The sequence below is a fragment of the Parapedobacter sp. genome (genome assembly GCF_035556095.1).
GTDB lineage: Bacteria > Bacteroidota > Bacteroidia > Sphingobacteriales > Sphingobacteriaceae > Parapedobacter.
Map to the genome: position 1 here is coordinate 1 of NZ_DATMFT010000024.1, position 57,671 is coordinate 57,671.

Genomic DNA, 57,671 nt, shown 5'->3' on the forward strand with positions numbered 1-57,671 from the left:
ATCGGCGCCGGAAAGCGAAACCGTGCCAGCCGCATCCGCCCAGTAGCTCAGCGATCCGCCGTGGAGCTCGGAACCCGAAGTGACAGCCGATGCCGTCAGATCGACAGAACCGGGCGCGCAGACAACAGTGGGATTCGTGATGGTAAGCACGGGCAGTGGATTGACCGTAACTTCAAAAACATCAGAAGCACCGGCTCCCGGACATCCATCTACACCACCAACATATGCAGTAACCCGATAGTATGTCGTCCGCGCCAACGCGCCGGAATTCAAGGTAGCGCCCGATGCTCCGGCAACTACCTCCCACGTCGTTTGGTCGATCGATTTTTCCCATACATAGGTATAGTTCGGATTATCACCGACACTTCCCGACACAGCCGTGGTCAATTCAACGACGTCATTCACACAAATCATTGAACTGCCGCCTTCTACCGATAGTTCGGGCAGATGATTGTCTAGCTGTAATAAAATCGGCTCCGAAACAGCACGGCATTTTTCCTCATTAAGCGTACCGAGGTCTCCAGCAACGACTACGCGATATTCGTAATTGTTGTAGGCAGCACCATCGTCCACGATAAAATGGACTTCACCAATTCCTGTACTCGTTTCATATTCATCCTCTTCACCTACTTTCTCCCATGCTCCGGTTGAACCTGCTGCACGACGTTGCAAGATGAAGTGATTCAAGGGATAAGCTTCGCTGGCTTGGGTCACTTTTGCGGTAAAAGTCACGTTGTCGTCCGAACATACTGGCATTTGGGGACTTACGACAAATTCCAAGCCCGGTCCCATCGGTCGGAAGCCGATATCGTCGATCGCGATGTCGTTGCCTTGTTGTTCATTTATTGCATTTGAAATACGAAGACGTATCTTATCTATCGAATGAGGCATCACAAACTCTGCCTTTTGTTCGCGCCATTCATTTACAGGATAGTTCGACTCACTGACATGGTCTAATAGACTAATGCCCAAAGATCCATTCGACTCTACACTGAACACCTCGAATCGTACACGAGGTTGGATACTCCCTTCAGTATTAACATCTTTAATCCAGGCCGAGAACTCGAACTTGGTACCTGCGCACAACCCCTCTATATCTCTTTCAAAATAAAGACCCGTCGTGGAGTAAGCGTCGACCAAAAGCATATACCCCAACTCACCATCATTCGGTGTGTGATCTAGTCCAACATGAAAATAGCTGTCTCGATATCCGCGCGAATTGGTCACAACGGAATAAGATCCAACTTGGCCGTTGTCCCTATATTGCGGTCCCCAATTGTTTTGATGCAGAAGTCTGTCATTAGGTGTCCCTCCTGGTACCTGATACTGATCAGGTGGGTTGGAAGGGATGTAAAAAAGCAAACTATTGATGTAAGGTAACGGCTGTGTCTTAAAATAAACATCAATCCCCGTATTTAAATCACTATTGATATAATTCCTACTCGCCGGATGGAATTCATGTAAACTCGGGTCGCTCGGATCGGCTTGGCCGAAAGTCTCCAAAAAAATGAAATCACCATAACCGGATGTTTGAGCGAAGCCATACATTCCGCCAAACAACGTTAGTAGTAAAACAAAAAGTGCTGTCTTCTTGAAAATGCCAAGTAAAAGTCTGCTATTCATAATAGTACATTGAAATCAAGCCAGAGAAAACTTCTGATAGGTAGTGAGCGTTCCGAATAACCCTTTCATTTTTTGGTGACCGATGATACATCGGACTTGCCGTTGCTTGGTTAAACCCCAAATTCATGTTCAAATTGTAAATTAATAGATGTAATTAACTTGCTTTTCCAAGGTCACCGACCTTGGTCTGGCATACAAAGAGAACGAATTGTTGCGCAGTCACCAATCCGGTGTACACAAACGACATGAAAATGTATGTGAACGGAGTTTTGTGTAGCAATTGTGCTACAAGAAGCTTGAAACGGGGAATAAGATGGAAAATGCTTAAAACGTTACTTATAGATTTCCCAAACCGCAATTAGGTCTGACAGGGTTTTTACACCGACCTTCTGAAATATCCGTTTTTTATAGGTACTAATGGTTGTTTCCTTTAGGTTCGTCAATTTGCCGATTTGCGACAACGACGTCCCTTTAACAAGCAAATCGGCAATTTGGCACTCCCGTGACGATAGGCGATGAGCCATCTCTGGCATGGTGGCTTGTTGTCGAGAGGCAGGTTCCCCCTTATCTCGCTCACCGTAGAAGACTCCCCCACTTAACGCAGTCTCAATAGCAAGCACGATGTCGTCTACATCAGCGTTCTTTGCTAAAAATCCATTGGTCCCGAAAGCCAGGTATTTTGGGCCATACACCGCTTCATCCAACTCCGAGAAAATCAATATCCGGGTCAATGGGCTAACCGATTTGATATGCTGCACCGCACCCAGCAGGTGGGTATTATCCGCAATCTCAGCGTCGAGTACCACTAAATCATAATTTTTCTTTGGCAAATCACTAAGTGTCTCCTGGAAATTCTGGGCTTCGCCAATAGCGGACATCGGAAAATGCTGTTTCACCAGCCATTTCATCGCAACGCCCACTACCTCGTGACAATAGGTCAAGAATATATTGTGCTTAACGTTTGCTAAGTTACTTCCCATGCTGCAAATAGTAGGTACGTTCCCTGTTTGTTTAATCCTTATGGGGATCAAAGGTAATTGGTCAAACAGGTAATCGAAAATCAATGCATGTAAACGGCAGAAAAATGTGTACGAACGACAACGTGCGCTGCGTCGTCACATAGCATTCAACACAGTGGAATGAATTGTGCTTTTTGGAAAACCGTAAAATCAATGGAAAAAATGGGCTAGCAGGCTGTCACACAATTGCCTGCTTTCAACTAGTGCCGCGTCATTTATCAGCGCGGTCTCCGGCTGTACGAAATTGCCCGGCACAATGTCGGCGCGCGCATTTTCTAACAATACTTGAATGTCATCATGTGTCATTTCGACATGGAATTGCAAAGCTAGCACTTGATCGCCGATAGCAAAAGCTTGGTTTTTGTTGGCTTCCGATGATGCCAAGTTGATGGCGCCGTAGGGTATCTCAAATTTGTCGGCATGCCAGTGGAATACCGTCGGATTCTCGGAAAAAAGTTCAAAAAACCAGGGTAGCACTTTTGATTCTTCGGTGGCGTTCACCGGAAACCACCCTATTTCTTTATTCGGCGCTGGCTTTACGGCCGCCCCGATCACATTAGCCAGCAACTGGGCTCCCAAGCAAATCCCGAGGAGTTTCTTCCCCGAATCGATTGCCGCTTTAATAAATTGCTTTTCTTCTTCCAACCAGCTGTATTTCGCCTCATCGAACACACTCATCGGACCGCCCAGAACAATCAAGGCATCAATTTCGTCCAAATTCGGTAACTGCCATGATTCATCGAAAAAGCGAGTGGGAGAAAGCTGATGGCGCTGTTCTTCTGCCCATACCTGAATATGGCCTAACCCCTCGTAAGGTACGTGTTGGAAATAATGTATGTTCATGTGTTCATGTCAACGCGACCGTCTCGCTCAGTAATCGATATCTAAGAGGCTACCCAAAGGCAACACGACACCGTTCTTAATCTGCAACGCGTCATCCGTGAGTGTCCACACGGTCGTTTCCACGCGCTTAGGACCGTCAACCGTTTGAAATGTAATCGTCGCCTTGGATTTAAACTCATTGCCTAAACGCAAAGCACCCCGCAATTTCTGGCGTAATTCCGATACATGATCCTCCGATGCACGCGCCAATGTATACTTCGGGATATCCTCTTTAGGTATTAACTCAACCGTTGCCATATTGTTCATTTGAATAGAACAATACTACGCAAATTCGCCCGAAATCACAATAATTCGATAAAAAAACACTATGTTGCCCACGCTTTATCGCCTTTTTTGTAGGGATAGTCTCCATCGTATCTACCAGGAACCTGGACATACCGCAGTGCCTTTGTGGCACCCAATTCGGAGGTAAAAAAGCCAAGTAACGTAAGTTGCTTGAACAGGTGGAAATAATGGTTGGGATCCTCTCCAGTTTTATTTCGCTGGTGATCTTTAGCTTGCTTATCGATTGCCGCCAACAACTCGGTACGTTCATTGGGATCAAGTTCCTGGAATTTACGCCCAAATTTTTCCTTGGCAGCATCTTCCAACTTTACAAGCCCATCTACAAACGTTTTTTGGTCATCCTGGGCATAACAATCTTTCACCATTACCGGGATAAATGCGCCCACACCGGCTTCTTTTGCACCGGGGCTGCTTGTGGGAGGTAAAATAGTATCTGCGATATCACCGAGGAGGTCAACTGTACCCGGTTCAAAAAGGCTCTCTACATTCTTGGCCGCCTCCCGGGTGCATCCTTCCAAAAATAGATTGGCACCCACAACCGCACCTCCCATTATCCAGGCAACCCGCGCCAATGCTTCTCTTCTATTCATTGCTATTTCTTTTAAGGTTAACATTTTGCAGTACCTGCGTGTTTCACAGGTTGCCCTTTTTCATTTCCGATGTGGCAAAATCAACCGCACGGGCGGTCAACGCCATGTAGGTAAGTGAAGGATTCACACACGCTCCAGAAGTCATGCACGCACCATCGGTAACAAATACATTCAGCGCATCCCAGACTTGGTTGTTTCCATTCAGCACCGACGTTTTCGGATCCCTTCCCATCCGTGCCGTACCCATTTCATGGATACCTTGACCGAAACCGTATCCGTTATCGTATGTATAGACATCTTTCACACCCGCCGCCTCAAGCATTTCCTGGCAATCTTCCATCATGTCCTTACGCATCTTCAGTTCGTTTTCTTTGATTTCCATATCCATGGCCAATACAGGTAGTCCCCACTTATCTTTCACGTCTTTGTCAAGGAATATCCTATTTTCATGGTACGGCAGTATTTCACCGAACGCGGTAAAACCTACGGACCACGATCCAGGCTCACACATGGCGTCCTTCCATTCCCCACCAATGCTCATCTCGGCTATTTCGCCGCTCCAGCGGCCCCGGCTCGCCGATCCTTGGTAGCCAAACCCGCGCACGTAATCCCGCTTGTCATTACCCACGTTCCGATAACGCGGGATATACAGTCCGTTAGCCCGGCGCCCGAAGTAGTATTTGTCCTCATACCCTTCAACCCTTCCGCCAGCACCGCAACGAAAATGATGGTCCATGGCGTTATGGCCAAGCTCACCGCTGCTGCTACCTAATCCACCTTCCCACACATCGGTTGCTGAGTTCATCAAAACCCACGTTGAATTAAAGGCTGAAGCGCATACGAACACAACTTTTGCAAAATACTCATAGGTCTGGTTCGTCTCTGCGTCCAATATCTCCACGCCTTTTGCCCGCTTGGTATCCTTATCATAGAGGATACGCGTCACGATGGAAAACGGGCGCAACGTAAGGTTGCCTGTGGCGACTGCCGGCGGCAAGGTAGATGACTGCGTGCTGAAGTATGCCCCGAAATTACAGCCTAGCCAGCACTGGTTCTGGTATTGGCAATTCATACGGCCTTCATGAGGTTTGGTCAGATTAGCTACCCGTCCCATGATGAAATGCCGTTTGCCGTTATAGTGCGACTTGATGCGGGCAGCCAGATCTTTTTCGACAACATTCATTTCCATGGGCGGAAGAAAATCACCGTCCGGCAATATATCCAGTCCATCCTTGTTGCCGCTGATGCCAGCCCATTTCTCAGCATAGCTGTACCAAGGCGCGATATCCTTATACCGGATTGGCCAATCCACCCCATGCCCGTCCGTCAGATTCGCCTCGAAATCGAGGTCGCTGTGCCGATAGCTTTGGCGCCCCCACATCAACGAGCGCCCCCCTACATGGTAACCGCGGTACCAATCGAAACGCTTTACTTCTACGTAAGGGCTCTCCTTTTCATCCACCCAAAAATCAAGATTTTTCTCGTTCAACGGATAATCCCTACTTAATACAGGGTAATCTTCGATCATCTGTTGCGTACGGCCGCCACGATGGGGGAATTCCCATGGGTGCTTGGTCGCTGCCGGGTAGTCCTTCACATGCTCCACATTGCGGCCACGCTCCAACATAATGGTCTTGAGGCCCTTTTGGGTTAGTTCTTTCGCAGCCCAGCCACCGCTGACCCCTGATCCGATCACGATCGCATCATATACATTATCTGCCATAGCTTGTTATCGTGTTGTTTAGTTATATTACTCTAGTTTGCTTAGTTATTTAAAGGTACTACTAATGACGGCATTTTTCGTCTTTTTGTTTCATTTTTTATCCGAATAAATTGTTTTTAAAGGACGATGAAGCTTGCATGAGCTATTTTATGCATATCCTTTTTTGAGCGGCAGCTCATGCAGGTTTCATTTGCTGATGAGCGCTCGATGTAAATAATTATTGCCCTGGGTGTCCATATCATTTATATCTCGGTTTCAAAATTTATGGCGTCACCACGGGCTGTTCAGCAACCGATGCTTTCTCATCCTTAAAAAAGACAGCAAATAAAAATAACACCACTGCGGCAATTCCCGCTGGTACGAGCCAAATATTTTGCCATAGCGGGTCGCCCGTTGGGTTTTCCTTGTAGTATTCACTGATAAATCCAGCTACCCAAAAGCCGATTAACTGCCCCACACCATATGTCGCCAACGTAATCAGTCCCTGGGCTGAGCTTTTATACTTATGTCCTGCTTTCGCATCGGTATAAATCTGACCGGAAACAAAGAAGAAATCATAGCATATACCATGCAACGCGATGCCAATAATCAGCATGTAGGCCAGCTCACCAGCGTTGCCATACGCAAATAGTAAGTAGCGAATCGCCCACGCCAGCATACCCAGCATGATGGTGTTCTTGAACCCGATGCGGACAAACAACACTGGCAACAACAACAGAAAAAATGCTTCCGACACCTGACCGATGGCCATTTTGCCCGTCGGGTTTGGTAAGCCAGTTTCCGATAAGAATAAATTCGCATTCTGGTAATAAAAGGCAAGGGGTATACAAATCAATACCGAAGCGATGAAGAATACGAGGTAATTACGATTACCCAATAGTTTGATCGCATCCAACCCCAATACTTCCGAAAGTGTACGCTGCTGTTCACCCGATCTTCCAACGGGGGGTGTCTTTGGCAACGTAAAGCTGAATACCCCCAGTACCAGTGAGGCAACACTGGCCATCAGGAACGTATTCCTTAGCAGCCCTTCCTGGATTCCGCCCTCGGAATCCCAACCAAGGAAGCTTATGGTGAGCCCCGCAACAATCCAGCCGATGGTACCCCAAACGCGAATGCCGGAAAATGATTTTTCGGGATTGGCCAATTGTCTGAATGAAACGGAATTGACAAGCGCCAGTGTAGGCATGTAGGCAATCATGTAGGCAAACACATACGGATAGAATTGACCAACACTCGCAGCGCTATACATTTGATACATCAATATCGCTCCCAGCAAATGCAGTACGCCAAGAATACGCTCGGCATTGAAATACCTATCCGCAATCAAACCGATGATAAAAGGTGCAATAATCGCTCCCCACGATTGGGTAGAAAACACATTGGCTATCTCATATCCCGATGCGTCCAAATTTTGCGGCAGGAAATTGCCCAACGTAACAAACCATGCTCCCCAGATGAAAAACTCGAGGAACATCATGAAAGAAAGCTTGATTCTTGTAACTAAAGCCATCTCATTGGCCGTTTACCTCTTAACTCAGAAAATTATCCACCTCGCGGTAGGCTGCCATCAATTTTACTTCACCTTCCTTGCCTCCTTCTGATTTGCCGTGTTCCATGCCCACGACGCCACGATATCCTTTATCATAAATGTATTTGAAAACATTTTTGTAGTTGATTTCGCCGGTGGTTGGCTCTCTTCTTCCGGGATTATCGCCCACTTGAATATAGGCAATTTCTTCCCAACAACGCTCCATGCTCGCTATCAGATCACCTTCGTTCCGCTGCATGTGGTAGATGTCGTAGAGTATTTTGCACGACGGGCTATTCACTCCTTTACAAATGAGATACGTCTGTGCCGAATTACGCAGAAAAAGATTCGGTGTATCGCTTAATGGCTCCAGTACCATCGTGATACCATGGGGTTCGAGTATTTCCGCACCCCGCCGCAACGCTTCGATAACGTTCGCCGTTTGGATGTCTAGAGGCAGATTTCGCGCAAAATCACCCGGCACTACCGTGGTAAACTTACCACCACATCGCTTTGCGAGTTCTACGGCCTGCCGGCAGCCTTTCAGAAAAACATCGACATATTCCTGGTTGCCCGCGGCTAATGTATTCGCCCCGTTCCCCCCTTTGTCCAGTACAAACACCCCCATGGTCATGCCTAGCTTGGCGAGGAGACTGCCTATACGTTCCTGCTCATCTACCGACCGGCCTGAGAAACCGTTATCTTCGATGCTACGGAACCCATGGTCGTAAGCAAACTGAATCTGATCGAGCATGTCTTTGCCCGCATGGTTCTCAAATTGACCTTGGTGGGGTCCGTAGTTGAGATTAAATGGCCCTGTCTGTTGAGGCTTGGTGTTTACGTTAGAAAAGGCTGGTGATAAGCCACCGCCGATTACAGCTCCCGTTGCCAGCAGCGAGTTCCTTACAAATTGACTTCTCTTCATGTTGTTAGTTATTGCTAATTATCTTTGGCTATTAATTGACTAAACCCAAAACTCATGGTATCCCGTACCGACCCATGCTCATTCTTATAGATAATAAATACCTCCATTCCCTTAAACCGGTTTACGAACGTTATGGCATCTGCTACAGACATTGCCATAATCACGTTATCATATCCATCTGCCGTCATCGCATCTTTACTATAAACCGTTGCGCTTATGATGCCAGTGGCAAATGGATACCCCGTTTTTGGGTTTATGTGATGGGATACACGTCTATCTCCATCCTGCAAGAATTTTCTATAACTGCCCGCCGTTGTTATTGCACCTTCTTGTATCTCCACCACATGGTCAATCACGGTGCCTTCTCCTTCCGGTTGTACGGGGCGTTCAATCCCTACACGGAAAGGCGTGCCGTCTGGTTTCGGTCCTCGCACACGCAGTTCCCCGCCCAACTCCACAAGGTAACACGTAATGCCGTGGGTTTCCAAATGATCGGCCAATACATCCACGCTATACCCCTGGGCAATTCCGTTCATGTCCAGTTTCACACATGGCTGTTTTTTTATCAATCGCCGCCCCCTGAGTTTGACCTTTTCCATACCTACACAATCCATCACTTCGTTTACGGCAGCGCTGTCGGGCAAATGATCCTGCGTTTCCACCCCGAATCCCCAAAGCTGCACCAGCGGTGCCACAGTTATATCGAACAGGCCATCGCTGTGTCGATATATTTCAAATGACCGCCGAAGCACCCGATAAAAATGCTCGTCTGTTATCGGTAATGTTCCCTCGGCATCATTTACTTTATTAATCAACGAGTAGGGTTTATACAGCGACATCGAGCTATCAATCACCGACAAAACGCTATCAATGGATGCCTTTGAAACCACCTGTTCGCTGGCGTAATAGGTAACCGCATACGTAGTACCCTGGGCATAGCCAGTCAATTGGTAACGCTTTAAAGCGGAATCACCAGCACCACCTGTTGATACAAACCAACAGGTGATGATAGCAGACAATACACCCCTACCTTTCAGACCCGACACTACAACACCGCGGTTTGCCCGGGTATTGCGTACGGATACAAGCCATTTTCATCGGGAAGTACTTTCGGCAATGCATCCCAAGCAAGCCGCTCAGGCATCAAACTAACGTTGGATTTCAACGCATCGTCCCATTTAATCACTTGGCCCGAGTAAGTGGCTAGCCTGCCGATAATACCGGTAAGCGTACTGTGCGCACCGTATTCGGCGTCTTCAAACTTGTACTCTCCCTTGGCAATTGCATCAAACAATTCCACATGTTCATGCTGATACGGATTTGCGTTACCTTGTTTGGGATGCGTGTACAACTTGTTACCTTTGTGGTCCCACAAAATGCCGTCATTTGATGCCGATAGGTATACCCTACCTTTGGTGCCCTGAAAGGTTTCATCCACGCGGTTAGATGTTCCTTCAAAATGCCGGCATTGGCTATAAATCACCGACCCGTCTGCATAGGTTAATTCCACTGCGTGGTTGTCATAAATCTCACCGTGTTCTTTGCCGGTACGCCAGGCGCGGCTACCGGTACCTTGAATCGACACCGGATGGCCTCCTTTCACCCAGTTGGCTACATCAATCTGATGAACATGTTGCTCTACAATGTGATCGCCACAAAGCCAGTTGAAATAGTACCAATTACGCATCTGGTATTCCATTTCCGTTTGCTCGGGCGTGCGTGCGCGCACCCATACACCGCCACTGTTCCAGTACACCTGTCCTGACACGATATCACCGATTGCTCCGTCCTGGATCCGTTTTATAGTTTCCCTGTAAACGGCTTGGTAACGCCGTTGAAGGCCTACGACCACATTCAGCTTCTTCTTTTTAGCCTCTTCGGCAGCAGCGAGCACTTTTCGGATACCGGGAACATCTACTGCAACCGGTTTTTCCATAAAGACGTGTTTTCCCTGGCGCACAGCTTCTTCGAAATGGATGGGCCTGAAACCAGGCGAAGTAGCCAATAGGACAACATCAGCCAGTGGAATGGCCTGCTTATAAGCATCAAATCCTACAAATTTACGGTCTTCTGGCACGTCGAGCTTATCCGAATGACGTGCCGATAATTTACCATATGCGTCATCCAACGGGTCGCGGAAAGCATCTGCCATCGCTACAATCTTGATATTCGCGCCAGACGCTATCGCATCAAACGCAGCGCCAGTGCCGCGCCCGCCACATCCTATTAGGGCCACCTTGATGGTGTCGTCTACACTTGCATGCACACCGGTAAATGGCGCGCCACTTAACATTGCTCCACCTGCCAACAGGGCTGATGTTTTCAAAAATTCCCGGCGTTGCCCGCCCAAACTTGTTTTATCCATCTGTTTTAGTTTATCTAAATGGTTAATAAAAAAATATGGTTACGTGAAAATCAATAATCTTCTATCGGCAGTCGATCGAAGTAGGCCATAATTTCCGCCTCAGAGGGTGGGTTCAAGGGCCTAACCAATCGCAAGCCGATAAAAGGAGCCTCGGGAAACCACCAGTTGCTTTTCGGAATCTGGGGATCAAGTTGTTTCCAGGAAGGATCTGAGGGTGTACGCGACGCGGAGCGCAAATGTTGCTCATCATCCATAAACGAGCCACCTCGGATGCTGTGTGGGTACAGTTTCTCCGGTATCGCCACAGGATTGTCGGCGGTGATGCCTTTAAACTGTTGATAGAAGTCAGCAATGTATTGGTCGTATGTCCACTCCGCTACATTTCCATGCATATCATAAAGCCCCCATGCATTGGGTTTTTTCTGGCCCACGGCGTGTGTTTTGCTTTCGCTATTAGCTGCGTACCATGCATAATCATCCAACTCGGACACTTTATCCCCGAAATGATAGGAAGTGGTACTTCCTGCACGGCAAGCGTATTCCCATTCAGCTTCCGTAGGCAACCGGTAAAAAACACCCGTATGTACATACAACCATTTACAAAACTGAATCGCGTTGTAATGGGTCATAGCCAAGGCGGGATGCCCATCCTTGCCCATACCAAAGGTCATATCCAAATAAGGTTTGGTCGGTCTGGTCACCGCATCCACTTCAGGTGCCACTTTCCCGCCACTACGTGTCATTTCGAGGTCTTTGTAAACAAATGGTTCGTATATATCCCAAGTTACCTCATACGTCCCCATCCAAAAGGGTGCTATCTTTACTTGATGTACAGGCTGCTCATCAGGGTTACCATCCGAGCTTCCCATCGCAAACTCCCCAGCCGGTATCGGCTGCATGGTGAAACTGAGTGTCGTACCCTCAATCTGCTGCGTATAGGGTTTGAAATCTTCTTGAGCTACGGCAAAATTGAGCAAAAATATGCTCGAAAAAAAAATTGGTTTAACAGTCATTTCAACTATAATCAAAAAAAATGGTGGCTGAATTTACTTCCTTTTTACGTAAATCCAAAAATTCGGTGATTAATTTCGTTCATCACCGCTGTCCCTTAGTCACTCGTTCTTGATGTCATAAGGCTAAAACCCACCGTTTTAGTGTATCATTTACACTACGGCAACGCTTTTGAACATGTGGAAAACTTTTTATTCAATCGTATTCGATGTCATATAATGGGCTCAAACCTAGCGGTAAAATGTCGGAGCATCGGCGGTTCATATGTGAGTCTGTACCCTCGGAACTTCCGTCTTTTTTTATAGACTTCGGCAATGACTTCAGCGACGTAATCGATGTGACTTTGGGTATACACCCTTCGGGGTATAGCTAGCCGTACAAGCTCCATGGGCGGCGACAGGAGGTTTCCATCCGCTGCATATTTGCCGAACATCACGGAGCCAATTTCTACACCTCGTATTCCTCCCTCTAAGTACAGCGAATTGCAGAGTGCCTGGCCAGGGTATTGATGCACGGGTATATGGTCCATGAAGCGACCGGCGTTCAGGTACAGGGCATGGCCTCCGGTTGGTTTTACATAGGGAATACCGAAGGTATCGAGCTTCTCACCGATATATTGGATGCTTCTTATCCGATACCTCAAATATTGTTCGTCCATCACCTCACGCAACCCGATGGCAATCGCCTCCAAGTCGCGACCGGCAAGCCCCCCATAAGTAGGGAAACCCTCAGTGATAATCAGTAGATTCCGGCACTTTTCGGCTAATTGCTCATCCCACACGGCCAGGAATCCACCAATATTGGCAAACGCATCTTTCTTTGCGCTCATCATACAGCCATCTGCATAGGAGAACATTTCTCGTGCTATTTGGAACACACTTTTCATTCCATACCCTCGTTCCCTCTGCTTAATGAAATAGGCATTTTCAGCGAATCGACAGGCATCGATAAATAGCGGTATCCGACAAGCCCTGCAAATCGACGATACCTCTTTTATATTGGCCATGCTCACTGGCTGACCTCCGCCCGAATTGTTGGTGACCGTTAATATGACCAGCGACACACGCGCGGCGCCGTGCTGCTCAACGAATGTTTGCAGTGCGGCGGCATCCATATTGCCCTTAAAGGGTGCCGGGGCGTCCGGGTCGTTACTTTCCGCACATCGAAGGTCTATACCCTCTGCTCCGGAAAATTCCACATTGGCGCGGGTCGTGTCAAACAGCGTATTACTTAATACATATTTGCCATCGCCCCCGGTTATGGAAAATAAGATTCGCTCAGACGCTCTTCCTTGGTGCGTGGGAATGATAAATGGCATGCCGGTAATTTCGTTAACGACCTTCTCGAAACGAAAAAAACTATCACTGCCAGCGTAGCTTTCGTCCCCGCGCATCACTCCTGCCCATTGCTCACCACTCATGGCACTCGTGCCGCTATCTGTCAGCAAGTCGATAATGACATCCCGGGCCTTGATTAAAAACGGATTATAATATGCGTGCTTTAAAATATCGGTACGTTCATTCCGAGAAGAAAAGTAAATCGGCTCAACCGATTTGATCCGAAAAGGTTCAATTATTGTGTTCATGGAACAAAATCATTAAATGTTTATATCCGTAGTTGATTAACAAAAGGCGCAGCCCGGTTAGGAAAAACCGGGCTGCAATCTTTAGTACCTCATTACGACGGCCATTTAATGATATTCGTCCACATGGGGAGATTGTTAAAGCTTGCGTTTCACTTCCACCTGTTCATAGGCCTCAATGATATCGCCCACTTTGATATCATTGAAATTCTGGATATTTAAACCACACTCATAACCTGCAGCTACCTCTTTGACATCATCTTTGAAGCGCTTGAGCGACGCAAGATGCCCTGAGTATACGACCACGCCGTCGCGGATAATCCGGATGCTGTGGTTTCGATTGATTTTGCCATCAAGCACCATACAGCCAGCAATTGTACCGACCTTACTGATTTTGAAGGTCTCACGGATTTCCACATTAGCAACGATCTTCTCTTCAAATTTCGGTTCCAACATGCCTTCCATTGCGGCCTTGACCTCTTCGATCGCATCGTATATAATCGAATACAAACGGATATCGATCTGCTCCTGTTCAGCGAGCTTACGCGCCCCTGTTGACGGCCTCACTTGGAAGCCGATGATAATCGCATCGGATGCTGACGCAAGCAGCACGTCCGACTCCGATATCTGGCCAACCGACTTATGGATAACGTTAACCTGTATTTCTTCTGTTGACAACTTCAGCAATGAGTCGGACAATGCTTCGATAGAACCGTCGACATCACCTTTGACAATGATATTCAGTTCTTTGAAATTCCCTATAGCCAGTCGCCTACCGATTTCGTCGAGCGTAATGTGCTTTTGCGTACGTAGTCCCTGTTCACGTTGCAACTGCAGTCGTTTGTTGGCTACTTGGCGAGCGTCGGACTCGCTTTCCATTTCATAAAATTTATCTCCCGCTGTAGGTGCGCCAGACATACCCAGCATCTGCACGGGCGTTGATGGCCCCGCTTCGGTTACGCGCTGCCCCCGCTCATTGTAAAGGGCTTTCACCTTACCGCTGTGGGAACCTGCCAATATCGGTGCACCTACGCGGAGTACACCCGCCTGTATGAGTACCGTTGTAACTATACCCCGGCCTTTATCAAGGCTCGCTTCGATTACGGAGCCCACTGCACGTTTCTTGGGATCGGCTTTCAGGTCTAGTAGCTCGGCTTCGAGCAATACCTTGTCAAGCAACAAATCCACGTTCTGCCCGGTCTTACCAGATATTTCTTGACATTGGTATTTACCCCCCCAGTCTTCGACTAAAATGTTCATCGTGGAGAGCTGTTCACGGATCCTATCGGTATTTGCACCGGGCTTGTCAATTTTCGTGAACGCAAATACGATTGGTACGCCTGCCGCTTGGGCGTGGTTAATGGCCTCCTTGGTCTGCGGCATCACACTGTCATCCGCTGCAATCACGATAATCGCAATATCGGTTACCTGTGCTCCCCGCGCACGCATGGCAGTAAATGCCTCGTGGCCCGGCGTATCTAGAAATGTCAATTTACGGCCGTCGTCAAGCGTCACCTCATAGGCGCCTATGTGTTGGGTTATTCCCCCTGCTTCGCCCCCTATTACGTTGGTTTTTCGCACATAGTCAAGCAGCGATGTCTTACCATGATCCACGTGGCCCATAACCGTAACAATCGGTGCTCGCGGCACCAAACTTTCCGGGTTGTCAGGTTCTTCAAGCTCCGTATTTTCTTCATCTTCTGGCTTCACGAACTCAATTTCGTAGCCGAACTCATCAGCTACGATGGCAATTGTTTCTGCGTCCAAGCGTTGGTTTATGGAAACAAATAGGCCCAAGCTCATGCATGTGGCAATAATCTGCGTCACTTGTACACCCATCATATTTGCCAGGTCGTTGGCTGTCACAAACTCGGTAACCTTCAACACCTTAGACATCATCTCCTGTTCCAGCGCGGCTTCTTCCGCCGAATGGGCGATGTCATCCCGTTTTTGGCGACGGAGTTTTGCACGCTGGGCAAACTTACTGGACTTGCCAGCACCACTCAGACGCGCTAGTGTGGCTTTAATTTGGTCTTGGATTTCCTTTTCTGACGGTTCCTCCCGGTTTTCAGCGCCCTGGCGAGGCTTACCTCTGAAATCTGGCCGTCCTTTCCCTCCACCTTGCTGACCCGCGCCCGCAGTATGTGTTCCCGGGCGTTGCGTCGGTTTATCTTTACGTTTACGTTTACGTTTCTGGTCGTGAGCTCCCGCTCCTGCCGCACTAGACGAGGCTACCGGCTTATCCTTCGGCTGGTGCTTAGGTAAATCAATGCGCCCAACAACGTTAGGTCCCGTTAGTCGCTGGGCGCGAGCCCGGATGACTTCACTTTGGGGTTGGGGTTTGGGAGCTTCTACTTTCGCAGCCTCGGGTTGCGCCGGTTGTTGCGGCACAGGAACTACAGGCGCTTCTTCAACGGGCTTCACTACCGGCTTATCCTCTTCCGGTTGTTCAACCGGTTTGTCGATAGCCACCGGTTCCACCACCGCTTCCTGAGGCACTGATTCATCAACGTCTTGTTTCGGTTCTTCTTCTTTGACAGTTTTCGGCTGGGCCTTGCCCCCTTTCCTCAGGTTCGACAAATCAATTTTGCCAACAATCTTCATTCCTGTGTGATGGGGTTCTTCATTGGCCACGGTCGGTTCAACAGGCTTTTCCTGTTCTTTATCCGGAGTGGGGGCTTCAACCTCCTGCCGCTCTTCCGGTATAAACGAACCTGTATTCTTAATCAAAATTTCCTCGGCTTCGCTTTCCCGTTTCGGTTTGGGCACAACCGTTTCAACGGGCGACTCTTCGCGGCGAATTTTGCCAATGATAATTTGGTTGGCCTCCTCCTTCACAATCTTGTCACCCTGAAACTCCCTTAACAGCACATCGTAGGTCTCGCTGTCCAGCTTGGTTGCTGGCTTGGGTTCGACTTCATAACCACTTTTGGCTAAAAAATCCACAGCGGTACCTATACCAATGTTCAGTTCTTTTGCTGCTTTCAGCAATGTTATGCGCTTACCTTCTGACATCTAATTTATTTACCTCTCGTTTTTGTGCTATACAAAAGTATACTTTTTTAAGCGTTTATTGGCAATGAATTAAAAAAGCGTGGCCCCCAATGCGGACGCTCTGCCCACGCTATTCAAACTCGGCTTCCAACACGTGTATGATTTCGTTGATGGTGTTTTCCTCCAAATCGGTACGCCTTACCAAGTCATCAACCGAAAGTGCCAGCACTGATTTCGCCGTATCCAGTCCCACGCGCTTCAGTTCGTCGATAATCCATCCGTCAATTTCATCAGCGAATTCTTCGATATCGACATCTTCTTCCACTTCCTCCGCCTCGCGATACACATCTATTTCATAGCCGGTAAGTTTGCCCGCAAGCTTGATGTTATGCCCACCACGCCCGATAGCCAAGGATACTTGGTCTGATTTGAGGTACACTGCCGCCGTCATGCGCTCATCATCCAGCTTAATCGATCCAATACGTGCCGGGCTCAATGCCCGCTGTATGTACAACTGCGTGTTGTTGGTATAATTGATTACGTCGATATTTTCATTTCTGAGTTCACGCACAATACCATGTATACGCGAGCCTTTCATCCCCACGCAGGCCCCTACTGGGTCAATCCGGTCATCGTAAGATTCCACAGCGACCTTCGCACGCTCACCTGGCTCACGCACAATTTTCTTAATGGTGATCAAACCGTCAAATATCTCCGGAACCTCCAATTCGAAAAGACGCTGCAAAAATGCGGGTGCGGTACGCGAAATGATGATACGGGGGTTGGCGTTGGCCATCTCTACCTTATCCACAACGGCCCGGATCGTATCACCTTTCTTAAAGTAGTCCGCCGGGATCTGCTCGGTTTTCGGCAAAATCAACTCGTTACCCTCGTCATCGAGCACCAATGTTTCCTTTTTCCATATTTGGTACACCTCGCCGGTAATTAGCTCCCCTTCCCTATCCTTGTACTTTTTAAATACTTCGTCTTTCTCCAGTTCCAATATTTTTGAAACCAATGTCTGCCGAGCAGCCAAAATAGCCCGACGGCCGAAACTTTCCAGCGTAATCTCCTCAATATAATCATCGCCTACCTCCAAATCCGGGTCATATTTCCTGGCCTCGGCAAGCTCGATTTCCAAGTCGTCGTCTTCGGAAAACTCATCTTCCACGACTACGCGGGTACGCCAAATCTCCAAGTCACCATTATCTGGGTTGACGATCACATCGCAGTTCTCGTCCGTACCGTATTTCCTGCGAATCATGCTACGAAAAACTTCCTCCAGCACACTGATGACCGTAGGCCGATCGATGTTTTTGAACTCTTTAAATTCCTGAAAAGAGTCAATGAGATTGATACTATTGCTCATTTTATTTAAATGAAATTAACACCTTTATTGTTGTGATGTTTTCGAGGGCTATGGTTTGCTGTTGCTCAACAGCTTTTCTTCCCTTCTCCTTTATTGTTTCAACGATGGTAATCGCGTTGTCTGCCACTTCCAGTAATTTGCCCGTTTTGGTTACACCATCCTGCAGCGATACCTGTATCTTTCGGCCAATGTTTTTGCGATATTGCCTCACCATACTCAACGGCCGCTCGATGCCTGGTGACGACACCTCCAATCGGTAGGCATGGGAAATTGCATCGTTTTCTTCCAACTGAAACCCCACGTATCGGCTTATTGCCGCACAATCTTGGATACTGATGCCCTGATCGCCATCAACGAGCACTTCCAATGTGCCGTTTGAATGCATTTTCACGCCTACTAGAAAGAGGTCGCCCCTGTCGGCAATCTTCTCCTCAACCAACGCACTAACTTTGTCTTCTATTGAATGTGCCACGCGCTTACAAACTACTAACCATGAAAAAAGGGGACTACAGCTGTCCCCTCTTTCTCAAGATGATGCAAAGATAAATAAAATCTTTAAAATTCAAAAATCCCGCACCATTCGTTTTTCACCTTTTTTCCACTACCGTGCTGATGGTTTTTTGCATCTGGGTCATCATCGCTGTCAATGTTTCCATGGTGGGTTCGGGGGCAGGCTCAGGCAACTGCGTACTGATATACGCTTTTGCCTTCCATATCTCCAAAATATCATCGGCGGCAACCCAATACGGCTCATAGCTCTTGTTGTCCGACACCAGCTTCAGTCCTTTCTCTTCCTTGTACTTAAAAGCAATCCGCTTGTAAACCACCCCCTCATCTCTCGAGATAACCACATACGTTTGGCCGGGTTTAATTTCGCTCCAATTTTCCACATACTCGGCAATAACCACACTACCCGGTTGCAACGGCAGCATCGAGTCACCCTTGATCTCGAAAGCCCTATAAGTGCCCTGCCTGAACATCGGCAAGCTGAATTTCGGCAATTCTGCAATGTACTCCGGATCTGCATAACCATTCAGATACCCTGCACTGGCCTTTACTGGGACCAGTTCAATATTTTCCTTGTCGTCGCCATCCACGGTTATACTGAGCACGCGCACACTGGCGGCGTTGCCCCGCGCCGTGGGTTTCCACTTGTCGTTGATTTCGTCATTGGCCAACTCATCCATTGTCAAATTGTAAAAGTCAGCAATTTTCTTTAGCAACTCATACTTAGGTTCGGCGCGCTTCTCTTCGTAAGCACCCACGGATGCCCGTTTTATACCCATCTCATCTGCAAATTGCTGCTGGGTAAGCCGCTTTTTCTTACGGAGATATTTAAGATTGTTAGCAATGTTAGCCATAAAAGTAAAAATAAATTTGCATTCACTAAATTAATTAGTATTATTGTGCCAATAAAGTTAGTAACTTTTCGCGAAACGCAGAAATTAAAGTACGAATAATTTTTCCACAGTATGAATAACTACATCTATATCCTGACCGATAGCAACCGCAACTGCCTTCATGTGGGGATGACGGACGACCTCCAAAAGGCAGCGAACACGTACCGCGAGCTTACCTCACTTTTCTTCGACTCCTATTCTAACGTATCCCGGTTGGTCTATCATGAAAGCTTTACCGACAATGCAGATGCGTTGCGCAGATTCACGGAGTTGAGCCATTATACACGCATGCAGAAAGAGCGTTTAATACGGAGGTATAATCCAAATTGGCTGGATTTGGGCGTTCCACACGCGAAAACGAGCCTAACGCCCCCCAATTGGTCAGATCGGAGGGAATTATCGGCTTTTACCAGCCGGGCGCGAAGTTGAGGCCAAACGTGCCGAATTGCACATCGGACCGTTGGAACGGAAATGCATAATAAGGCTCCAGAATCATCGCGCCGAAAAGATTTACCCGCAACGAAACGCCTGCGCTCAGCGCGGGGATTCGTTCGTAAGTTTCGATAGCCGGCAAACTGGGGTCATTCGGATTCGGTTGAGAATCAATGAGCCGAGGGGTACTCCGGAACGCGACCTTCGAATCACTATCCCAGGCCAAACCGGCATCGAAAAACAGGTTCAAATCGGAGAACAACATACCGGAACGGATAACCGCCAGCTTTTCGGGTCCCGTAAACGGTAGCCGTAATTCGAGGTTTACCACTGCGATCCGCGTACCCATTAGGCTATTGAAATTGAAGCTTCCGGTACTGTTTCGGAACGAGGAGCTCTCATATCCCCGTATCAAATGCGGGTAACCCAAAAACAGTGGATACAATGCATTTTCATGTTGGCCCGCACGCATATAAGTATATGCCCTAGCCGCTACAGTTACTGGTTTATACCGATTATACTTACGCAAATCAAAGGTATAAGCGGTGAAGTTGTAATCACCGAAATACTGTTCTGCACCTACGCGGTAGCGGTAGCCCTGCAACGGCGCCGCAATACCGAAAACCGCATTATCACCAACAAAGGATGTGTTTACCTGTTGAATGGTGAATGCATTAAAACTCCCTCCAAACACTTGGCTTGCCTCTTCAGTCGATATCTTATCACGGCCTCCATAACCGTAATAATAACTCTGCCACCACCTGTCCACACGATAGCTATAGCGGGCAATCGCCCCGCCTACCTCAAAACGGTGATTCCGTGAAAAGGGATAGGCCCCGAACGCTTCAGCCTGCTGTTGGAATGTGCGGATGATATAGGTGTCCAGAATCGGCTCATCGCCGCTGCCCACATCCCTGACATCATACATCGAAAAGCCCGACATATACGGAATATGCGATATGGCGCCCCCCCAGTTAATCCGGCTTTTCTGATTAATATAGGCTACTTGCCCTCCAAAATCATAGATTTCACCGTTTATGGATAATGCAGCAAAAATTTGATTATGGCCTAGGATATCAGAAAACATCCCCTGAATACCACTAGCTATACCCGCTCCATAGCGGCTACCTACGGCCAATCCCATCCCACTGTTTGCCAAATAATCCAACTTAAAGTTGGGTTTATAAGACACCGATGCAATCTGGTTGCTATCGATGCGCTGGAACAAATTAAAGTTATTCAGGTTCGCATTTACCACGTCCACACCCAAGTTTTCCGGCGGCGGTAACATCGCTGCATCAAAATTAACCACATAGGGGTCTACCTCCACCGGCTCGAAATCACTTATTTTGGCGTTATATACGCTATACTCATTGCGCCGGTAGTAAGAATACACCACGTCATCGTTCGCCGAAAGACTCAATGCAGGTGAATATTCCGTAATCCCGCTGATTCCGGTGAAATATTGCGTCATCCGCTCAACTTTACCCCCTGCCATCGCATAACGATACATGTTCCGGAACCCATCACCATTAGAGAGAAAGTATATATGGCTATCGTCCGTCGAAAACTGCGGATTAAGATTGTTCGCACCCTGGAATACGTTCAGATTGGTAATTTCTCCCGTAGAAATGTCCAATACCGCTATATTCATGGGAATATCCACACTACGGGAATCCGATTGAAGTGACACACGGTCTGTGCTGAATACCACCAAACGCCCATCGTGCGAAAAGCTGGGCTGAAAATCGGAATACCAATCGTCGGTAAGTTGTGTCAGCGCTTTCGTCTTGAGGTTATATAGGTATATATCGCTATAGCCATTCTTCAGGCCCGAAAATGCCACGGTTTCTCCATCTGGTGCCCACGTGATGTTAGCAAACTCCGAGATGTCGCCCATAGCCTCCACCAAAAGTGTTTTTCCATTGGAAACATCAACGACCATCAGTTTACTCTTCCCCTTGCTGAAAATGCTGAATGCGAACTTCCGGCTATCCGGTGAGAATGCACCAGCCGACTCAAGGAAGCTGAATTCATCAATATCTGAATTGGTTAGCTTACTGGAAAGCTTCCGGATCACCTCGCCGGTTTGTGCATCGGCCAGAAACAAATCGATGCTAAACAGGTCTCTTTCCGAAAGGAAAGCCACGTATTTACCATCCGGCGAAATCGCCGGCGACACATTCATCCGACCGGAATTCGTACTATTAATAATAGAACGACCCACTGGTGCGTTTGCGGTGTCTACCGGTAGGTTGCGGTAGGCATTGATCATGCTATTCTTCCATAGATTGGAAAGCGTCTGCGAATCATAGCCGAATACGCGCCTAATACCCATTTCATAGCCATACATTGCCGTCGCCTTGAATAATGGCATAATTACCGTATCGCCGTACGTGGATCCGATGTACGACCAGAACGCTTGTCCGAAACGGTAAGGGAAATACCTGTTCATGTTTTCGGTCATGGCCCGCAACGACGGGATATCATTATTAAGGTAGGCATCACGCATCCACATGGCCGTAAACGCATCTTTCTTGCCAATAGAAAAATATTCAGCCATCCCCTCTACCATCCACAATGGAATATTACCGATGTTTTCCAGCCGAGTAGAGTCGCCACCTTCCATCAGCACCCGGTACTGGAAAGCGTGAACCAATTCGTGACCGAGCACGTGCCTCGTTTGATGGTTGATCTGCATCACCGGCATTACCACGCGGGTTTTGAACGCTTCCGTAACACCTCCGGTTCCCACACCTATTTCTCCCTGCACCGTGGTAGTTTGCTGAAATTCGGGATGGTTAGCGTATAAAATTATCGGGTTCTTACGCAGAAATGTATCGCGGAAGACCTGTTGATGCAATTCGTACCATACTTCACTTTCCTTGGCCAGCCATCTAACCAACGTATCGTTTTCCAAGTAGTAGTGCAGGTTAAAGTGCGGGGTCTCATATACACTGAAATTAAGCGATTTATACCGCATCTTATTCTGCCCGAAATACTGCCCCTGCACATCTATGGCAATCGTGAGAAACAGCAATATAGGAAGCGTATTTAACAACGCGTGCCTGAAAAATCGATTAAGGTACGTCATGGAAAAACGGGTGTTTGAATATAATGTCAAATTAGAACGAATATCGGTGAAAAAGTTTAATTATCTGCAACATATTATTTTTTTGAAGGATATCGTATACGGATCCTATTATGCGATTGTTGCTCATCCAAAAGTGCCTGCCGATCGACATCTTCCTGCTCTTCAACTCCAGGGTTTTCGATGTCAATTTTCTGCTCTAGTTCTTCCAAATCTATCGGAATTTCCGGAAAGGTATCCGGCAGTTCGAGCGGCGCAATGCTATCGATCCGTGTGCTATCGGGCCGGGTAATCCGCGGGCTCGGACAATTGTATTTTCGGTTGATTGCCACACCGGGCTCTGGGAACGGGCCGTAACTGTACGGGAGTGAATCGTCGAGGTAGAGCCGTTCCATAAACTTACCGAATACAGGCAATGCGGTCCGCGATCCCTCGCCCGTTTGCGAATTCCTGAAATGGATGCTACGCTCGTCGCATCCTATCCACACGCCCGTAACGAGATCTTTTGTAACGCCCATATACCAGCCATCCACATAGTCTGACGACGTACCGGTCTTTCCGCCAATCTGGTTGTTGTTTCGCCACAAGTCCCATTCCCACAACGCTTGCGAGGTCCCTTCGGGTTCTTCCATCGTGCCCCGTAGCATGTACCCCATCAGCCAAGCCACCTCTTCACTGATTACCCGGGTGGCCGTGGTTTTGAATGTGGCTATCGTATTGCCGTGGAAATCCACAATTTCAGCCACCAAAATCGGCTCCACCTTCTCCCCTTTATTTATAAAGGTTGCATAGGCATTGACCATCTCAAACACGCTCACGTCGTTCGAACCAAGGCTCACTGACGGCACAGAGGCGAGCGGACTGGTAATACCACAACGATGGGCAGCATCCACTACCTTATCCCACCCTATTTCCTCCGTAATCTGGGCGGTGATTGAGTTGACCGACCGTCCCATCGCCCAACGCAACGACATCTCGCGGCCACTGAAAACCCAGTCGGCATTCTTCGGCTCCCATACCTTGTCTTCGCCGTTTTCGACGTAGTTAATGCGAACGAATTTGTCGGTGTATTTGTCGCAGGGCGACATACCTGCTTCCAACGCCGCCAGGTAGGCAAATGGTTTGAACGTAGAACCCGCCTGTCGCTTCGACTGGAACACGTGGTCGTACTTATAATACTGATGGTTAATACCGCCTACCCACGCCTTGATTTCGCCGTTATAGGGATCCATGGTCATCAATCCGGCATTAAGCATCATGGCATAATGTGCCAATGAATCCATACTGGAATATTGCACTTCTTTGGGTCCATCCCATGTAAACACCTCCATCGTTTTGGGCAAATTGAGGTAGTGGAATATGCTGTCTTTATTGCCAGCGTATTTTTCGTCCAATTGTGCATAATAGGTAGTTCCCTTGGCCAGTCCTTCCAAAAACTCATCAATGACCTCTCCGTCTGCGTCGCGCCAAGGAATTTCACCACGCCAAGCATTTTCAAGGCGCTGTTGCAGTATACCCATCTGGTTGGCCACCGCTTCCTCCGCGTGGCGCTGCACGCGCGAGTTGATAGTAGTATAGATTTTTAATCCATCCACGTAGATATCGTAACCCTTTTCTGCGCACCAATCCTCCAGCCATCGTTCCACTGCCGTACGGAGGTACGAATCGCCGCTTCCCAGTTCTTCTGTTTCACCCAAGCGCAAGTCTAGCGGCTCCGCTTTTGCCGCCTCATAAGCCACTTCAGTCAGCATTCCGGCTTTATACATCTGCCCCAATACCACATTTCTCCGTTCCAAGGAGCGTTCTGGGTTACGTACTGGATTATAACGTGTTGTTCCCTTCAACATCCCTATGAGCACCGCGGCTTCCGTGGCGGTCAATTCAGACGCTTCCTTATTGAAGTAACGCCTTGCCACCGTCTTAATGCCATAAGCATTGTTACTGAATGACACGGTATTGAGGTACAGTGCAAGAATTTCTTTCTTATCATAATTGTTTTCGAGCTTATAGGCAGTAAGCCATTCCCTGAGCTTGAACACCAGCACGCCCACACCCGGCACATTGCCCAGCAGCCCGGTTGATTGGCTGTAACGGGTGCGGTACATGTTTTTGGCCAGCTGCTGTGTGATGGTACTGCCACCTCGCGGATCGCCCTGTATGGCCGACGCGATACTCGATAAAATAGCCAGGTAGTCGACACCGTTGTGCTTGAAAAAACGGATGTCTTCCGTTGCCACCAACGCGTTCACCACGTCGACAGAAATACGATCGTAAGGCACTGGCGAGCGGTCCTCTTTAAAATACCGGCCAATAAGCACACTGTCGGCGGTGTACACCTCAGAGGCTATGTTTTGAATGGGCTTGCGGATATCTTTTGCTGTTGGCGAATAACCAAACAGCCACAGGAAATTCACTTCCACCATACACACCAGCAAAATAATCATGTAGATGCCGATGACGATATAACGTATGTAGCGGTTCCGTATCTCCTTAAACATTGGGTAAAGATGACGATTTGTTTTCATAATGCATACGGTAATATCTGGTTTTCCGCTACATTTGCCCTTGCACCTTATTGATAAAACACTATCTTGCAAGCACTTTAATTCTCACCATCATGTCTAAAATCAGTGATAACTTCGGGGTTACATCTGGCAAGTCATTCAAGCTGGCAAATTTCCGGACCGTTAATACCGGTACCCTCAAGAAGAAAGAAGCGAAGGCCGACCTGGCCGATTTCCGAGATGAATTGAAGGAATACCAGGAAAGGCTGTACGCCGAAGACTCCCAAAGCCTGCTTATCATCTTCCAGGCCATGGACGCCGCCGGCAAAGATGGCGCTATCGAACATGTGATGAGCGGCGTGAATCCCCAAGGCTGCCAAGTATTCAGTTTCAAGCAACCCACCAGTAACGACTACGAACACGATTTCCTTTGGCGGCATTACAAGGCACTACCCGAGCGTGGACGTATAGGCATCCACAACCGGTCGCACTACGAATACGTGCTCATCTGCAAAGTGCACCCAGCATTCAATCTATCAGAACGTATTCCAGGCTACCGTAGCGAAGCCGATTTTGATGTTAACTTCTGGGAAGACCGATATGAAAGCATCCGGCAGTTCGAAGCCCATCTGCACCGAAACGGCACTAAGATCATCAAGTTCTTCCTGCATGTTTCGAAAGACGAGCAGAAAGAGCGTTTTCTCGACCGTATGGAAGATAAGTACAAAAACTGGAAATTTTCGGCGGCGGACATCGAGGAGCGCGGCTATTGGGATGATTATATGCGTGCCTACGAAGAAGCCATTGCCGCCACGGCCACAGACGAGTCACCCTGGTACGTTATCCCGGCCGACAAGAAATGGTTCGCCCGGTATGCCGTTGGCAAGATCATCATGGAAACCCTGGCCGATATGGAGCCCGAGTTCCCCAAACTACCCGATAAGCAACGCACCAAACTGGAAGCCTATCGGAAGCTATTGGAAGATGAATAGTCAACGTGCTTCTCATTCTTACTGATGACATTTTCATCCCATCGGACCTCTTTTTGTTGGGGTTCGCTCCGGATCGGGCAGTTTTCCACACGACAATAGTGGCAACACGCGGGAATGCACGGATCAGCGTGAATAAACAGCTCGGTGTCGGCATGCAAGTGGGTATTCATCAAATCGTCGATTGCAGATACCTCATCGTGTACCCGGTTTAAGTCGTAGTAATTGGGCAGGGTTACATGGCAGTCGATATGCAACTCATGCCCGTACCGCTGCACACGGAGGTTATGCACATCTATCCAGTCGTCCTTGCGGTAACGTTGCAGGATTTCCGCGATTTCACTCACCAATTTAGTATCCGATTCGTCCATCAACCCGCCAATCGATTTGCGGAGCAGCTTATACCCACTCCAGAGGATGTATAAGCCCAAGCCCAACGAAAGGGCAATATCGATCCATGCCAACCCAGTGAAGTACATCACCAGCAGCCCCACTAGCAAACCCACGGTGCTGTAAGCATCGGTTTGTAAGTGCTTGCCATCAGCTTGCAATGTCAGGGAGTTAAGTATGCGGCTTTGCCGCACCATGTACGTACCCAGAACAAAATTGACCACACCGGTGAAGGCGATCAACCCGATACCGCTCATCAGGTTACCTACGGTTTCGGGGAAGAAGATATTGTACCCAGCCTTGCCCACGATAAGCACCCCTGCGATGAAGATAAGTCCTCCTTCCAGGAAAACGGAAAAAAACTCCACCTTACCATGGCCGTAAGGATGGTTGCTGTCTTTCGGCCGCGCGGCCAAGTGGATGCTATAGAACGCAAAGCCCGATGCCACTACATTGACGATACTTTCTATCGCATCGGTCAATATCGCATTGGAGTTCGTGAGCAGGTAAGCTGCAAACTTCACCAGCATTAGCCCAATACCGGTGGCCAGCGCAACGCGAATGATGTTCTTCTGTTTGTTCAAAACCCGTGTTGTTTATACAAAGGTAGTTAAATTGGCACGGGCGTACCGCATATCGATGTAAAATCAGTAAATGTAAAATTTAATGCGGGTTTGGGCGATCATACCAACGGTGCCGAGTGAGCAATCGGTGTACCGGGTGGAGCAGGATAAGGAAGAGCAACGATGTGAACGCACTGAAAAGCGTGGTGGCTGCTGCGATCTGGATGGGCGGTTCCGCCGAAAGGCGTGTCAATAGACCGATGAACCATCCAATGAGCGGGAACACCAACAACATGGCGGTGAAGTTGAAACCGAAATTAGCCATCGCCGACAAGCGCGAATTGTTCGACATCTTCAAGCTGACAAGCATCGCCGTAGATGTGGTGCCCACATTGGCACCAATCACAATGGGCACGGCGGCGTCGATGGTCATGATTCCCTGCGATACCAGCACGATGCATAGGCCGATCACCACCGAGCTGGATTGTACCACCACCGTGACGATGATACCATACAGTATGCCCAGCAAGGGCACGGTGGCCTGCATAAGCAGTGCTTGCACCGTTGGGTCGGTCTTCAACGGTTCTACTGCGTGACCGATGAGATCGAGTGAAAAAAAGATGAAGCCAAAATAAAATATTGCCCGGCCCAATGTGGCGATCCTAGCGGGAATCATGCTGACCAAAGTGCCCAACACGATGAACACTGGGCCGAACAACGCCGATTGGAAGGTGACAATCCACGCCGTGGATGTAGTACCGATATTGGCGCCTAGCAGGATCTGCAAACTGCTACGGAAACTGATGATAGCCGCATCGACAAAGGTTACCGTAAGAGACGACACCAAGGTGCTCGACTGGATAATTGCCGTAACAAACGCCCCGAGAAAAAAACCGCCCAGCGGCTTTTCAGTTACACCGGTTATCCACCGCCGCAACCGATCGGCACCAATCCCCTGGATTTCGCGACTGAAGCTTTGCAACCCGTAGATAAACAGCGCAATCGCCGATATGATGAGGATAAAAGTTTGAAACTGTTCCATGATGTTCCCGATTTGGGTGCTAAAGATAGGAAACTTGGCGTTACCGATGGCGTAGTGGGCAATTTGACTTTGGCTCAAGCAGTACGCAACCTACGGTGAAAAGTGAAATTTCATCGAGGATTTTTTGACAATTAATGCCTAACTTTTCCTAAGTTTGCCCCCCATGAGTACACCATCTATTCTCTCCGACAGGATCAACAACCTGTCCGAATCGGCCACCTTGAAAATGACGAAGTTAGGCCGCGAACTGGCAGCTAAGGGCATCAACGTAATCAGCCTCAGTGTGGGTGAACCGGATTTCAACACACCGGACCACGTGAAGCAGGCTGCAAAGCAGGGGCTGGACGAAAACTACACCCGTTACTCACCGGTCCCGGGCTATCCCGATCTGCGGAAAGCAATCGTTAATAAACTGAAAACGGAGAATAACCTAGACTACGATGTGTCCCAGATTGTGGTTTCTACGGGTGCAAAACAGTCGCTTTCTAATGCAATCCTGACCTTAATCAACCCCGGTGATGAAGTGATCATCCCGACCCCTTATTGGGTATCGTACTCCGAAATGGTTACATTGGCCGAAGGCAAATCGGTCTTCATCAACACTACGATAGAAAGTGACTTTAAAATCACTCCAGCAGAGTTGGAAGCTGCTATTACGCCCAAAACAAAATTGTTCATGTTTTCTTCGCCCTGTAACCCCACGGGCAGCGTGTACAGCAGGACAGAGCTTGAGGGGCTGGCCCGTGTATTTGAAAAGTATCCCAACATTTACATCATTTCCGACGAAATCTACGAACATATCAACTTCATTGGCAAGCACGAATCCATTGCACAGTTCGATAGCATCAAGGAGCGCGTGATTCTAATCAACGGTTTTTCCAAAGCCTTTGCAATGACGGGTTGGCGGCTTGGCTACCTCGCCGCAAGTAAAGAAATTGCAGCTGCCAACGATAAGCTTCAAGGCCAAACCACGTCTGGCACTTGCTCTATCGCACAACGTGCGGGAATCGCCGCTTATGAGCAAGGATTAGAAACGGTATTGGAAATGAAGAATGCGTTTGAACGGAGGCGCGAACTGGTGTATAATCTCCTGAAAGATATCCCCGGTGTGAAAACGAACCTACCACAAGGTGCCTTTTATTTTTTCCCAGACATCAGTGCGTTCTTCGGCAAAAAAGATCCACAAGGAAATACGATCAAAGATTCAGCTGATCTGGCGCTTTACCTGCTCAATGAAGGACATGTCGCAACTGTGGGTGGCGATTCGTTCGGCAACGATAATTACATCCGGATTTCATATGCCGCGTCTGATGACGCACTCGGGGAAGCCCTCCGGCGGATTAAAGAAGCCTTGGCGAAATTGAGTTGATTATTTACTCCTAATCGCCTCTACCGGATCTAACCTCGCGGCCATGGCGGCAGGTATGATGCCTGCAATGAGTCCAATCAGCGTGGAGAGCACGATGGTAAGGATCACCATACCGACATTGACCACGATGGCCAAATCGAAAGCGAGCTTAACCAAAAATGCGAGCAAATAAACAATCGACAAGCCGGCCAACCCACCGATAATACACAGTGCAATCGCTTCGATAAGAAATTGAGATAGGATGAAATAATTCTTGGCACCCAGCGACTTTTGAATACCAATGATGTGCGTACGCTCCTTAACCGAAACAAACATGATGTTAGCAATGCCGAAACCACCTACCAAAATGGAAAATATACCAATGAAACCACCCGCCATATTGATAACGCTGAACATTGCATCCAATTGAGCGGTGATGATAGTGGTTTTATTAAGCGAGAAATCGTCTTCTTCCTGGGGGCTCAACCGATGGATAGACCGCATTGTACCACGTAATTCACTTTCAGTTTCATCCAGCGAAATATGGGGAAGCGCGCTCACCATGATATAGGAATCTGCCCGCCTGATGTTGATGACATTACGACCAAAATTGAGTGGAATCAGCACGATGTTATCCATCGAAACATCGAATATCATACCTTCTCCTTCTTTTTTGAAAACACCGATAACGGTGACTTTCCTTCCCAACACCTTGATTGACTTGCCTACGGGACTGGCTCCGCCGGGGAACAACCCTTCGGCAATGGTTGCTCCGATAACTGCCACGTTACTACCCCTATTCGACTCGGACTCCGTAAAATAGCGCCCATCAACAATCTCCAGTTTCCGGATATCGTACAAATCGTGGGAAGCGGCTGAGACGGTAATTCCCGAAACGTTGTTATTACCGTATTGAGCCATCCTGTTGCCTACATCGATATTGAAGGTAATGGCTTCGGCCGTGGTCATCCGGTTGCGCAGCGCGGTAAAGTCGCGTATGTCGGGGTCCGGGCGATTGACGTATTTCCACCAAGGGTACTCCTCGCCCCCGCCCCACGGCCACTTCTGTACATAAAGGGTCTTACTACCCAGTTTCTCCACACTATTCTCCAAGTTGGCCCGCAAAGTATCTACGGCCGAAAATACACCGATGATAATAAGGATACCAATCGTTACTCCCAGCAACGACAAAAATGTACGAGTGCGATTTTCGCGCAAAGCCGCAAACGCAAATCCAAAACTCTCGCCGATTAATCTCAGGAATAACATCATATGTAATTAAGACGACTAAAACCGCATTAAGTTACAGGCAAAAATACACATTATATTATTAAATAATTTCGTAACTTTGCACGCTAATTTACACGTCGGCATAGCGGTATGCCACCATCTAAAATTTCACATCAACAATGAAGCTATCACAGTTTAAGTTCAATTTACCTGAATCATTAATTGCCTACGAACCGGCCGACCATCGCGACGAATCGCGGTTGATGGTACTCGACCGCAAAACAGGGAAAATAGAGCATAGGATTTTTCGGGATGTGCTGGATTATTTCGATGACAAGGATGTGATGATCCTTAACAATACCAAGGTATTCCCTGCCCGGATGTATGGCAATAAGGAAAAAACCGGCGCGACCATCGAGGTATTCCTCTTGCGCGAACTGAATAAGGAGCTCCGTTTATGGGACGTTTTGGTGGATCCCGCCCGCAAAATCCGTGTAGGAAATAAACTGTACTTCGGTGAGGACGACCTATTGGTAGCTGAAGTGGTAGACAATACCACCTCCCGTGGCCGCACCATCCGCTTCTTATTTGATGGCACGGACGAAGAATTCCGCCGTAATATCGAAGTGCTCGGCGAGACCCCCCTACCCAAATACATCAAGCGTAAAGCGACGCCGGAAGACAAATTCCGCTACCAAACCATATTTGCCAAGCATGAAGGGGCTGTGGCTGCACCTACGGCCGGACTTCATTTCAGCCGCGAGCTGATGAAGCGTCTGGAGCTGAAAGGGATTGAGTTCGCGGAGGTTACGCTACATGTCGGACTGGGAACATTCCGCCAGGTAGAGGTGGAGGACCTTACCAAGCATAAAATGGATTCGGAGCAGTTCTTCATTCCCGAAGAAGCTGCCAAAACCGTAAATAAAGCGATCGACGAAAAACGACGGGTATGCGCAGTGGGAACAACTTCCATGCGGGCTATCGAATCGGCGGTATCGGCCGACAAGCACTTGAAACCGGCTAGTGAATGGACGAGTAAATTCATTTACCCGCCTTACGATTTCAGTATTGCCAATAGCATGATCACCAATTTCCATACACCCGAATCTACACTGCTGGTGATGATTGCGGCCTTCGGTGGCTATGAAAATGTGATGAACGCGTATGAAATCGCCGTAAAAGAAAAGTATCGCTTCTACAGCTACGGCGACGCGATGTTGATTATTTAGTCGTTAGTCAATGGCTGTTAGTCGTGTATAGAAACTATGTGATCATCGTAGCTGGAGGCACGGGCAGCCGTATGGGCTCCGATATACCGAAGCAGTTCCTGCTGCTGAAAGGCCTTCCGGTAATGATGCATGCCATCTATGCGTTCCATCAAAGTACCAGTTCACCGGAAATCGTCGTGGTCATCCATCCATCGCTCTGCGATGACTGGTCGGAATTATGCAAAATGCACGCTTTTTCCGTGCCACACACCGTGATAAACGGCGGAAGCAGCCGCTTTGAAAGTGTAAAGAAGGGTTTAGCAGCTATAAAATCATTGGAAGCTGAAATGAGGCACAGTTTAATTGCCGTACACGACGCTGCTCGTCCGTTGGTCTCGCCGACGCTCATCGATGAAACATACAAACAAGCTGCACGAACTAACGCGGCCGCGCTTGCCAAACCAAGTACAGACTCCGTACGGATTGTAATTGGCAACAGGCTAAAAAACAATGCTTTCCCACGGTCTAACGTGTATTTAATGCAGACACCCCAAACGTTCAATGGCGCTATCCTCTACGAAGCATATACCGGGGTAGACGGCAGTTCGTTCACTGACGATGCCGCGGCAGTGGAAAAAAAAGGGTATCCCATCACACTGGTGGATGGAGATACCCGTAATATCAAAATCACCTTTCCCGAAGATCTTCGCATTGCGGAAATCCTGCTGGAGCAAGGCGTTTTAAGCCGCGCTTCGGATGACGCGCAATAAAATCGCAATGATGGCAATCACCAACAAAATGTGAATAATTCCGCCTGTGACATAGCCACCAAAGTAACTTATTGCCCAGACGATCACTAGGATTACCGCGATGATATAAAGCAAATTTCCCATAATTAATTGAGGTTATATGAAACAATTTACCTACAATAACACCAGCGGTGACAAAAAGTTTGAGCGCGAGGCGAGGGAATGTTTAAGAAATGGTTAGATCCAAGCCGTCATACGCCAGGTAAATACCACGAGGTAGTTCAGCCTCGACCTCGCAATGTAAGCCCAGCCGGTGGCTAATGTGCGTAAAATAGGTTTGTTCAGCGCCGATTCGTTCTGCAAATGCCACAGCCTCATCCAGGGTAAAATGTGAAATGTGGGCCTCACGCTGCAATGCATTAACGACCAAAATTTTGCTGCCATTAATTTTTTCCACCTGGCTGTCATCGACTGTCTTCGCATCGGTAATGTAGGTGAAATCGCCTATACGGAATCCCAACACCGGCATCATATAGTGCATCACTTCGATGGGAATCACCTCATGGTCGAACAACTCGAACGGTGCCGACGTAATCTCATGCAGGTTAAGCATGGGCACGCCGGGATATTTCTTTGCCGAAAAAGCATAATAGAACTCACGTTGCAAAGCTTCATGTACATCCCTCATGCCATAAATATCTATGGCTCCGCCCTGTTGCCGATTGAACGCCCGTACGTCGTCCAACCCAGCCACGTGGTCTTTATGCGAATGGGTAAATAATACGGCATCCAAATGGGTAACGTGCTCGCGCAGCATTTGGTAACGAAAATCCGGACCGGTATCGATAACAATGTTCTTGCTTCCCAGCCCCACCAATACGGATGACCGCAAGCGGTTATCTTTAACATTTTGGGAGGAGCATACCTGACAATCGCATGCAATGACCGGAACCCCTTGGGATGTGCCTGTACCTAAAAATTTAACCGTCAAATCGTGAGTCGAGTTTGTTTGATACTTCGTAAAAACTGCCGCTGCTTTTCATCGAGCTCCACGCCGGCCGTGGGTACATCCCTTAGGATGCCCATAAGGGAACCGATTTTTGTTTCGATGTTTGAAAACCGATTGATCACCACTATCTTGCTGTGCTCAAGGAGACAAGCGGCGGTCTTGAAATTACCCTTTTCATACCGCACCTTATAACCCAGGCTTTTCAACAAGGTTTCCAATTTGTCAAGGCTATGTTGTGTATTAGATAACAAATGCAATCAGATTTCGATGTGCCAAAATACAATTCATCCCACGAAATAACAAAGGCGATTTATCAACACACCTTCCCTTTCAACCGTGCTTCAATACGACCCGCTTAAAAAAGTCTTGCATAAATCCTAACCCATAAGCACAAAGTTGGATGACGGAAGCGATCACGCCCAATAACGCCACCTTTATATGCTTAGTCCGGGCCCATGCATGGATAAAAAGCAATACGAGGTATCCGCAAAGCAGCCCGTTACCCACCCAAGCCAATTGCCCCACGGCCGCCACATCGACCATCGTTTTCCATAAATTGACGAGTGCAAGTGCAATCAAAAAGAGCACGAATGCAGCAGGAAAGAAATGGACCAGCTTAAGCTCACCCCGAAAATGTTTGTAAATATTGATTCGGGCCCTCCCGAAAAAATGCAGTTGCTTATAGAATTGCCTGAAGTCCGTTCGCCGTTTATGGTATACTACCGCATCCGGAATAAGCCCGATACGGAACCCCGAAAGCTGTATACGGATACTGTACTCGATATCTTCGCCAAGGCGGGTCAGTTTAAACCCGCCGACCTGCTCCCATGCCTTTCGTGAGACGCCCATGTTAAAACTTCGCGGATGGAACTGCCCAACGTGCCTCCGGTTTCCGCGGATTCCGCCCGTGGTAAATGGGGAGGTCATTGCATAACTGATGGCTTGTTGTATATCAGTAAACGTCTCATGGGCCGCGTCTGGGCCACCATAGGCATCGAGCCATGTGGTTTTGAGAAAAGCGGCAACCTTTGTTAGGTAATCCGCGGGAACGAGGCAGTCTGAATCAAAGATTATGAAATAATCACCGCTAGCCCGCTCGAAACCGAAATTGCGCGCAAATCCCTGCCCTGCATTCGGCTTAACGTAATAATGCACATTTAGCCGATCTTTATATCCTTCCACAATTTGCCGTGCATCAAGCGTAGAACCATCTTCAATGACCAGCACCTCAAACGGCGAGTAGGTTTGCCGGGTAAGACTACCAAGTAATTCGGCTATCTCCTGCGGCCTGTTATAAAGCGGGATGATTATCGAGAAAAACATGAATAATTCTGCGAATTCGACATGATTATACCAAAATCGTCAATCCATCCTCCCCATCAAATGACCTTTTCAATCTGATAGTTGTTGCGGTCGACACCATTTCTTGAAACCAGCTCTGCAATGAACCCCGTTAGGAACAATTGTGTGCCGATGACGATGGCAATCAACGCAAAGAAAAATAAAGGTTGTTCGGTTACGTTCCGATAAGGACTTTGGTTGGCGATACTAACCAATTTTTCAACAACGAGCCAAATAGCAATAATAAAGCCGGCTACAAAACTCAGTACGCCCATCGTACCAAAGAAATGCATGGGGCGCTTCCCAAATTTCCCAACGAAAAAGATAGAAAGCAAATCCAAAAACCCTTTAATAAATCGGCCGGGGCCAAATTTGGTTGTACCGTATTTACGGGGGAAATGCTGGACGACCTGTTCATCGATGCGTTTGAAGCCCGCCCATTTGGCAATCACGGGAATGTACCGATGCATTTCTCCATAAACTTCGATATTTTTTACCACTTCTTTTCGATAGGCCTTCAACCCGCAATTGAAATCGTGGAGGTTATGGATACCTGACATGCTACGCGTTACGGAGTTGAATAGCTTGGTGGGGATTGTTTTACTGGGCGGATCATGGCGCTTCTGCTTCCACCCGGATACCAAGTCAAACCCACCTTGTGTGATTCGTCCGTATAATTCAGGAATTTCGTCTGGGCTATCCTGCAAATCAGCGTCCATGGTGATGACCACATTGCCCTGCGCAGCGGCAAATCCCACATTGAGGGCCGCCGACTTGCCGTAGTTGCGCCGGAATTTGACAGCTGAAATCTTAGGGTTGATGGTTTTGAGCCCTTCAATGATCATCCACGAGTCGTCCGTACTCCCATCGTCAACCAAGATTATCTCGTAGCTAAACCGATGGTCGTCCATCACACGCCGTATCCACGCAACGAGCTCCGGCAGTGATTCCGCCTCATTATACAAGGGAATAACAACAGAAATATCCATCAGGGACTACTCCTCCTCCACGGGTGCGAATACGGGGGGATTCCGTTTGAAAATAGCAGCAAAAATTAATGCCCCTATGAAATAAAAAATAGCAAAGATGCCCAACAACACCGTAAATGATTTCAAATCCGGATCGATAAACATCTTGGCCCATTTTTCCGATTGGGCAATCATTTCATCGACCTTATCCTGGTCGCTAGACATTTGTTCTGCCTGCTCAACCGCTTGGTTGCGGGCTTGTTCTAACCGCGTGTCGTTATAAGACGGTTCAATCCATTTACCAAACACCGTGGAAAAACCTATTGTGAGCACCATCTGAACGAAAAATAATAGGAATATGTATTTCAACGCAGTCCTAAAAGACCAATATCCGCCGATTTTTGTCCGGATATCCCTAATAAAATAAATGGCCAATGCAATCGAAATGGCAAACGACACGATTCCGTATGCCGCGTTCGATAATAGGCTTGGCGCAGCATAATATACAACAAGAAAGATAACGATATTAATGAACGTCCAAATCAGGGCGTTGGTAATCGTAGCTTTTCTGGCATTTGCCTTTTCCTCGGTGTTTAGATTTGTTGTCGTCATGGCTATGTCTGTTTTAAATTAATGATTATAGGCTACCAACAATCCGTAGATAGCGGAATCGAAAGCGGGATTTGTGCTTTCCGCCATATAGGCTTCCCGTTCCACATCCGATGGGTGTTGCTCATAAAAGAAACTCATTATCGGATAAAACAAGTCGACGAGCTCTTGGTTTTCGGGAATTTTAGATGCTACCTTCGCTATTTCACCATAGGAGCTATCGATCAGCAGCTGGTTGGCAATAACGGGTTCATAAATACGGTACTCGTCCTGAAACTCGTCTTCATCTACGAGCAAAAATTCCTTGAGGTAATCGTCTAACTGCGGTTCAATCTGTTCATCAGCGCACTCGCGGAAATAGAGCAATAGGTTCAACAACTCCGTGCCTCGATCGATTGTCTCCTCTTCAATCGCATCCCACGCTTCCGATTCGAGGTAATCGTTTTCCAGTTTTGCGACATCGGCTGCGAAGAAGTTCATCAACAAAAGATCGAAAACAACTTCCCGTAGCTCTTCAAAACGGGGCTGGTTATCAAAAACGGTATCCAAATGCCCCACTTTGTCTAAAAAGGCCTTATCACTACCGAACACATCGGCCAATGGCTCCAGTACACCCGCCACTTCCAGTTGCGCCTCATCAGCATAATTCCGCAGGCATTTCTCAAGTGCTTTGTAAATATATTGGTCCATTACAGTTGTGTGTTTGCTGTTTGACGTTTATTGATTACCATTGTTACGGCACCTTTCAGTGTATGCCCAAACAGTGGGCTATTGCTAGATTTGGAGCGGTTTGTTTGTTGGTCGAAACGCCAGCTTTTATTCACATCAAACAAAACGAGGTTAGCGGCAATACCCGCTCTAAACTCCGGGATGGGCAGCCCCAAAACACGCCGCGGACCGATGGCCAACTTATCCACTATTTGGTCAACGGTGAGCCCAGCTTGGATTACCAACGGTAATACGGTTTGCAAGCCAATGATACCTTCTGCGGCTATCTGGTATTCAACTTCTTTGTATTCCACTTCGTGCGGAGTGTGTTGGGATACGATGGCATCGATTGTACCGTCCTTTACGCCGTTGAGGAGTGCTTCCCGGTCTTCGGCTGTCCGCAAGGGCGGGCTTACTTTATAGTAACTATCAAAGCTGATTACCAGTTCATCCGTCATCACCAGGTGGTGGGCTGCCACCTCACAAGTAACCTGTATGCCCTTGGCCTTCGCTCGGCGGATCAGGTCTACGCTTTCCGCCGTACTGATGGTAGAAAAATGGATTGGTGCATTATTGTATTCTGCGAGGTATAAATCGCGGGTTACCATGAGTGTCTCCGCCAGATTCGGGTTGCCGCGCATGCCGAGGTAAGTACTCATTTCCCCTTCATTCATCTTCGCCCCCGCAGCTACAGACACGTCTTCGGCATAGGATATGATGCGGCCGTCGAATCCTTTGGTGTACAACAGCGCTCTACTCATTAACCCAGCTTGTTGCACAGGTTTGTCGCCGTCGCCAAATGCTACGGCTCCTGCCAATTTCATATCATACAATTCAGCCAGTTCCTCGCCCTGACGCTTTTTACTCAGCGTACCAATTGGATACACATCGACAAGTAGCGACTTCGCACGATTTACAATAAGGGCAATCTCCGAGCGGCTATGCAGCGGCGGGTGTGTGTTCGGTCGGACAGCTACCGCTGTAAACCCACCGGCGGCAGCAGCATCACACCCCGACACGATGTCTTCTTTCGTTTCTAACCCCGGCTCACCGAGATTTACGTTCATGTCGAAAAAGCCGGGCGCCAAGTATTGGCCCTTCCCATCTACAACGGTGTATCGATTGCCATCAGCCTTGATACGCGCTGCAATTTTGGTAATCATCCCGTCTTCGATCAACACGTCCATTTCACGGTTATAAAATGGCGTGCCGGGAAAAACTATATTGGCAGACTTGATGAGTAGGTTATCCATGGATATCGTAAAAAGCCAAAAAGGGTGTTGAGTAGACTGAAAAGTTGATTTTTAATGGACTTATGGCGGCGTGCACATTCATTAACCAACAAAAGTACAAATTCCACCGTAATGGAAACTATTTATTTTCAGAATTTATTATTGCCCCCACTCATAGCCACCCAATTCAAAACCTACCAAGCCCAGTACCCGGTCAACTACGGTGGCAGCGATGTCTTCGGTATTCTTTGGCAGGCTGTAAAACGAGGGACTTGCTGGGCATAGGATACCCCCCGCTTCGGTAACGGTGAGCATATTGCGGAGATGGATAGCGCTCAATGGTGTTTCCCGTGGCACCAAAATAAGTTTACGCCGCTCTTTCAATATCACGTCTGCAGCACGTGTGGTTAAATCGGAGGATGTTCCATTTGCTATACGTGCCAACGTACCCATGGAGCATGGGCACACTATCATCGTGTCAAACCTGGCGGATCCCGACGCAAACGGCGCATAGAAGTCGTTTTTCTCATATAGCTTAAAGGGGTATCCCGTATAATTATCAGTGCCTAACTCAAATTGCCATACATCTCGAGCATTATCAGACATCACTAACGCCACCGTGTCCAATTGGCTATCAAGTGCCACCAATTTATCTAGCAATACCTTGGCGTAAATGGAACCACTAGCCCCCGTAACGGCAACAACAATCTTCCGCTTCATCATTATGAAAGTTTGCCAAACATACTTAAATCAGGGGGTAATTGCAACTCGTGCACGCCGAGCTACCGTGAGCGAATTTCCTTTCGCATGAACGAAATATATGATAATGCGAAACATACGACTGTCGCTGCGATAAGCCCGGTAAGCTGCGGCCACACAATCAGCAGGCTTTGGCCTAACGGCAATGGGCTCGGGATAGCCCCATAGGCTTGCTGCATGGTAAGCGGGCCCAAGCTTCTTACAGATGGCACCAATAAGGTAGTGGTGGCGTCTGTATACAACTGGCTTGGTACCACACGCATCAGATTAACAATAAATTGCTGATACCCCAACAGTTGTTGTTGCGATGCCATCTCGGGAGGCGCCATTGCCCTAGCGACTAGATTGACTATTAACTGGTAGAAAACGGTAAAAAACAGCCAAATTGCTATTGCCGTAAGTGCCGAAGTTGCGGCCTGTCGAAACCGAATGGATAGAAATACGGCCAAATTGAGCCAAAACGCGACATACAACACACTCAGTAACAGAAAAAAAACAATCCGCAAAAACTCTTCTGCTGTTGGCGGGATGCCGATTATAAACATCCCAAAACCTATGACCAAGAAACCCAGCGCAAAAAACATGACGCTGATTACTGTTAACGCAGCGACAAACTTGGCATTGATCAAATAATCACGGTGGATAGGCTGCGATATGATACGGCTCAACGTACCCGAATTGTGCTCGGAATTAATGGCATCGAAACCTAAGCCGATACCCAATAGCGGTCCAAGAAAGCCAACGAACACGTGGAAGGGTGGCAAGGAACCATCGGATAGCGTAAACAGTTTCAAAAAAAAGAACCGATCTTCCGTGTTGGGCTTCGAAAGCTCGCCTACCAAATTGGTAATAGATGTATAAAGCGAGCCGAAACAGGTCAACAGGATAAGGAACAACAGTACATTGAAACGCCAGCTACGTACATGATCGGATATTTCCTTTTGAACAATTATCCAAAAAGGATGAATAGCCCGTTGCGCATTCCGGTCGTTCGCCTTCGTGAAAAGTCGGTCTGCGAGATCGCTCATTTTAGTTAATAACACGTTGTTTTTTAACCCGTTGACCACATCATGCAATTTTCCCATACACTTCGCCTCCTTCGAAATATTTCGTATAAATATCGTCCAAACCATATTCCTTCATCGTCAGTGAAGTGAGACCTAACCCAGCATTGACGACCATCCTTGCTATATCTGCACTGATATCTTCCACACTGCCAACACGCAATTTATCTTCTTCAAATGTTACAGATACCACGTGGCTTAATTTGCGTAAGATCGATTTAAGCGTTTCAATCTGTACACGGTCGTCATCCAAATCGGCCACGTGGATACCGACCTCTATGATATACGGTTCTTTATCCGAAAACAACGTCCGTGATAAGTCAGCAACATTCCCTTCTGCCAAGAGCTTACCAGCTACAAATATGCCCACCCGATTACACACCTGTTGTACTTGATGCAGGTGATGGGAAGACAGCAAAACGGTTATCTGCTCTTCGCGGCTTAGCACCACAATAAGCTCCAGAAACTCGCGTACACCGATGGGATCTATTCCCAAGGTAGGTTCGTCAAGGACAATGACTTCTGGGTTCTTCACCAGTACATCGGCCAAACCAAGCCGCTGCCGCATTCCTCTTGAGTATTTGCCTACTTTTTTCCCTGCAGCTTGCCGCAGCCCCACACGTTCCAAAAGATGGTCTACACGCGAAGCCGCGTCACGCAACGAAAGGCGATTGAGCTGTGCCGTATACAACAGGTTTTCGCGACCGCTTAAATGCTCATAAAAACCCACGTCATCCGGTAAATATCCCACCCTACGTTTCACTTCGATGGGATTTGTCGTTGCATCTATTCCACAAACATGCACGGCACCCGATGTCGGCTCGGTAAGTCCCAGCATCATCAGAATGGTTGTTGACTTGCCGGCACCATTCGGGCCAAGCAGCCCAAAAATCTCCCCCTTGTATATCGAGAGATCGAGGTTATCTACAGCAGTGAAATCGCCGTACTGTTTGGTAAGCCCTTTAAGTTCAATAATCGATTGCCCCACGGTTACCTCCTTCCATACTTGTGGAACAAATAATAAATACCGCCGAGAGCGCCAAGAATGATCAGGATACCCAACCATCCCCAGAGCATCGGCGTACGTACGGATACGCGCAATGAGGCCGTAGCCGTCTTCTCTGCAGTCTTAGCTTCGAGATCGGTCACATAGTCGCCGGCTATGGCCTTTCTACTCGCTTTGATGGTCGCAACTACTTGCGCATGCTGGCCGGGTGCGATCACATCGATTTTGGCAGGTTGGAATTCAACGGTCCAGTCTACGGGTGCCGATGATTTCATTTCTACATTTTTCAGCGGCGCCGACCCGGTGTTTTTCACAAGAAGCTCCAGTTTTTCATCACCACCAGCGGTAATTGAGGTACTTAGCCTGCCCGTTGGCGTGGAGAGCTCCAAGCTGTATGAACCCGTTATGGCGACTTCAAGTTCAAGGTTGGAAGTCATACCGCTTGCGGAAGCTACCACCGGAATTTTATACTTACCGATACCGAGTTGATCGGGCGGATCGAGCTCGATGGTCACATTCAGGGTTTGGTTGGGTTCCACCTTTACAGACGATACCTGCTTGCCGTTCGCCCGAAACAGTGCATTCCATCCTTGCGGCACCTGGGCCCGCAACCCATAGACCTGCTCTTCACTGGAGGGATTACGTAGCGTGGCATTAAACGTAAATGTTGAATTGGCCGCTCCTTCCATATTGGCCTGATCGGTATTGAACTCGGATTTAAAGGTACCCTGTTCAGACACCACGACCGTAAGCGGCAGACTGCCAGCACCGCTAGCTGCGAGGCGGAACTGATAAGTACCCTTTTCAACTTTGTAAGGCACTTGTACCTTAAAGGAAACATTTTTCTTCTCCCGCGGCAGTACGGAAAGTTGCTCTATTGCCCATCCGCCCGACTTGAGTTCAAAAGCCCATCCTTCGGGCAACCCCGAAACGGCGAGCTCGGCATTCTTGATACTCCCGCTATTATTGATTACATCGACCGAATAGTCAATGGATTCACCCGGCGGCACCGAAATTTTAGTGTAGGGTGTGTAAAGCGACAATGATTGTGCAACGGTAACGCGTTGCACACACGGAATGGGAACCACCCCGCACAACACCAATAGCAAAACGATAACTTTTGGTAAAGTAATGGCACGTGTTAACATAAGAAAATTGACTTATTTAGAAATGATAAATAGTACAGGCAAATGTATAAAATCACTATTTTCTCAAAAATAATTTCACATTTTTTAACATTTTTTGGCTTAGGGGAATTGCAATAAAAAAGGGCCGAATAACTGAATATTCGACCCTACATCTACCTATGAAAAACATGCCCTTTGGGAGGGCATTACAAAAGTACATCAAAGATTGAGTATACCAAACAAATAAACACGTAAAAAGCGTTTTTGTAGACGTAATACTACAACGATATGTCGGCACTATGTTTTATTCATATTCTTTTAAGTGACAGCTCATGCAGGTTTGATAAATTTTTAGTTAATTCGTCCTTGTAATTTAGTTGTTGACCATCCAAAATAAAAAAATGAGTCTTAGTTTACTGGAAGAATATATTGAGACCGGCGACAGTATTGCCATTGACGATTTGCTGAACGGGAATCCCGCACTTTGCAACCAAAGAACGAGTCACGAAATCTCTCCACTTCTGTTAGCCTGCTATTACAACAAACCTCAAATTGTCAAAGTGCTGCTCAAGCATATCAACGAGGTGAGCATCCACGAAGCAGCAGCAGCTAACCTGCTTGAGCAAGTACAAGCAATGGTAGAAGATAGCCCTCAAACGCTGGAGCTGATTTCGGCCCATGGATTTACCCCTCTGGGTATGGCAACACATTTCGGAAATGAAGATATTGTGCGCTTTTTACTGGAAAAGGGTGCCGATCCCAATGCCCACTCCAAAAATGGCTACAACGTGTATCCACTACACGCTGCCGTCGGTTCTGGCTTTGATGGTATTGCTAAAATGCTCATCGAGGCCGGCGGGGAAGTAAACGTATTACAAACTTCGCGGATGAGTCCATTACACCTTGCGGCGCAAACCGGCAATATCGACCTCATCATCCTTTTGCTGGAAAACGGCGCACTGGTGGAAGTCAAAAACGAAATGGGCAAAACCGCATCAGACCTAGCAGGTGAAAAAGGACATATAGAAATTGCCAGTATACTAAAAGTCTAACTAACCCGCTGGCTACCTCACCACACCCTTAAACATCCCAAAGCCGGTGGCGCATGCGTTTGATGTAATTGCGGAAATCCAATACAATTCCGGCTAAAAAATAAAAGATGATCGGAAAGCCTACGGCAAGAAAAGATGTATAGATAAAGAATAACCGCAGTTTGGAAATAGAGATACCCAGACGTTCGCCAATATAGGTACATACCCCAAAGGATCGTTGTTCGAAAAACAAGAGAATTCGCTTTACCATCATTCATCGTGTTTGATCAACTGCAACCCAACCCCACAATCCAAACATTTCTTCTTGTCGCAGTAAAACGCTTTCATTTGTAACAAAGCTTGTGATTCGGCAGCCTGTGCCGCCTTAACCCCCAATGCGGAAAAACGAGTCAAAACCGCGTTATCTTCCGCTTTTAGTTCCTCAAGCAAGGCAATAGCCCGGTAAATATACGTTTCTTTACCAATATATTTACCATAGGCAAATATTATGCCCGCAACGGCATTGATAAGCAACGTGTCTACCGACCGTTCTCCGAGTTGATTCCCGGACGGTGAGGATGGCTCATCAAAACGATAATGTTTCAGCCAATAAGGGTTTATCGGCAGCTCATCAAAAAACGCTTTTAGCGGACGGATTTCTTTAGTGCCGGTAATGGCGGCAAACAACTGCGTGGAACGTAAACATAGGGCCGCAAACTGGGCGATGCGGACTGTCGGGAAATTACCCGGGCGTGTACGCATAAAACGCCATGTTGCGGCATCCATCGGCCGTAATGAATGTAATCGCCGTAGATGGGCATATTCTCCTTGCAGCGCCTGCGGGTAGGTATCTTCGAACGCCAAACCTTCTAGCATCCCCGCTTGCCCGAAAAACAAGGCTTCTACCGCCAACGGACTATGTTTATGTTTGGCAATTACCGACTGGGGTAGGCTGCGCGCCAACTGTTCGAAGGCTTGGGAATTTACTTTGAACCCAAAACTCCGTGCCATCCAGATATAACATGCATCCTCCCAACTACCGCGCTGCTGGCCCAGTATTTCGTAGATGACTGAAATTTTGTTTTCAAAACGCTCTATCAATAAGCGGGATAGCCATTGTGATAAGTGAAACGACGGCACTTGATGTATTCGTTTTTCACAGGGGATCCACCACATTCCACTCATAAGTTCCCGGTATCTCGGCAAAATCGTGGCAGATATTCGAGGTTTTAATTCCAATGTTTCGATTAATGTACCATCTGCCCGGTGGACGGGTTTATCGTATTCGTAAACCACATGCAGAATAACGTTGTTATAGGCTTTATCTTGATGGTGCCTATGCCGATCCCAATCAGAGGCCCGAATGTGGATCTCAACATTGCCACCCCACTCGACACCTCCGATAACCAAACGTGCGGCCATAAAATCCGGACCCGCATCGTGGTTGTGGGTGCCCGCCTGAATGACCCGGATCGGCTTACTCGACCGTGTGCACAGGTCTTGCGCGGTAAACAACTGGTATTTCCATACAAAATGCAATATATCTTCAGATAAGGTCATATAGCATGGTTATAGGTAATGCTGACCAAAGGTAGGAATTTGATTAGAAATAATCAAACCACGATATCACAGCACCATGGTCAAGCACGCGTTTAGCTGAAGCATCGTAATCCCTAACAATTTTTCCGTTTTCCATCTGTATGAGCCGGTTTCCGTAGCGGAGGGCCTCGTTGATGTTGTGGGTAACAAGCAGCGCTGTAAGGTGATCTTCGGCTATCAGTCGGTTGGCAATTTCCATCACTTCCCGTGCAGAACGAGGGTCGAGTGCTGCCGATGGCTCGTCAAGCAGTAACACGTCAACATCGGTCATTACGGTCATCAACAATGTGAGGGCCTGCCGTTGCCCACCACTTAATGTTCCCATGGGTTGCGCGAGCTTATCTTCCAAGCCCATACCCAATCGGGCCACTTTTTCTGCCACGTGCTTTCGAAATACAACGCCTGTACCCAATTTCAACCATTTTGTCGATCTACGCAGGGCGGCCATCCGGAAGTTATCTAAAACACTCAACGACGCCGCGGTGCCCAACAACGGATTTTGGAACACGCGGCCTATCCACCTGCTACGTCGGTAATCGGGCAATCGTTGGATTTGGTCGCCATGCAATAATATATGGCCCTTATCGGCATAAACGCTGCCCGCAATCAGGTTTAGCAGCGTACTCTTTCCCGAGCCGTTGGCGCCCACAAGCACGGTAAAACTCTGTGGCTCCAGCCGGAGCGTAAGGTCCTGTACAGCAATAACCTCAGTGGCTTTGTTGGCGTTGAATGTTTTGGTAATATGTTGAAGCTGAAGCATTCCTGTTTTTATATCTAACGCTTGGCTAATTGTAATACGCCCCCCACGCGGGGTAAGGCCACGATAGCGAGTACTAACAATGCGGTGGCGAGTTTCAACAGGCTGGGATTGATACCTGCGCTGAGCGCCAATGCCAGCATCAATTGGAAGAGGATTACTCCTACCACGATGCACAGCAGCATAGGTAACATGGCACGTAGTTTCATAAAGTTGATTAGCGTATCGCCAATAATCACGGCCCCCAGTCCACTAATTACAATACCGATACCCATGTTGATATCCGCAAAACCCTGAAATTGCGCCATCAGTCCGCCACTCCAGGCCACAAGCGCATTGGAAAGGGCTAAACCGTACACCTTCATCCGGGTGGTGTTTACCCCTTGTGCCCGAATCATGGGCTCACTATCGCCCGTGGCACGCAGTGCAATACCAAAATCGCTACGCAGCAAATAACTCATGGCAAATAGCAAGGCAATCACAAACACCATTAATACGGACAATGTATTGTGATCCGTGCTGCTAAACACGCTTAGCTGGCTGAATACATCAGGATAATCCAATAGCGGCATATTGGATCGTCCTAAGAGCACTAAATTGATAGAATAAAGCGCGGTCATCACCAAGATGCCGGCCAACAGCGCATGTATACGTAGCCAGGTGTGGACCAACGCCGTACAGCAACCCGCTAATGCGCCACCGCCCATAGCAAAAAGGAGCGTAACCAGCGGTGGATATCCGTTAGACAGCCCAACTGCCGAAATGACAGCGCCCAATGTGTAGCTTCCATCTGTGGTAATATCCGGGATGTTAAAAATCTTCATCGATAGGAAGAGCCCTACAACCAGTGGACCAAAACACATGGCTTGAATAATGGCGGCGATGTAAAAATCCACTAGCTTAACTGTTCTAATCGTTATGGTAATAAATATGCAGCCGGTCGGCGTTGACTTGCTGACTGGATACTTTCGCAGCATGCAATATCGGTGCTGTTATGCCAGCGCCCCATACCTGGGGCGCCGTAAATACGCGGGCCTCATCCCATAGCCCTGCATCGATAAAGCAGTCAAGCGTTTTGCGCCCCCCTTCTATGATGACCGATTGAACGTCCATCAGATAAAGCTGAAATAAGATATTCTGAGGCAGGTACCAATCAAAATTCTCTAGGGCGATGTACTTGGTATTTCCTACCCAATCAGCCCGCGAGGCATTGAACACAATCGTTTCTACACTACCATCGAGTAAGTGAGCGGTCGGCCCAACGGCAAGGTCTTTATCAATGAGCACCCGTTTAGGGTTCCTCCCCTGCCATTCCCTCACACTGAGTTGCGGATTATCCGCAAGCGCGGTCCGTGTACCCACCAATACCGCATCCTCTTCACTCCGCCAGCGGTGTACTAATTGTCGGGCTTCAACACCAGAGATCCATTGTTGAGTGCCGTCTACCGGTGCCATGTATCCGTCCTCCGTTTGGGCCCATTTCAGGATCACGTAGGGCCGTTGCTTAGCCACACGTGTATTGAACCGACGGTTTAACCAACGTGAGTTTTCCGCCAATACCCCTTCGACAACATGGATTCCCGCCTCTTCCATCAAGCTTATGCCCCGTCCATTCACCTGGTCGAATGAATCGCGGCAGGCCACGACCACTTCTCTGATCTGATGTTCCGCCAACAGCCTTGCACAAGGAGGCGTTTTTCCGTAGTGGGCACAAGGTTCCAGACTCACGTACATGGTTGAGTTACGGAAAATCGCTTCGGCGCCTTCGCCGTACCTGCTGAGTACCTTTTCGATTACAAGTACTTCAGCATGCGGGCCACCGAATCGCCGGTGGTAATTTTCTGCAATGATTTTTCCATCATGAACCAACAGGGCACCTACCATCGGGTTGGGACTAACCGACCCCATACCCAGCCGGGCTAACTCCAAGCAACGATGCATGTAGACTTCATGTTCCTGCATGAGGCAAACTTACTTAAAAATGTTCTTTTTTATTGGCTCTTTCCCTAAACGTGGAGCAAAATCACCCTACAGTTTCCCCTTAGGGTACTGTCTTTTTCCTTTTTTACCAAAGTATGGTGGGGTACTTCCTTAAACCTCATTAACTGCTTGCATACCTTTTTTCTACTTCGCGTTTACCTGTTATTTACCCCTTTGGTAAGGAATTGGTAAAGGTTTGGTAAGGAAAAGGATTGGTAAGAAAATGGTAAAGATTAGGTAAGGAATTGGTAAGTGAGCAGTAAAGCAGTACTAAGGAAGAGGTAAACCAGTGGTAAGCGACTGGTAAACGAGAGGTAAGCAACTGGTAAGCGGAGGTATCGTTTTATCGTTTGGTCAACCCGGCCATATAGCGTATGTTTGTATTCATGCAATCTTTATCGAAAATCGAGCAACGATTCAGGGATGATCTGGCTGATTTGTATAGTGCAGACGAAATCAAGCAGTTTTGTTACTTATTGGTTGAAGATCGATTCGGTTGGTCGAAAGCACAGTACTTATTGAACCGCCACACCACGTTGAGCGAAGACGACACCGCTTGGTTGATATCGGCATTATCAGCTCTTCAAAGCGCGAAGCCCATCCAATATATCTTAGGACACGCTTGGTTTATGGGAATGAAACTCGCCGTCAATCAATCCGTGTTGATTCCGAGGCCTGAAACCGAAGAACTGGTACATCTGATCGCGAACCAGCACTCGAATTCCACATTAGCTCCCCTCCGTATTATAGATATCGGCACCGGAAGCGGATGTATTGCCATTGCTTTGAAAAAAGCCATACCCAAGGCGCACGTGTGTGCGCTCGATATTTCGGCGGATGCGCTGCAGATCGCCCGACAGAATGCACAAAATCAATCAGAAAACATCGATTTCATCCATGCAGACATATTGGAGTGGGAATTCGTTTTCCAAAACGAACAGCGATTTGACATTGTGGTAAGCAACCCACCGTATATTACAACTGCAGAACAAGTCGATATGCACCGTAATGTGATGGAACATGAACCTCACCGGGCGCTTTTCGTACAAGAAAGCGCGCCACTATTATTTTATGAGCATATCGCAGCGTTCGCCTTGCAGCACCTGCGGTCGGGGGGCGATTTATATGTCGAAATAAACCGCAGTTACGGCCGTGATGTGGTCGACCTATTTCAAAAAAAAGGGTTAGAGAACGTCAATCTTTATCAAGACATGCAAGGTGCTGACCGCATGGTCCACGCAAAAAAAGTGCGCTGATTACTAATCATGAATAAAATCGTACTACATTTATGGCGGATCTTGTTGCGACCATGGTATCCTTCTACGGTGAACGGGTATGTCGGGCAGCAATGTAGGGGCAGACGTCGGCGGAAAAACGGATTACTGTTCCCCTATTTTGGAGTTTGACGGCACAAGACATCGAACCGCAAAGGTCAATGAAACCATACAGATTATCTTTTTGATTAACAACAACTTAAAGGACAAAAAAAGGGACAAACATGGATTTATCACGTTTGTCCCAAGAAGTGATCCCGCTGGGCCTTTTCGCGCTTCCTAACGCGGCAATAAATCAGTGTCTTACAAGGGGTGTGGCCAACGGGCCTTAATTTTCACCCCTAATCAACTCGTTTAAAATGCGGTTTTGCTCTTCGCGTTTGTTCTTTAATATCTCATTCGCGTAGTCTTCTACTTCGCGACTTGGATCCAGCTGGTGCCGGATGAAAGCGAGCTGCATGATGATGACATGCTGAGCTGCTTTGATGTCCGCTAGGGTTTCTAAATCGTTCATTATATTGAGATATTTGCTTTTGCTTTTTCTAATAATGCTTTAAGTTCATTCAATTCGTTTGCGCTAAAAAATACAACCGAATCCGAATTATATTTATCTACTTGTAGATAGGATCGCCATTCTGATTTATCATTAAAAAAACACCCTGCTTCAAATCCTGATCGGCCTTTAAAACTGACTTCTGTGTATGCCGTGGGGGTGGATGGTATTACTTTATCGCGGATGATTTCAATGGATTTTAGTAAACCATCAATTTCATCGGCATCTATAAATGCATAGGCATCCCGGCCGTACTGTTTGGAAGATGTTTTCTCGAGTCTCAGACCTTTTAGAACTTCGCCCGTAATGAGATTAGTAATTACTGCTGATTCAAATTTAACAGATGCCAGTTTGCCGATATCGGTGTGCTGTTTTTGGATCAATGTCCCTGTTTTAGCGGAAAATTCAGCTAGTTTAGAATCGTCGGTTTTCTTTTCGGCTTCTTGGCTTATAGCAAGAAGGGGCAGCGCCACTAGCGCCAGGATAATTGATTTTTTCATAAATGCGGATTTATATATTGTTTAAAAAAAACTGTTCGCTAACGACTTCAATGGGATGCCCCTTTTCGGCGAACGAAATAGCCTTCTTCTGTTTGCCGCTCATGCCGGAAATTCCTACTATAGCGGTGTCTTGCTGGCCAACCACAAGAAAATTTGTAGAGGTTGTGAGGGTTTCAGATACGTAGCCGCCGATATCTACGATTGTCTGCAATGCCAATTCGCGTTGCATAGATGATAACTTACCGGTAAACACGACGTTTTGACCGTAAAAGACAGATTCTGTATCCTCTTTGCCTAGCGTTGGTACGAAGCGTGACATATCGCGTTTTTTATTATCGTATTGCCTTACGGTATTGGACGCTATGTATAAGGTTTCCGATAAGGTGCCGATGCGTATTTTAAAGTTAAGCGCTACGGATGGCAGGCCGGTAATATGATACTGGTCTACAATTTTTTGAAAGATTTGAGCAGCCGCTAAACTATCTGCCTGCGCATCGTGATGGGTTGTAAGCTTAATGTCCAACCGATTACAAAGTAATGGCAACGAATATGCGCCAAAATGTGGCCATGCTTGCTTAGATATACAGTAACTGCATACAAAATCAAAGCTTGGCATGGGCATTCTATGATAATCTAGTGTTTGTCGTAATACATCCACATCAAATGCCGCATTGTGGGCAATTATGGTGGTATCTTGAAAATACGGAGCGATTTCGGGCCACAGGTCGGGGAAAGTAGGTGCGTTGGCAACTTGATCCGGTTCGATTCCGTGAACAGATATGTTGAAAGGATTGAAATCGGGCCAGCACGCTGGTTTGATGTTCCACTTTTTATTTTCAATTACCTTTCCGCAACGAACAGTGGTAATACCAAGTTGGCACGGCGAATAACGTGTTTCGTCGGCGGTTTCGAAGTCGATAGCTATAAAATCCATTGTGCGTAGTTTTGGGTTATCCGAGTTGAAGCCCCCTGGCTTCGGTTTCTGATTTAATTACGTTTAATAGTTCAGGGAATTTTTCTGAAATCTTCCCAGCTTCACCTTTGATGTTTAATGAAAAAGTGAGTATCGGCTCTTTATGAACTGTGGCTTCATATCCTGACGCGGGTTCTCGAAGTACCGGTGCCTGCCTAATGGCGGATAATCCGGGGTCCTCGTCGTAAAGAATGTCCGTGTAACGTTCTATGAAATCCTCTTTCAGTATCTTAGAAGCCCTAACAACTTGCTCAATCGGAAGGCGCTGTTTGTTGAATAGGTTGGCTAAATTCCTAAGTGTCATTCCCATCTCCTTTGCGAACTCTTCTTGCGTGAGTCCGGATCGTTTAACGCTTTCGCGTATAATCTCGCCAATCGGTTCTTTCATATCACAAATAAATGAAATTTTATTTCACTCATAATCAGTTTTGTATGAATAAAATATTCCTTAAATGTGAATTTGATTTGCATATTCAGTGAATGAATTTCATATTTGTGAAATCAAAATTCATATTTAAATAGTGATTATGAAATCCCAAATAAGTACTAAATCTCTGAAAGCACTACGAGCTGTTTTGCCTTCAGGAGCGATCAACACCATTGCGGAGCGGCTTAATTTAAAGCAAAGTGCGGTTAGTAAGGCTCTCAATGGAAAAACCAAAAACGTAAACATGAAAATAGTTGAGGAAGCGCTGAAAGTTGTTGAGGAAGCGCGCGCGCAGGCGGCTGAAATGGAAAACAAAATTGCTGCTTTGGCATGACTGGGAAGCCGTTAAACCAACGTTTGCCAGCGGGGCTTATGGATAAGGGGGTGGAGTTCTTTTACCACCAAGGCGAAATTTGGTGCCTGCATAGTGGCACTCCCCTACCCTTTGACCAAATACCCGACCAAATACTGGCAATAGTTGATGATGACTTGGCGAGGCACCCGGAAGCGATACGGGCGCTGGTAGCGTGGGACCTGACTACGCGTGAGGAAATGCTGCGCCAGTACATACTTTGCCGTTTCGGCGGGTTTGACTCGGAGCCGGATATATCGCCGGATGGGCGCATTGAGCATACGGAATACTTTGACTGCGGCAAGCGTGGTAGCTGCTCGATGGAGGGCAAGCTTTGCCCGGCGATAAAGGTGGCTAATGGCTACCTGACGAAGCGTGAGCTGGATGTGGTGAAGCTGACCGGGCAGGGAAAAGCGAATTGCGAGATAGCTGATGAGTTAAAGATCAGTGAGGAGACGGTAAAGAGCCATGTGCAGAATATACAGCAGAAATGTGGCTTTAGCAGTAAGCTGGAGATATCTGCCTTTGCCATACAGAAAAACCTATTGTAAGTTTTAAAAAACCAATACTATGAAAAGAAGAGAATTTAAACCGGGGGTGATTTTCCGAGAAAAACTAGGCTACTGGTCTGACAAGGGCGACTCTACGATATACGAGCTTGTGGAGCATGGAGTGGGCCACTCAGTGTTTTCAGGGCTGCGGCACATGGAGATACGTGAGGTTTTTGGCCGTAGGCGATTTGTGGGTGTAGTGGCGGAAAAGGATAGGTTTTTGGCGGTGATGTTTGTGATGGGCGAGGCCGTGGTAATAAAAGCGAGATATGAGAATTTGGAGCGCATACCTGCGCTGGAGAAAGCTATGAAGGACGTTAAACAACATTTGAAAATCAAATAGTTATGCTGACAGGACATCTTGACACGAAACAACGGGTACTGATATTGGAATACCCGAAACGGGCGCACCTGCCAAAAAGAGTGGTGCCGGTAATGAGCACGGACCATGCGGTGACGGTGTGGACGGTGCAGGCGCGGAAGTACATTTTTGAGCAACTGAGGGGCTTTGTATTGCAGCGCAGTAAGGCGGTGGTGCTGATGACCGGCGCTAGGCATGCGCGGGCGCAGAATGCGGTGGATAAGCTGCTGTTTATGCTGATGGGGGGCTATGAGAGCACTTTGCCTGCGCTGTGCGCGAAGGTGGTGGCTGATAGTGATCTGATTGAGGAGCTTGCGCCGGGGCCTTTCTCGCGCTTTAGACACCACTACCAGGAGGTGATAATGCCTATTGTGGAGTGGTGTGGCAACTACTTGAAGGATTCGGCACCGGTGCCAACGCATTCGTGATGCTGATATGCCGTATCGGCGGATTGACCGGGGCGGTGATTAGTGCCGCCCCATTATTGGGTAATCTATTTTTCTAATCTATAAAAATCAATAATCATGGCAAAGTTCAATTTGAAGGGCATCGTAAAACGGGTGATGCCGGTGGTAAATTATGGCAGTGGGGAGTCGGCAGGCAGGCGCCAATCGGTAATTCTTTTTGTGCCGGGGTATGTGGATGGGTTTGGCGATAAGAAGGGCCAGGATGAGGAGTGGCAGCTGGACATCTTTAACGATAGGATTGATAAGATGGGCTTAAACACTAACCTGCACGAAAAGCGTGTGGAGGTGGTGGTATATGTGGACAGCAAAAGGTTTCAGAAGCGCGAGACAGGGGAAGATATTTGGTTGATCAGCGCGCGGCTGGGGGACTTGACGCTGCATGAACCGAATGGTAACACGCAACCTGCACAAAGCAATGGTAGTGGTAGCTGGTAAGGAAGTGGTGCATAGTGCACCGCTTTTTGGCACTGGCTCGGCCATACGCACGTATAGCGGGCTATACATTGATGTGTTTGACCCGCAGCCCCACCAAATATGCATTGAGGATATTGCGCATGGGCTGGCGATGCGGTGCCGATTTGGTGGGCATACGAAATCTTTCCACACGGTGGCGGAGCACTGCGTTTTCATTGCTGACATGGTACCCCAACACTTGAAGCTGCAGGCGCTGCTGCACGATGCCAGCGAGGCGTACATTGGTGATATGCCGACGCCGATAAAGCGGGCGATGCCGGACTACCTGAAGGTAGAGGCTACGCTGATGGAGGCTATAGGCCGAAAGTTTGGGTTTGACCCGTACCGGATAGACCCGATGGTGAAGGCGCTGGATAAATCGTCGCTGGAATTTGAATGGGAGCATAAGGTGCTGGATGATACGGTACAGAGCCTAACCATTGACCGCGTGAAAGCGCTGTTTTTGCAGCGGTACCACGAGATTACTAAACATGACTAACTGATTTGCTGATGCTTGAATTTTCTTTTTTTAGGGGACCGATAAAAAACACGAAACCGCTTTGCTCCTATCCGCTGAAACAGGCTATTGATAAGATACGCAAAGATGACTACCGCGAGACGGTGGAGCAGCTGCGTGGGATTGCCGACCCGGTGGCGGCGAAGGTGCTGAAAAACTCGCTGGATTATTTTTGTTTTAGCGGGGTGTTTAAGAAGCGGGCCAACGACGCGCTGGTGAAGCATAGCGGGCTGATTTGTATTGATTTTGACGGGGTGGCCGTGGAAAGGCTCGCGGAGCTGCGCAAGTTGCTGCCGGAGGTGGATTTTGTGGCGGCGGCTTTCATATCGCCCAGTGGGGAGGGCCTGAAGGTGGTTTGCCGGATATCGCCTACTAAGCATGAGGAGAGCTTTGAGGGGTTGAAGGCGTTTTTTGCGGATAATTTTGATATTCCGGCTGATAAGGGGGTGAAGGATGTGGCACGGGCTTGCTTTGTGAGCTGGGACCCGGATGCTTATTACAATGGGAAAGCGAAGGTGTATAATCCGCCGGCACCGGTGGTGGCGGAACCTGCCGAGGGGGCGGATGAGCTCCCTTTTGATGGGGCCGCTGGGGAGGGTGACGAATTGGAAGAGGAGGCACAACGGCGGCATAAGCTGAATCAGGATTTTAAGCGGGCGGAATGGGTAGGCGAGCAAATTGCGCGGGATAAAGTGGACATTACCGACGATTATAATGACTGGCAGGTGATTGCTTTCTCGCTGGCGGTGTTTGGCGAGCGGGCGCGCGATTTGTTCCACCTGGTGAGCGCTCAAAATGGGGCTTATGATGCGAAACTAACGGATGAGAAATGGGCGAACGCACTAGCCACACGGAAGCGGATTAAACACCCGACGCGTTTTTTCTCGATCGCTAAGGATTATGGGCTTAGCATTAAAGCGCCGCGTACGCTGGATGAGGCCCAGCAGCATTCTGATGCGAAAGCGATCATCGGGGATGAGGATTCGACAGATGATTTTTTGAAATATGGCATCTACCTGGATAGACGAACGCAAACGTACTATTCGCTTAACCTGAAGGGCAAAAAAGAGGAAATAACAAATTTCAAAATGCGGATTATCTACCACGTAGCCACAAGCGACGATGTGGCTTTCCGTATTCTCCAAATCAAGAATGTTTTCGGGCTGGATAAGGTGATCCGCGTGAACACGGATGATTTTGTTTCGGCGGGTTCGTTTAAGAAAATCATCGCCCGGCAGGGTAATTTTATCTTTAAAGGTGCTGACCATGACCTGATACGCCTACAGGACATGCTGCAACGGGAGGAAAAGCCTACGGCGCTGGTTGATACGCTGGGCTGGAATCGGCGCGGTGGGTTCTATGCGTTTGCGAATGGGATATACGTGGTTGCCGCTGGAAAGTTTTTGCCAGTTGATGAGTTTGGGATCGTAGAGCATGAGGTGGACGGTAAGCCGCAAAACTACTTTATCCCGGCGATGAGCCGAATGTTTGCGGATAAGGATGATATGTACGCCAATGATAAGAAGTTTAAGCTGATGGAGGGGACGGTTGGATTTTCGGAGTGGGCGGTTTTGTTTGATAGGGTATTTGGCGCCAATGGTCGTGTGGGTATGGTTTTTTATATGGCGGCGCTGTTTAGGGATATCATCTTTGCGCGGAATGGCCAGCGCTTTCCAATGCTTTTTCCTTATGGCAAGCGGGGAAGCGGTAAGGGTACGATGGTGCAGTCGTTGATGCGTTTATTTGGCGAGGGGCAGGATCAGATTATGTTGGGAGGGAAATCGACCGTGGTGAGCTTTATGCGGAAAATGGCCCAGTTTAGCAATGCGCTGGTGTGGCTGGATGAGTATAAGAATAGCCTGCAGGGACCGATTGTGGAATCGATCAAGAATATTTTTGACGGTATTGGCTATGAGCGTGGCAAAAAGGATAATACTTTCCAAACAGAGAGCACGCCTATACGGAGCGCGGCGATTGTGAGCGGGCAGGAAATGCCTACGGTGGAGCCGGCATTGTTTACGCGGGTGATACAGCTGGTCTTTGCGGAGACGAAGTTTAGTGAGGCTGCGCGCGAGCGGTACCGTAAGCTGCGGGAAATGGAGGTGGCGGGGGTATCTCACCTTACAGTGGAATTGATGCGGCATAGGAAGCTGTTTGCCGACCAGTACAAGGATGTGTATGAGCGGGTGCTGCGCGAGCTGAGCAGGGAGATTAATAACGCGGATGTGGATGAGCGGATGCTGGCTAATTATTCAGTGATGATTGCGACGTGTGAGTTGGTGGAGGGCGTGGAGAAATTGCCGTTTAAGTTGTCGGATTTTAAGGAGCAATGTAAGCAGCTACTGCTGGAGCAGTTCCACATATTGCGGGGCTCGGATGATACGTCGAAGTTTTGGCAGATTGTGGAGCAACTGGTGGCGGCTGGGCTGGTGCAGGAAAATAGGCACTTCCAGTTGCGTGATGGGTACATTGATATACGGGTGCAGGATATTTACCAACAGTATACGGAGGCGATGCAGAAACGCCGGGACCCGAATATACTGGATAAGTCTACACTGGATAGCTACCTCATGAGCGATGCGAAAACTTTCGTGAAACGGCACCGGATATTTTTTGGCGGGGCGTATAAGTGGTCGCTGCGGTTTAAGTATGCGGACCTTGGCGTGGACTTGATCCGTGAGGAGGATATGGATAGGCTGAAAGCGCGGTACCGCGAAATGGGATTGCCGGACGATGAGGTGAGCCGGGGGGATGTGAATGATAACGAGGTGGTGGAAGATGCGGAACCGGTGGCGGAAGAGCCTGCGGCGGTGCAGGGTGCTTTGCCTTTTACGAATGTGCCGCCGACTAATGGGGAGGCGGGGTTTTAAATATGGAAAATCTATTGATTGATAAAGCTATATCCCTAGGCGCTGAAATTCATTGCAGTGTGTCGGGTGGCAAGGATGGCCAAGCTATGACGAAAATGCTGGCTACAAACGGGTATCCAATTACCTCGATGATACATTGCGACCTTGGACGCGTAGAGTGGCCACAAAGTATTGATATGTGCCGGAAGCAAGCGAAAGAGTTTACGTTGCCGTTGCATATTTTGAAACGTAAGGACGGGCTGGATCTACTGGCTTATTGGTACCGCCGTTTGTTACTATTGAAGGATACTGGCAAACCGTTTTGGAGTAGTGCAAAA

At 48.0% G+C, this 57,671-nt stretch carries 57 protein-coding genes (1 of these 57 running past the window's edge); 15 read left to right on the forward strand and 42 right to left on the reverse strand.

What is annotated here, in order from left to right; translation table 11 throughout:
- The 16 genes from VNQ80_RS15220 to VNQ80_RS15295 form a co-directional block, all read right to left on the reverse strand.
- A partial coding sequence (locus VNQ80_RS15220; protein ID WP_325640158.1) for a hypothetical protein occupies positions 1 to 1,623 on the reverse strand: 1,623 nt, incomplete at its 3' end.
- Between the two features lie 332 nt (positions 1,624 to 1,955).
- The gene (locus VNQ80_RS15225; protein WP_325640160.1) at positions 1,956 to 2,603 is read right to left on the reverse strand and encodes a response regulator transcription factor; all 648 of its coding nucleotides are present in this window, start codon (positions 2,601 to 2,603) and stop codon (positions 1,956 to 1,958) included.
- A 189-nt stretch (positions 2,604 to 2,792) separates the two neighbouring features.
- Positions 2,793 to 3,485, reverse strand: a complete 693-nt coding sequence (locus VNQ80_RS15230; protein ID WP_325640162.1) for a type 1 glutamine amidotransferase — start codon at positions 3,483 to 3,485, stop codon at positions 2,793 to 2,795.
- 27 nt (positions 3,486 to 3,512) lie between these two features.
- Entirely contained in the window at positions 3,513 to 3,782 is a 270-nt protein-coding gene (locus tag VNQ80_RS15235) for a hypothetical protein (protein WP_325640164.1), read from the reverse strand.
- 68 nt (positions 3,783 to 3,850) lie between these two features.
- Positions 3,851 to 4,420 carry a gluconate 2-dehydrogenase subunit 3 family protein gene (locus tag VNQ80_RS15240; protein WP_325640166.1) on the reverse strand — a complete coding sequence of 190 codons (570 nt, stop codon included), beginning with the start codon at positions 4,418 to 4,420 and terminating at the stop codon, positions 3,851 to 3,853.
- Between the two features lie 43 nt (positions 4,421 to 4,463).
- The gene (locus VNQ80_RS15245; RefSeq protein ID WP_325640168.1) at positions 4,464 to 6,143 is read right to left on the reverse strand and encodes a GMC family oxidoreductase; all 1,680 of its coding nucleotides are present in this window, start codon (positions 6,141 to 6,143) and stop codon (positions 4,464 to 4,466) included.
- A 262-nt stretch (positions 6,144 to 6,405) separates the two neighbouring features.
- On the reverse strand, positions 6,406 to 7,656 hold the full coding sequence (locus VNQ80_RS15250; protein ID WP_325640171.1) for a nucleoside permease: 1,251 nt from the start codon (positions 7,654 to 7,656) through the stop codon (positions 6,406 to 6,408).
- A gap of 19 nt (positions 7,657 to 7,675) precedes the next feature.
- A complete protein-coding gene (locus VNQ80_RS15255) occupies positions 7,676 to 8,599 on the reverse strand; it encodes a hydroxypyruvate isomerase family protein (RefSeq protein ID WP_325640173.1) in 924 nt (307 codons plus the stop codon).
- A 14-nt stretch (positions 8,600 to 8,613) separates the two neighbouring features.
- Positions 8,614 to 9,645 carry an FAD:protein FMN transferase gene (locus VNQ80_RS15260; RefSeq protein ID WP_325640175.1) on the reverse strand — a complete coding sequence of 344 codons (1,032 nt, stop codon included), beginning with the start codon at positions 9,643 to 9,645 and terminating at the stop codon, positions 8,614 to 8,616.
- Positions 9,645 to 10,964 carry a Gfo/Idh/MocA family oxidoreductase gene (locus tag VNQ80_RS15265; RefSeq protein WP_325640177.1) on the reverse strand — a complete coding sequence of 440 codons (1,320 nt, stop codon included), beginning with the start codon at positions 10,962 to 10,964 and terminating at the stop codon, positions 9,645 to 9,647. Before VNQ80_RS15265 ends, VNQ80_RS15260 begins: the two co-directional genes overlap by 1 nt.
- Positions 10,965 to 11,014: 50 nt before the next feature.
- A complete protein-coding gene (locus VNQ80_RS15270) occupies positions 11,015 to 11,977 on the reverse strand; it encodes a formylglycine-generating enzyme family protein (RefSeq protein ID WP_325640179.1) in 963 nt (320 codons plus the stop codon).
- 209 nt (positions 11,978 to 12,186) lie between these two features.
- Entirely contained in the window at positions 12,187 to 13,560 is a 1,374-nt protein-coding gene (locus tag VNQ80_RS15275; RefSeq protein WP_325640181.1) for a tryptophanase, read from the reverse strand.
- Positions 13,561 to 13,695: 135 nt separating this feature from the next.
- Complete coding sequence (gene infB, locus VNQ80_RS15280; protein ID WP_325640183.1) at positions 13,696 to 16,572, reverse strand: translation initiation factor IF-2; 2,877 nt, start codon at positions 16,570 to 16,572, stop codon at positions 13,696 to 13,698.
- Positions 16,573 to 16,681: 109 nt separating this feature from the next.
- Complete coding sequence (nusA, locus tag VNQ80_RS15285; RefSeq protein WP_325640185.1) at positions 16,682 to 17,920, reverse strand: transcription termination factor NusA; 1,239 nt, start codon at positions 17,918 to 17,920, stop codon at positions 16,682 to 16,684.
- A 1-nt stretch (position 17,921) separates the two neighbouring features.
- Complete coding sequence (gene rimP, locus VNQ80_RS15290) at positions 17,922 to 18,392, reverse strand: ribosome assembly cofactor RimP (protein ID WP_325640187.1); 471 nt, start codon at positions 18,390 to 18,392, stop codon at positions 17,922 to 17,924.
- A gap of 115 nt (positions 18,393 to 18,507) precedes the next feature.
- Positions 18,508 to 19,281, reverse strand: a complete 774-nt coding sequence (locus VNQ80_RS15295) for a LexA family transcriptional regulator (RefSeq protein WP_325640191.1) — start codon at positions 19,279 to 19,281, stop codon at positions 18,508 to 18,510.
- Between the two features lie 111 nt (positions 19,282 to 19,392).
- Between VNQ80_RS15295 and VNQ80_RS15300 the strand changes: the two genes are divergently transcribed.
- Positions 19,393 to 19,749 carry a GIY-YIG nuclease family protein gene (locus VNQ80_RS15300; RefSeq protein ID WP_325640193.1) on the forward strand — a complete coding sequence of 119 codons (357 nt, stop codon included), beginning with the start codon at positions 19,393 to 19,395 and terminating at the stop codon, positions 19,747 to 19,749.
- On the opposite strand, the gene VNQ80_RS15305 is transcribed toward VNQ80_RS15300, so the two are convergent.
- Positions 19,727 to 22,846 (reverse strand): tolB protein precursor, encoded by a 3,120-nt coding sequence (locus tag VNQ80_RS15305; RefSeq protein ID WP_325640195.1) that lies wholly within the window; start codon positions 22,844 to 22,846, stop codon positions 19,727 to 19,729. The genes VNQ80_RS15300 and VNQ80_RS15305 overlap by 23 nt on opposite strands.
- A gap of 74 nt (positions 22,847 to 22,920) precedes the next feature.
- Complete coding sequence (locus VNQ80_RS15310; RefSeq protein WP_325640197.1) at positions 22,921 to 25,368, reverse strand: penicillin-binding protein 1A; 2,448 nt, start codon at positions 25,366 to 25,368, stop codon at positions 22,921 to 22,923.
- Between the two features lie 92 nt (positions 25,369 to 25,460).
- Here VNQ80_RS15310 and VNQ80_RS15315 point away from each other — a divergent pair, with 92 nt between their 5' ends.
- Positions 25,461 to 26,339, forward strand: a complete 879-nt coding sequence (locus VNQ80_RS15315) for a polyphosphate kinase 2 family protein (protein ID WP_325640199.1) — start codon at positions 25,461 to 25,463, stop codon at positions 26,337 to 26,339.
- Here the strand turns inward: VNQ80_RS15315 and VNQ80_RS15320 are convergent.
- Entirely contained in the window at positions 26,312 to 27,310 is a 999-nt protein-coding gene (locus tag VNQ80_RS15320; RefSeq protein ID WP_325640201.1) for a cation diffusion facilitator family transporter, read from the reverse strand. The two genes, VNQ80_RS15315 and VNQ80_RS15320, sit on opposite strands and share 28 nt — an antisense overlap.
- Positions 27,311 to 27,389: 79 nt before the next feature.
- Complete coding sequence (locus VNQ80_RS15325) at positions 27,390 to 28,331, reverse strand: Na/Pi symporter (protein ID WP_325640203.1); 942 nt, start codon at positions 28,329 to 28,331, stop codon at positions 27,390 to 27,392.
- Positions 28,332 to 28,494: 163 nt separating this feature from the next.
- On the opposite strand from VNQ80_RS15325, the gene VNQ80_RS15330 reads away from it, so the two are divergent.
- On the forward strand, positions 28,495 to 29,700 hold the full coding sequence (locus VNQ80_RS15330; RefSeq protein ID WP_325640207.1) for a pyridoxal phosphate-dependent aminotransferase: 1,206 nt from the start codon (positions 28,495 to 28,497) through the stop codon (positions 29,698 to 29,700).
- On the opposite strand, the gene VNQ80_RS15335 is transcribed toward VNQ80_RS15330, so the two are convergent.
- Positions 29,701 to 30,948 (reverse strand): ABC transporter permease, encoded by a 1,248-nt coding sequence (locus VNQ80_RS15335; protein ID WP_325640357.1) that lies wholly within the window; start codon positions 30,946 to 30,948, stop codon positions 29,701 to 29,703.
- Positions 30,949 to 31,088: 140 nt separating this feature from the next.
- On the opposite strand from VNQ80_RS15335, the gene queA reads away from it, so the two are divergent.
- Together queA and VNQ80_RS15345 are read left to right on the forward strand one after the other, a co-directional pair.
- Positions 31,089 to 32,138 carry a tRNA preQ1(34) S-adenosylmethionine ribosyltransferase-isomerase QueA gene (gene queA, locus VNQ80_RS15340; protein ID WP_325640209.1) on the forward strand — a complete coding sequence of 350 codons (1,050 nt, stop codon included), beginning with the start codon at positions 31,089 to 31,091 and terminating at the stop codon, positions 32,136 to 32,138.
- Positions 32,139 to 32,161: 23 nt separating this feature from the next.
- Complete coding sequence (locus VNQ80_RS15345; RefSeq protein ID WP_325640211.1) at positions 32,162 to 32,887, forward strand: 2-C-methyl-D-erythritol 4-phosphate cytidylyltransferase; 726 nt, start codon at positions 32,162 to 32,164, stop codon at positions 32,885 to 32,887.
- Here the strand turns inward: VNQ80_RS15345 and VNQ80_RS15350 are convergent.
- From VNQ80_RS15350 to VNQ80_RS15405, 12 genes are all read right to left on the reverse strand, one after another.
- Entirely contained in the window at positions 32,858 to 33,010 is a 153-nt protein-coding gene (locus VNQ80_RS15350) for a lmo0937 family membrane protein (protein WP_325640213.1), read from the reverse strand. The two genes, VNQ80_RS15345 and VNQ80_RS15350, sit on opposite strands and share 30 nt — an antisense overlap.
- A gap of 82 nt (positions 33,011 to 33,092) precedes the next feature.
- Positions 33,093 to 33,857, reverse strand: coding sequence for an MBL fold metallo-hydrolase (locus tag VNQ80_RS15355; RefSeq protein WP_325640215.1), 765 nt, complete (start codon positions 33,855 to 33,857; stop codon positions 33,093 to 33,095).
- A complete protein-coding gene (locus tag VNQ80_RS15360) occupies positions 33,854 to 34,126 on the reverse strand; it encodes a hypothetical protein (protein ID WP_325640217.1) in 273 nt (90 codons plus the stop codon). Before VNQ80_RS15360 ends, VNQ80_RS15355 begins: the two co-directional genes overlap by 4 nt.
- A gap of 79 nt (positions 34,127 to 34,205) precedes the next feature.
- Positions 34,206 to 35,198 carry a glycosyltransferase gene (locus VNQ80_RS15365; RefSeq protein ID WP_325640219.1) on the reverse strand — a complete coding sequence of 331 codons (993 nt, stop codon included), beginning with the start codon at positions 35,196 to 35,198 and terminating at the stop codon, positions 34,206 to 34,208.
- A gap of 56 nt (positions 35,199 to 35,254) precedes the next feature.
- Entirely contained in the window at positions 35,255 to 36,205 is a 951-nt protein-coding gene (locus VNQ80_RS15370) for a glycosyltransferase family 2 protein (RefSeq protein ID WP_325640221.1), read from the reverse strand.
- A gap of 6 nt (positions 36,206 to 36,211) precedes the next feature.
- Positions 36,212 to 36,796: a DUF4199 domain-containing protein gene (locus tag VNQ80_RS15375; protein ID WP_325640223.1), complete on the reverse strand. Its 585-nt coding sequence runs from the start codon at positions 36,794 to 36,796 to the stop codon at positions 36,212 to 36,214.
- Positions 36,797 to 36,814: 18 nt separating this feature from the next.
- Positions 36,815 to 37,483 carry a hypothetical protein gene (locus VNQ80_RS15380; protein ID WP_325640225.1) on the reverse strand — a complete coding sequence of 223 codons (669 nt, stop codon included), beginning with the start codon at positions 37,481 to 37,483 and terminating at the stop codon, positions 36,815 to 36,817.
- Complete coding sequence (locus VNQ80_RS15385; RefSeq protein ID WP_325640227.1) at positions 37,483 to 38,754, reverse strand: dihydroorotase; 1,272 nt, start codon at positions 38,752 to 38,754, stop codon at positions 37,483 to 37,485. The genes VNQ80_RS15380 and VNQ80_RS15385 overlap by 1 nt, the downstream gene beginning before the upstream one ends.
- 138 nt (positions 38,755 to 38,892) lie before the next feature.
- Positions 38,893 to 39,453 (reverse strand): UbiX family flavin prenyltransferase, encoded by a 561-nt coding sequence (locus tag VNQ80_RS15390; RefSeq protein ID WP_325640359.1) that lies wholly within the window; start codon positions 39,451 to 39,453, stop codon positions 38,893 to 38,895.
- A 62-nt stretch (positions 39,454 to 39,515) separates the two neighbouring features.
- Entirely contained in the window at positions 39,516 to 40,577 is a 1,062-nt protein-coding gene (locus VNQ80_RS15395; protein WP_325640229.1) for an ABC transporter permease, read from the reverse strand.
- The gene (locus VNQ80_RS15400) at positions 40,561 to 41,544 is read right to left on the reverse strand and encodes an ABC transporter ATP-binding protein (protein WP_325640231.1); all 984 of its coding nucleotides are present in this window, start codon (positions 41,542 to 41,544) and stop codon (positions 40,561 to 40,563) included. The genes VNQ80_RS15395 and VNQ80_RS15400 overlap by 17 nt, the downstream gene beginning before the upstream one ends.
- A gap of 2 nt (positions 41,545 to 41,546) precedes the next feature.
- Positions 41,547 to 42,710 (reverse strand): NEW3 domain-containing protein, encoded by a 1,164-nt coding sequence (locus tag VNQ80_RS15405; RefSeq protein ID WP_325640233.1) that lies wholly within the window; start codon positions 42,708 to 42,710, stop codon positions 41,547 to 41,549.
- Between the two features lie 380 nt (positions 42,711 to 43,090).
- Here VNQ80_RS15405 and VNQ80_RS15410 point away from each other — a divergent pair, with 380 nt between their 5' ends.
- Positions 43,091 to 43,741 (forward strand): ankyrin repeat domain-containing protein, encoded by a 651-nt coding sequence (locus VNQ80_RS15410; RefSeq protein ID WP_325640235.1) that lies wholly within the window; start codon positions 43,091 to 43,093, stop codon positions 43,739 to 43,741.
- Positions 43,742 to 43,769: 28 nt separating this feature from the next.
- On the opposite strand, the gene VNQ80_RS15415 is transcribed toward VNQ80_RS15410, so the two are convergent.
- From VNQ80_RS15415 to ribD, 5 genes are read right to left on the reverse strand one after another with little or no spacing between them, the layout of a single operon-like run.
- Positions 43,770 to 43,991 (reverse strand): PspC domain-containing protein, encoded by a 222-nt coding sequence (locus VNQ80_RS15415; RefSeq protein WP_079718338.1) that lies wholly within the window; start codon positions 43,989 to 43,991, stop codon positions 43,770 to 43,772.
- Positions 43,991 to 45,280 carry a DUF2851 family protein gene (locus VNQ80_RS15420; RefSeq protein WP_325640237.1) on the reverse strand — a complete coding sequence of 430 codons (1,290 nt, stop codon included), beginning with the start codon at positions 45,278 to 45,280 and terminating at the stop codon, positions 43,991 to 43,993. The genes VNQ80_RS15415 and VNQ80_RS15420 overlap by 1 nt, the downstream gene beginning before the upstream one ends.
- 43 nt (positions 45,281 to 45,323) lie before the next feature.
- A complete protein-coding gene (locus tag VNQ80_RS15425; RefSeq protein ID WP_325640239.1) occupies positions 45,324 to 46,079 on the reverse strand; it encodes an ABC transporter ATP-binding protein in 756 nt (251 codons plus the stop codon).
- Positions 46,080 to 46,093: 14 nt separating this feature from the next.
- A complete protein-coding gene (locus VNQ80_RS15430; protein ID WP_325640241.1) occupies positions 46,094 to 46,972 on the reverse strand; it encodes an ABC transporter permease in 879 nt (292 codons plus the stop codon).
- A 13-nt stretch (positions 46,973 to 46,985) separates the two neighbouring features.
- Positions 46,986 to 48,038 (reverse strand): bifunctional diaminohydroxyphosphoribosylaminopyrimidine deaminase/5-amino-6-(5-phosphoribosylamino)uracil reductase RibD, encoded by a 1,053-nt coding sequence (gene ribD, locus VNQ80_RS15435; protein WP_325640243.1) that lies wholly within the window; start codon positions 48,036 to 48,038, stop codon positions 46,986 to 46,988.
- Positions 48,039 to 48,442: 404 nt separating this feature from the next.
- On the opposite strand from ribD, the gene prmC reads away from it, so the two are divergent.
- Complete coding sequence (gene prmC / locus VNQ80_RS15440; RefSeq protein ID WP_325640245.1) at positions 48,443 to 49,312, forward strand: peptide chain release factor N(5)-glutamine methyltransferase; 870 nt, start codon at positions 48,443 to 48,445, stop codon at positions 49,310 to 49,312.
- A gap of 346 nt (positions 49,313 to 49,658) precedes the next feature.
- Here prmC and VNQ80_RS15445 read toward each other — a convergent pair whose 3' ends face one another.
- Genes VNQ80_RS15445 through VNQ80_RS15460 form a run of 4 tightly spaced genes read right to left on the reverse strand, consistent with a single transcriptional unit; the run spans position 49,659 to position 51,744 of the window.
- The gene (locus VNQ80_RS15445) at positions 49,659 to 49,844 is read right to left on the reverse strand and encodes a hypothetical protein (protein ID WP_325640247.1); all 186 of its coding nucleotides are present in this window, start codon (positions 49,842 to 49,844) and stop codon (positions 49,659 to 49,661) included.
- Positions 49,844 to 50,383, reverse strand: a complete 540-nt coding sequence (locus tag VNQ80_RS15450) for a hypothetical protein (protein ID WP_325640249.1) — start codon at positions 50,381 to 50,383, stop codon at positions 49,844 to 49,846. Before VNQ80_RS15450 ends, VNQ80_RS15445 begins: the two co-directional genes overlap by 1 nt.
- A 10-nt stretch (positions 50,384 to 50,393) precedes the next feature.
- Positions 50,394 to 51,317, reverse strand: a complete 924-nt coding sequence (locus VNQ80_RS15455) for an exonuclease domain-containing protein (RefSeq protein ID WP_325640251.1) — start codon at positions 51,315 to 51,317, stop codon at positions 50,394 to 50,396.
- A gap of 16 nt (positions 51,318 to 51,333) precedes the next feature.
- Complete coding sequence (locus tag VNQ80_RS15460) at positions 51,334 to 51,744, reverse strand: helix-turn-helix transcriptional regulator (RefSeq protein ID WP_325640253.1); 411 nt, start codon at positions 51,742 to 51,744, stop codon at positions 51,334 to 51,336.
- Positions 51,745 to 51,883: 139 nt separating this feature from the next.
- Here VNQ80_RS15460 and VNQ80_RS15465 point away from each other — a divergent pair, with 139 nt between their 5' ends.
- The 8 genes from VNQ80_RS15465 to VNQ80_RS15500 form a co-directional block, all read left to right on the forward strand.
- A complete protein-coding gene (locus tag VNQ80_RS15465) occupies positions 51,884 to 52,117 on the forward strand; it encodes a hypothetical protein (protein WP_325640255.1) in 234 nt (77 codons plus the stop codon).
- Entirely contained in the window at positions 52,114 to 52,686 is a 573-nt protein-coding gene (locus tag VNQ80_RS15470) for a response regulator transcription factor (RefSeq protein WP_325640257.1), read from the forward strand. The genes VNQ80_RS15465 and VNQ80_RS15470 overlap by 4 nt, the downstream gene beginning before the upstream one ends.
- Positions 52,687 to 52,705: 19 nt before the next feature.
- Entirely contained in the window at positions 52,706 to 53,029 is a 324-nt protein-coding gene (locus VNQ80_RS15475) for a hypothetical protein (protein WP_325640259.1), read from the forward strand.
- A gap of 2 nt (positions 53,030 to 53,031) precedes the next feature.
- On the forward strand, positions 53,032 to 53,475 hold the full coding sequence (locus tag VNQ80_RS15480) for a hypothetical protein (RefSeq protein WP_325640261.1): 444 nt from the start codon (positions 53,032 to 53,034) through the stop codon (positions 53,473 to 53,475).
- Positions 53,476 to 53,571: 96 nt separating this feature from the next.
- Positions 53,572 to 53,949 carry a hypothetical protein gene (locus VNQ80_RS15485; protein WP_325640263.1) on the forward strand — a complete coding sequence of 126 codons (378 nt, stop codon included), beginning with the start codon at positions 53,572 to 53,574 and terminating at the stop codon, positions 53,947 to 53,949.
- Positions 53,894 to 54,466, forward strand: a complete 573-nt coding sequence (locus VNQ80_RS15490; protein ID WP_325640265.1) for a YfbR-like 5'-deoxynucleotidase — start codon at positions 53,894 to 53,896, stop codon at positions 54,464 to 54,466. The genes VNQ80_RS15485 and VNQ80_RS15490 overlap by 56 nt, the downstream gene beginning before the upstream one ends.
- 11 nt (positions 54,467 to 54,477) lie before the next feature.
- On the forward strand, positions 54,478 to 57,354 hold the full coding sequence (locus VNQ80_RS15495) for a BT4734/BF3469 family protein (RefSeq protein WP_325640267.1): 2,877 nt from the start codon (positions 54,478 to 54,480) through the stop codon (positions 57,352 to 57,354).
- A 2-nt stretch (positions 57,355 to 57,356) separates the two neighbouring features.
- Positions 57,357 to 57,671: the 5' end (the start) of a phosphoadenosine phosphosulfate reductase family protein gene (locus VNQ80_RS15500; RefSeq protein WP_325640269.1), read on the forward strand. The gene runs 540 nt beyond the window's last position; the window shows 315 of its 855 coding nt (coding positions 1-315); its start codon is at positions 57,357 to 57,359; its stop codon lies beyond the right edge, outside the window.

What these genes read in the sequence shown, in the direction of transcription:
- VNQ80_RS15270 (WP_325640179.1), bottom strand. Translation starts at nt 11,977, where the DNA reads ATGACTGTTAAACCAATTTTTTTTTCGAGCATATTTTTGCTCAATTTT.
- VNQ80_RS15275 (WP_325640181.1), bottom strand. Translation starts at nt 13,560, where the DNA reads ATGAACACAATAATTGAACCTTTTCGGATCAAATCGGTTGAGCCGATT.
- VNQ80_RS15470 (WP_325640257.1), top strand. Translation starts at nt 52,114, where the DNA reads ATGACTGGGAAGCCGTTAAACCAACGTTTGCCAGCGGGGCTTATGGAT.
- VNQ80_RS15295 (WP_325640191.1), bottom strand. Translation starts at nt 19,281, where the DNA reads ATGGCTAACATTGCTAACAATCTTAAATATCTCCGTAAGAAAAAGCGG.
- VNQ80_RS15395 (WP_325640229.1), bottom strand. Translation starts at nt 40,577, where the DNA reads ATGGGAAAATTGCATGATGTGGTCAACGGGTTAAAAAACAACGTGTTA.
- VNQ80_RS15385 (WP_325640227.1), bottom strand. Translation starts at nt 38,754, where the DNA reads ATGGATAACCTACTCATCAAGTCTGCCAATATAGTTTTTCCCGGCACG.
- VNQ80_RS15250 (WP_325640171.1), bottom strand. Translation starts at nt 7,656, where the DNA reads ATGGCTTTAGTTACAAGAATCAAGCTTTCTTTCATGATGTTCCTCGAG.
- VNQ80_RS15445 (WP_325640247.1), bottom strand. Translation starts at nt 49,844, where the DNA reads ATGAACGATTTAGAAACCCTAGCGGACATCAAAGCAGCTCAGCATGTC.
- VNQ80_RS15410 (WP_325640235.1), top strand. Translation starts at nt 43,091, where the DNA reads ATGAGTCTTAGTTTACTGGAAGAATATATTGAGACCGGCGACAGTATT.
- infB (WP_325640183.1), bottom strand. Translation starts at nt 16,572, where the DNA reads ATGTCAGAAGGTAAGCGCATAACATTGCTGAAAGCAGCAAAAGAACTG.
- VNQ80_RS15335 (WP_325640357.1), bottom strand. Translation starts at nt 30,948, where the DNA reads ATGTTATTCCTGAGATTAATCGGCGAGAGTTTTGGATTTGCGTTTGCG.
- VNQ80_RS15405 (WP_325640233.1), bottom strand. Translation starts at nt 42,710, where the DNA reads ATGTTAACACGTGCCATTACTTTACCAAAAGTTATCGTTTTGCTATTG.
- VNQ80_RS15245 (WP_325640168.1), bottom strand. Translation starts at nt 6,143, where the DNA reads ATGGCAGATAATGTATATGATGCGATCGTGATCGGATCAGGGGTCAGC.
- VNQ80_RS15350 (WP_325640213.1), bottom strand. Translation starts at nt 33,010, where the DNA reads ATGGGAAATTTGCTTTATATCATCGCGGTAATCCTAGTGATCGTCTGG.
- VNQ80_RS15490 (WP_325640265.1), top strand. Translation starts at nt 53,894, where the DNA reads ATGAACCGAATGGTAACACGCAACCTGCACAAAGCAATGGTAGTGGTA.
- VNQ80_RS15415 (WP_079718338.1), bottom strand. Translation starts at nt 43,991, where the DNA reads ATGGTAAAGCGAATTCTCTTGTTTTTCGAACAACGATCCTTTGGGGTA.
- VNQ80_RS15465 (WP_325640255.1), top strand. Translation starts at nt 51,884, where the DNA reads ATGAAATCCCAAATAAGTACTAAATCTCTGAAAGCACTACGAGCTGTT.
- VNQ80_RS15460 (WP_325640253.1), bottom strand. Translation starts at nt 51,744, where the DNA reads ATGAAAGAACCGATTGGCGAGATTATACGCGAAAGCGTTAAACGATCC.
- VNQ80_RS15325 (WP_325640203.1), bottom strand. Translation starts at nt 28,331, where the DNA reads ATGGAACAGTTTCAAACTTTTATCCTCATCATATCGGCGATTGCGCTG.
- prmC (WP_325640245.1), top strand. Translation starts at nt 48,443, where the DNA reads ATGCAATCTTTATCGAAAATCGAGCAACGATTCAGGGATGATCTGGCT.
- VNQ80_RS15240 (WP_325640166.1), bottom strand. Translation starts at nt 4,420, where the DNA reads ATGAATAGAAGAGAAGCATTGGCGCGGGTTGCCTGGATAATGGGAGGT.
- VNQ80_RS15455 (WP_325640251.1), bottom strand. Translation starts at nt 51,317, where the DNA reads ATGGATTTTATAGCTATCGACTTCGAAACCGCCGACGAAACACGTTAT.
- VNQ80_RS15380 (WP_325640225.1), bottom strand. Translation starts at nt 37,483, where the DNA reads ATGGACCAATATATTTACAAAGCACTTGAGAAATGCCTGCGGAATTAT.
- queA (WP_325640209.1), top strand. Translation starts at nt 31,089, where the DNA reads ATGAAGCTATCACAGTTTAAGTTCAATTTACCTGAATCATTAATTGCC.
- VNQ80_RS15475 (WP_325640259.1), top strand. Translation starts at nt 52,706, where the DNA reads ATGAAAAGAAGAGAATTTAAACCGGGGGTGATTTTCCGAGAAAAACTA.
- VNQ80_RS15420 (WP_325640237.1), bottom strand. Translation starts at nt 45,280, where the DNA reads ATGACCTTATCTGAAGATATATTGCATTTTGTATGGAAATACCAGTTG.
- VNQ80_RS15235 (WP_325640164.1), bottom strand. Translation starts at nt 3,782, where the DNA reads ATGGCAACGGTTGAGTTAATACCTAAAGAGGATATCCCGAAGTATACA.
- VNQ80_RS15485 (WP_325640263.1), top strand. Translation starts at nt 53,572, where the DNA reads ATGGCAAAGTTCAATTTGAAGGGCATCGTAAAACGGGTGATGCCGGTG.
- VNQ80_RS15300 (WP_325640193.1), top strand. Translation starts at nt 19,393, where the DNA reads ATGAATAACTACATCTATATCCTGACCGATAGCAACCGCAACTGCCTT.
- VNQ80_RS15425 (WP_325640239.1), bottom strand. Translation starts at nt 46,079, where the DNA reads ATGCTTCAGCTTCAACATATTACCAAAACATTCAACGCCAACAAAGCC.
- ribD (WP_325640243.1), bottom strand. Translation starts at nt 48,038, where the DNA reads ATGCAGGAACATGAAGTCTACATGCATCGTTGCTTGGAGTTAGCCCGG.
- VNQ80_RS15365 (WP_325640219.1), bottom strand. Translation starts at nt 35,198, where the DNA reads ATGTTTTTCTCGATAATCATCCCGCTTTATAACAGGCCGCAGGAGATA.
- VNQ80_RS15230 (WP_325640162.1), bottom strand. Translation starts at nt 3,485, where the DNA reads ATGAACATACATTATTTCCAACACGTACCTTACGAGGGGTTAGGCCAT.
- VNQ80_RS15370 (WP_325640221.1), bottom strand. Translation starts at nt 36,205, where the DNA reads ATGGATATTTCTGTTGTTATTCCCTTGTATAATGAGGCGGAATCACTG.
- VNQ80_RS15310 (WP_325640197.1), bottom strand. Translation starts at nt 25,368, where the DNA reads ATGAAAACAAATCGTCATCTTTACCCAATGTTTAAGGAGATACGGAAC.
- VNQ80_RS15450 (WP_325640249.1), bottom strand. Translation starts at nt 50,383, where the DNA reads ATGAAAAAATCAATTATCCTGGCGCTAGTGGCGCTGCCCCTTCTTGCT.
- VNQ80_RS15225 (WP_325640160.1), bottom strand. Translation starts at nt 2,603, where the DNA reads ATGGGAAGTAACTTAGCAAACGTTAAGCACAATATATTCTTGACCTAT.
- VNQ80_RS15390 (WP_325640359.1), bottom strand. Translation starts at nt 39,453, where the DNA reads ATGAAGCGGAAGATTGTTGTTGCCGTTACGGGGGCTAGTGGTTCCATT.
- VNQ80_RS15480 (WP_325640261.1), top strand. Translation starts at nt 53,032, where the DNA reads ATGCTGACAGGACATCTTGACACGAAACAACGGGTACTGATATTGGAA.
- VNQ80_RS15305 (WP_325640195.1), bottom strand. Translation starts at nt 22,846, where the DNA reads ATGACGTACCTTAATCGATTTTTCAGGCACGCGTTGTTAAATACGCTT.
- nusA (WP_325640185.1), bottom strand. Translation starts at nt 17,920, where the DNA reads ATGAGCAATAGTATCAATCTCATTGACTCTTTTCAGGAATTTAAAGAG.
- VNQ80_RS15330 (WP_325640207.1), top strand. Translation starts at nt 28,495, where the DNA reads ATGAGTACACCATCTATTCTCTCCGACAGGATCAACAACCTGTCCGAA.
- VNQ80_RS15315 (WP_325640199.1), top strand. Translation starts at nt 25,461, where the DNA reads ATGTCTAAAATCAGTGATAACTTCGGGGTTACATCTGGCAAGTCATTC.
- VNQ80_RS15265 (WP_325640177.1), bottom strand. Translation starts at nt 10,964, where the DNA reads ATGGATAAAACAAGTTTGGGCGGGCAACGCCGGGAATTTTTGAAAACA.
- VNQ80_RS15375 (WP_325640223.1), bottom strand. Translation starts at nt 36,796, where the DNA reads ATGACGACAACAAATCTAAACACCGAGGAAAAGGCAAATGCCAGAAAA.
- VNQ80_RS15495 (WP_325640267.1), top strand. Translation starts at nt 54,478, where the DNA reads ATGCTTGAATTTTCTTTTTTTAGGGGACCGATAAAAAACACGAAACCG.
- VNQ80_RS15255 (WP_325640173.1), bottom strand. Translation starts at nt 8,599, where the DNA reads ATGAAGAGAAGTCAATTTGTAAGGAACTCGCTGCTGGCAACGGGAGCT.